Here is a 57,671-nt window from a genome sequence, read left to right as displayed (position 1 = left end):
CTGCTCGACCTCGACGCGGCCCGCGAGTGGGCCACGCGCACCGAGAAGGAATTCGGGCGCCTGGACGGCGTGGTCCACCTGGTCGGCGGCTGGCGCGGCAGTGCGTCCTTCGCCGAGACCGACCTGGCCGACTGGGAGCTGCTCGAAAAGCTTCTGATCCGCACCGTCCAGCACACCACGCTCGCCTTCCAGGACGCTCTGCAGCGCAGCGACCGCGGCCGCTACGTCCTGATCAGCGCCGCAGGCGCCAGCAAGCCCACCGCCGGTAACGCCGCGTACGCCGCGTCCAAGGCGGCCGCCGAGGCCTGGACGCTCGCCCTGGGCGACGCCTTCCGCAAGGCGGCCAAGGCGGAGGGGGCCGCGGCGCCCACTTCGGCGGCCGTCATCCTGGTGGTGAAGGCGCTGGTGCACGAGGCCATGCGGGCCGAGCGCCCCAACGCGAAGTTCGCGGGCTTCACCGACGTGACGGAGCTGGCCGAGGCCATCGCCGCCATCTGGGAGCGGCCCGCCGAGGAAGTGAACGGAACCCGCCAGTGGCTGACCGAGAAGCCGTGAACCCTCCGAAGACCGATGCCCGGCGTCATCACGACCCGGACGTACGAGGTTTCGCGAGCGACAACTACGCCGGGGCGCACCCCGAGATACTCGCCGCCCTCGCCGTGGCCAACGGCGGGCACCAAGTGGCGTACGGCGAGGACGAGTACACCGCGCATCTGCAGCAGGTGATCCGCGGCCACTTCGGCGCCACCGCCGAGGCGTTCCCGGTGTTCAACGGCACCGGGGCCAATGTCACCGCGCTGCAGGCGCTCACCGACCGCTGGGGCGCGGTCATCTGCGCCGACACCGCGCACATCCACGTCGACGAGTGCGGTGCGCCCGAGCGGGTCGGCGGCCTCAAGCTGCTGACCGTCCCCACACCCGACGGCAAGCTCACACCCGAACTGATCGACCGGGAGGCATACGGCTGGGACGACGAGCACCGTGCGATGCCGCAGGTCGTCTCGATCGCGCAGAACACCGAACTGGGCACCCTCTACACGCCCGACGAGATCCGCGCGATCTGCGAGCACGCCCACGAGCACGGTATGAAGGTGCACCTCGACGGCGCGCGGATCGCCAATGCCGCGGCCGCACTCGACGTGCCGATGCGCACCTTCACCAACCGCGTGGGCGTCGACGCGCTGTCCCTCGGCGGCACCAAGAACGGCATGCTGTTCGGCGAGGCGGTCGTCGTCCTCAACCCGGACGCGGTCAGCCATATGAAGCATCTGCGCAAGCTGTCCATGCAGCTGGCCTCCAAGATGCGTTTTGTCTCCGTGCAGTTGGAGGCGCTGCTCGGCAAGGACCTGTGGTTGCGCAACGCCCGGCACGCCAACGAGATGGCGCAGCGCCTGGCCGAGGGCGTGCGCGCCGTCCACGGCGTGGAGATCCTCTACCCGGTGCAGGCCAACGCCGTGTTCGCGCGCCTGCCGCACGACGTCGGTGAGCGGCTGCGGCAGCGCTACCGCTTCTACTTCTGGGACGAGGCGCAGGGCGACGTGCGGTGGATGTGTTCCTTCGACACGACCGAGGACGACGTCGACGGGTTCCTCGCGGCGCTCAAGGAGGAGATGGCCCAGTAGCCGGGCCGAGCCGAGCCGGGGCCGAGCCGAGCCGGGCAGCGCAGGGCCGGGGTCGCTCCTCAGGCGCCCCGCAGTCCAATGGGGTGGACCGGGCGGTACGGTACGCTGGACCTCACCGGGATCGGCGACCGACCGCCCGGACCGCTTCGACCCAAGGCCTGGCATGACACTGGAACTGACCGTCACCGACGAGGTGCGCACCCTCGTCCCCGGCTTCACGCATCTCGTCATCGAGGCGCACGGACTCGTCAACGGACCCAGCACCGAGGCCAGTTCGGCCCTGCTCGACGACGCCGCCCGGCGCCTCGCCGAGCGGCTCGACGGCCGCGCCCCGCACGAGGACCCGCACATGGCCGCCTGGCGTGCGGCGTACACCGCCTTCGGTGCCAAGCCCTCGCGTACCCGCAACTCCGCGGAAGCGCTGGCCAAGCGGGCCCTCGCGGACGGCGGTCTGCCCCGGATCAACCTCCTGGTGGACCTCTACAACGCGATCAGCGTGGCCCATCTGATCCCGGTCGGCGGCGAGGACCTGGACCGGATCGAGGGCGGTATGCGACTGATCCGCGCCACCGGTGACGAGGAGTTCGTGACGGTGGCCGGCGGCGAGCCGGCCGTGGAGCACCCGGAGCCCGGCGAGATCGTGTGGTGCGACGACCGGGGCGTCACCTGCCGCCGCTGGAACTGGCGCCAGGGCCCGCGCACCCGCCTCACCGAGGAGTCGACGAGCGCGGTGTTCCTGCTCGAATCCCTCGCCCCCATGCCGGTCGCCGACGTGCAGCGGGCGGGCGCCGAACTCACCGAGCTCCTGGAGAAGTTCAGCCCCGGGGCGCGGATCGAGGTGCGCGGCCCCGAGTAGGGCGGCCCGCGCCAGGCCTTGTGTGCCGGTACGGCCGAAGGGCCTGGACTCCGCGACGCTCTCGCGGAGTCCAGGCCCTTCGTATGTCGCTCAGCCCTGCTCGGACTCGCGTACCTGGGCCGGCTCGGGGGCCGTGCCGCCGAGGTGCGCCGGGACCCACCAGGTGTCGTCCGGGCCCTTGGGGCGCACCGGGTAGGCGCGCTGGGCGGCCTCGAGGAGCTCCTGGACCCGGCCGCGAAGACGCCGGGTGATCGCGCCGGCGTACTGGTCGCGCGGCGCTTCGAGGGCCTCGCCGACCCGGATCGTCACCGGGATGTGGCTGCGCTTGAGATTGCGGGGGCGGCCCTTGGTCCACAGTCGCTGCGTACCCCACAGCGCCACCGGGATCAGCGGAACGCCGGCCTCCTGGGCCATCCTCGCGGCACCGGACTTGAAGCTCTTGAGCGTGAAGGACGGTGAGATCGTCGCCTCGGGGAAGACCCCGATGATCTCGCCCGAACGCAGCGAGTCGAGGGCGTGCGCATAGGCCGTCTCGCCCTGCTTGCGGTCCACGGGGATGTGCTTCATGCCGCGCATCAGCGGCCCGGACACCTTGTTCCGGAACACCGACTCCTTGGCCATGAACCGCACGAGACGTTTCTGCGGCCTGGCCGCGAGCCCCGCGAAGATGAAGTCCATGTAGCCGATGTGGTTGCTCACCAGGACCGCACCGCCGGTGCGCGGAATGTGCTCCGAACCCTTGAGGTCGATCTTCAGGTCCAGCGCCTTGAACAAGGTGAGCGCGGCTCCGATGACCGGACGGTAGACGAGTTCTGCCATGAGCGGCGATCGACCCTTCTGTGCGCCTGGGAAGGGGTCTCCCGGGCGGGGAAGTTACGCGCCCGTAGGTTTCGGGCGATGGGCAGATCGTGCCCCATGAGCGGCGCAGTAGCCACCCCTGACGCCTGTGAGCAGGGAGATTCTCGTCACGTGGAGGGCGAATTCACGTCATGTTCGAGACGATATCGAGCACCTCGGGGGGAGCGGGAGTATCCCGTCGCGGGGAGGGCCGCGATGATTGCGGTCGTGTGAACCCGGCGCCGCGGCGTCGGCGGCCGGGAATTTCCGGCGGCCCCGGTGGCGCTGCACCGGGGGAATGACGGGACTCTTGGTGTGTGCGGCGGTGCTCGCGATGGCGGGCGCGTTCGGGCCGCTGCACCGCGGACACGGCGGGAGGCTGCAGGTGCGAGCGGGCGACAAGGCGCTCGGGGAGCAGGAGTTGGGTGCTCCGCTCGGTGAGCGGGCCACGCTGGTGCAGTTCTCCAGCGCCTTCTGCCAGCCCTGCAGGGCGACGCGCCGGACCCTCGCGGAGGTCGCCGGGCTCGTCCCGGGAGTGGCGCATATCGAGATCGACGCCGAGGAGCACCTCGACCTCGTGCGCGCCCTCGACATCCTGCGCACCCCCACGGTCCTCGTGCTCGACGCCGGCGGCAGGCTGGTGCGGCGCGCCGCAGGGCAGCCCCGCAAGGCCGATGTGATCGCCGCCCTCGGGGAGGCCGTGTGAGGCACCGGGCCAGGATGCCAGTGAGCCATCTCCCATATCCCGGTACGCACTTGACTGGGCCCCGCACCTATCGTCAGCCTGACACCATGCCGAAGGAACTCCTTCTCTACGAGCGCGTCCACGTGGATCTCGGCCGCCATGCGAGCGCGCGCTGTCCGAGCCGCTGAGCAGCCACGGACCTCGTACACCACGGCAGAAGGACAACTCCATGACGGCCACGCCCGATCTCCGCTCCCCGCAGCTCGCCTCTCCCGACCTCCTGCGCTCCGTCTTCCGGCAGCACGCGGCGGGCGTCGCCGTGATCACCGCGAGCGGCGGCGGCAGGCCGGTCGGCTTCACCGCCACCTCGCTCAGCTCGGCCGCCGCCGAGCCGCCCCTGGTCTCGTTCGGCATCGGCACCGGCTCGTCGAGCTGGCCGGTGATCTCCGAGACGGACCACATCGGCGTGCACATACTCGGCGAGCACCAGCAGGACCTGGCCGCCACCTTCGCCCGCAGCGGCGCCGACCGCTTCGCCGCGCCCACCCGCTGGCACGAGGGCCCGCACGGCGTACCCGTCCTCGACGGGGTTCTGGCCTGGCTGGTCTGCCGGATCGTGGCCCGGGTGCCCGCGGGCGACCACCGCCTGGTGCTCGCCCAGGTCGAAGTCGGCGATCCGGCGGGGTCGGGCCGCCCGCTCCTGTACCACCAGGGCCGCTTCAACGCCCTGCGCGACTGACGCTCCCCACGGCTGCCGGGACCGGCGCTCCCGACGATTACTCAGCGTTGGCAAGGTCACAGTTACGAGCGCTTGCTTACTGGGCATGTACTGGGTGTACTGGCAAGTAACATTTCGATCGGAGCGCGGGTCGCCCCGACCGGGATCCGCCTCTTCAGGCGCCTATGCTGCCTGTCAACAAGGCAGCAGCCCAGAAATGACGATGCAGTAGGAGAGCCGGCGTGAGCTTGAGGATCGTTGTCTGTGTGAAGTACGTGCCCGACGCCACCGGCGACCGGCACTTCACCGATGACCTGACCGTCGACCGCGACGATGTCGACGGCCTGCTGTCGGAGCTCGACGAGTACGCGGTCGAGCAGGCCCTGCAGATTGCGGACGAGGCCGACGACGCGGAAATCACGGTGCTGACCGTCGGGCCCGAGGACGCCAAGGACGCGCTGCGCAAGGCGCTTTCCATGGGCGCCGACAAGGCTGTGCACGTCGAGGACGACGACCTGCACGGCACCGACGTCATGGGTACGTCGCTGGTGCTGGCCAAGGCCATCGAGAAGACCGGCTACGACCTGGTCGTCTGCGGTATGGCCTCCACCGACGGCACCATGGGCGTGCTGCCGGCGATCCTCGCCGAGCGCCTGGGCGTCCCGCAGGTCACCCTGCTGTCCGAGGTGGCCGTCGAGGACGGCAAGGTCACCGGCCGCCGTGACGGCGACACCGCATCGGAGCAGCTGGAGGCCTCGCTGCCCGCCCTGGTGTCGGTCACCGACCAGTCGGGCGAGGCGCGTTACCCGTCCTTCAAGGGCATCATGGCCGCCAAGAAGAAGCCGGTGGAGTCCCTCGAGCTCGACGACCTGGACATCGAGGCCGAAGAGGTCGGCCTCGAAGGTGCCTGGACCAAGGTCGACTCCGCCGCCGAGCGTCCGGCCCGCAGCGCCGGCACGATCGTCAAGGACGAGGGCGAGGGCGGCAAGCAGCTGGCCGAGTTCCTCGCGGGCCAGAAGTTCATCTGAGCCCGCCGAACACGGCAATCGCATCCCTCATTGGCGTTCCCCCTCGTACTTGCAGGAGAGAAGAAGTCCCATGGCTGAAGTTCTGGTCTACGTCGACCACGTGGACGGTGCCGTCCGCAAGCCCACCCTCGAACTGCTCACCCTCGCCCGCCGGATCGGCGAGCCCGTCGCCGTCGCCCTGGGCGCCGGCGCCGGTGACACCGCCGCCGCGCTCGCCGAGCACGGCGCCGTGAAGGTCCTCACCAGCGACGCAGCCGAGTACGCCGACTACCTCGTGGTGCCGAAGGTGGACGCGCTGCAGGCCGCCTACGACGCCGTATCGCCGGCCGCGGTGCTCGTGCCGTCGTCCGCCGAGGGCAAGGAGATCGCGGCCCGGCTCGCGGTCCGTATCGGCTCCGGCATCATCACCGACGCCGTCGATCTGGAGGCGGGTGACGAGGGTCCGGTCGCGACGCAGTCCGCGTTCGCGGCGTCCTTCACCACCAAGTCCCGTATCACCAAGGGCACCCCGGTCATCACGGTCAAGCCCAACTCGGCCGCCGTGGAGCCCGCCCCGGCCGCGGGTGCGGTCGAGGCCCTGTCCGTGTCCTTCTCGGACGGCGCCACCGGCACCAAGGTCACCGCGCGCACCCCGCGCGAGTCGACCGGCCGTCCCGACCTGACCGAGGCCGCGATCGTGGTCTCCGGTGGCCGCGGCGTCAACGGCGCCGAGAACTTCTCGGTCATCGAGGCGCTCGCCGACTCGCTCGGTGCCGCCGTCGGCGCCTCGCGCGCCGCGGTCGACGCCGGCTGGTACCCGCACTCCAACCAGGTCGGCCAGACCGGCAAGTCGGTCTCGCCGCAGCTGTACATCGCCTCCGGTATCTCCGGCGCGATCCAGCACCGCGCCGGTATGCAGACCTCGAAGACCATCGTGGCCATCAACAAGGACGCCGAGGCCCCGATCTTCGACCTGGTCGACTACGGCGTGGTCGGCGACCTCTTCGAGGTCGTCCCGCAGCTGACCGAAGAGGTCAAGACCCGCAAGGGCTGACCCGTCGAACCCCGAAGGCCCCCGGCACGAACCGGGGGCCTTCGGCTGCTCACGGCCGGGCCCCGACGCTCACCTCAAGCTCAGCTCCGCCTGCACGGGCAGGTGGTCGCTGGGGAACTGGCCGTCCAGGGCGAAGGTGTTGATCACCGCGGAGTGCGTGGTCACCTTCGGCGAGGTCAGTATCCAGTCGATCCGGTCGCCGTCGGGGACCAGCGGCTTGTAGCCGTGGAAGGTCGCGTACAGCTTGCTGCGCGTGGCCGCCGTGTCCCAGGAGTCCACGAGCCCGGCGGCGAGCATCGCGTCGTACACCGGGTTCTTGTGCGCGGCCACATTGAAGTCGCCGGTGACGACGAGCGGTATGGCGCGGTCGAGTCCGCCGATTCTCGACGCGATCAGATCGGCCGCACGCGCGCGTGCCTTCTGACTGGCGTTGTCCAGATGGGTGTTGAGGACGTACAGCGTCCCGCCCGTCCGCAGATCCTTGAAGCGCACCCAGGTGACCATGCGGATGGAGCCGCCGCCCCAGGTGTTGGAGCCGATCACGTCCGGGGTGTCGGAGAGCCAGAAGTGGTCGTACTCGAGGGGCGCGAGGCGCCGGGTGTCGAAGAAGACCGCCATGAACTCGTCGCGGCTGCCGCCCGCGCGGCCGGTGCCGATCCAGTCGTAGTGCGGCCCCAGGTCCGCGTCGATGTCCCGCACCTGCTGGTAGAGCCCCTCCTGGGTGCCGATGACATGCGGCCGCTCGCGGCGCAGCAGCTCGCGCGTGACGGGACGGCGCTCGGGCCAGCTGTTGGGCGGGGTGTCACTGGCGAAGCGTAGATTGAACGACATGGTCCGCAGGCGTGTGCTGCCGCGGTCGGCGGCGTGCGCGCCCGTGCTGAAGGCCAGGGGAGCGGCGAGAGCCGCCAGAGCGGCGGTCTTGAGTCCGATACGGCGGCTGAGCCGGAGGTCGGTCGGCACGCGGTCTCCTTCCGTTGCGGTCAGGATGGGGGCGTGCGGCTCAGGGTGGAAGGTCCCCGCGAGCCGCAGGTGACCGCAGCGGTCCGCGGTGGTGAACGCCGGGGGTCCGGGGCGAAAGAGGGTGTTGACCAGCGGGAAGGTACACGGATAACTTCGCTATACGGATTGTTGATTCCGTGAAGCGGAAAAGACGCGGACGTGGAGGGTGCAAGGATGGGTCAGCAAGAGCAGGTGGCGAGGAGCCTCGCCGGCGCGGTCAGCGAGGGCATCAGCGCCTCACTCGCCCCGGTGGACGCGGAGCTCGAGCGCCGCTACCCCGGCGACCCGGGCACCCGCCAGCCGGTCCACACCGTGTACGTACCGGGTGAGGTCTTCGCCGCCGACACCATCCGCAGCTGGGGCGACAAGGCCATCGCCGCGCTCGACGAGCACGCCCCCGACGCCGCCACCTTCGCCAGGGCCGTCGGCCTCAGCGACGAGCTCGCCGAGCCCGTCTACGACCGCGTGCGCGCCAAGCTGGAGCGCGAGCCCATCGAGGACCTGCGCGTCGACTTCGAGGACGGCTACAAGGGCAAGGACGAGGACCAGGACGCCGCCCGCGCCGCCCGCCTGATAGCCGAGGCCTACGAGAACGGCACGGCCGCCCCGTACATGGGCATCCGCATGAAGTGCATGGAGTCCCCGGTCCGTGACCGCGGCATCCGCACCCTCGACGTCTTCCTCAGCGGCCTGATGGAGGCCGGCGGTCTGCCCGACGGACTCGTCCTGACCCTGCCGAAGGTGACGTACACCGAGCAGGTCACCGCGATGGTGCGCCTGGTCGAGGAGTTCGAGAAGGCCCGCGACCTGGACGCCGGGCGGATCGGCTTCGAGATCCAGGTCGAGACCAGCCAGTCCATCCTCGCCGCCGACGGCACCGCCGCCGTGGCCCGCATGATCGACGCCGCCGAGGGCCGCGCCACCGGCCTGCACTACGGCACCTTCGACTACAGCGCCTGCCTCGGAGTCTCCGCCGCCTACCAGGCCAGCGACCACCCGGCGGCCGACCACGCCAAGGCGGTCATGCAGGTCGCCGCCGCGGGCACCGGCGTACGCGTCTCCGACGGCTCGACGAACGTCCTGCCGGTCGGCACCACCGCCCATGTCCACGAGGCCTGGAAGCTGCACTACGACCTGACGCGGCGCGCCCTGGCCCGCGCCTACTACCAGGGCTGGGACATGCACCCGGCGCACATCCCCACCCGGTACGCCGCGGTGTTCGCCTTCTACCGCGAGGGCTTCGAGGCCGCCGCCAAGCGCCTGTCCGCCTACGCCAACCAGGTCGACGGCGACGTGATGGACGAGCCCGCCACCGCCAAGGCCCTCAGCGGTTACCTCCTGCGGGGCCTCGACTGCGGCGCCCTGGACATCGCCGAGGTCGCCCGGCTCACCGGTCTGACCCGCGCCGACCTGGAGGGCTTCTCCTCGCCCCGCCGCGCGGCCCTCACAGCATCCGCCCAGTAACACCCACACGCGGTGTCACCGCTGCCCCGTAGTCTGTACGCGACCGGAAAGCGTACGGACGGAGCGGGGCAGCGGTGTCTTCGGGGGAGAACCAACAGGGCGGCGGCGTAGGCCGTTTGCTCGCCGGGCGCTACCGCGTCCAGGGCCAGCTGGGCCGCGGCGGCATGGGCGTCGTCTGGCGCGCCGTCGACGAAGTGCTCGGCCGCGAGGTCGCGGTCAAGGAGCTGCGCACCTTCACCGACGCGGGCGCGCCCGAACTGGCCGCGCTCAGAACGCGTATGCAGCGCGAGGCCAGAGCCGCGGCCCGGGTGCGGCACCCCGGAGTCGTCGCCGTGCACGACGTCGCGGAGGTCGAAGGCCGCCCGCTGATCGTCATGGAGCTCGTCGACGGACCCTCGCTCGACGACGTCCTGCGCGAGCGCGGCACCCTGCCCCCGCGCGAGGCCGCCGCCATCGGCGCCAAGGTCATGGACGCCCTGGCCGCCGCGCACCGCGCCGGCGTCCTGCACCGCGACGTCAAGCCCGGCAACATCCTGCTCGAAGGGTGGGGATCACAGCCGGGCAGCCCCGCTTCCGCGGTGGGCCGCGTCGTCCTCACCGACTTCGGCATCGCCATGGTCGACGACCCGGGCGACGGCAACTCCACGAACCTCACCCGCAGCGGCGAACTCGTCGGCTCCCTGGACTACTTGGCCCCCGAACGCGCCCAGGGTCACGAGCCGGGCCCCGCCTCCGACGTCTGGGCGCTCGGCGCCACCCTGTACGGCACGGTCGAGGGCTCGGCCCCCTTCCGGCGTACGTCGACGTGGTCCACGCTCACCGCGATCGTCACCGACCCGCTGCCCGAGCCGGTGCGCGCCGGACCGCTCACCGCCGTACTGCAGCAGCTGATGGCGAAGGACCCGCAGGCCCGCCCGGACGCGGACCTCGCCCGACAACTCCTCGAAGCGGTCGCCGAGTCGGCCGGGGACGACGACACGACGGTCCTGCGGACCGGCCCGCGCCCGGCGCCGTCCCCGCTGCACGGCGCTCCTACGGTCGTCCCCTCCGGCCCCACGCCGCGCATCGGCGCCCGCACGCCGAACGGCCAGGACGAGCCCCTCGTCACCCCGGTTCCCGGGGAGCGGGGCCCGCGCCGGGGGCGCGGCGCGTGGATCGCCGCGGCGGCCGTGCTCGCCGTCCTGGCGGCGGGCGGCGGTGGGTATGTGCTGCTGAGCGGGGACGGCGGCAAGCAGGAGGAAGCCGGCGGCAAGGTATCCCCGGGCGCGTCCAAGTCGCCCTCGAAGGAAGCGAGTTCGTCGGCGTCGGGCAAGCCGGAGCCGACCGGGAAGGGCAAGGAGTCGGCCTCCCCGTCGGCCAAGCCCACCTCGGGCGACGACAAGCCGAGCGAGAGCCCGTCCAAGCCCGCGGGCGGGGACGGGGGCGCCACGGGCGGCGACGGGAGTGCGGGAGCCACCGGCGGTGATACGGCGGGCGGGGACTCGGGCGGCCTGATCGGCGGTTCGGACACCACGGGCGGCTCGGGCGGCTCGGGCGGCTCGGGTGGATCGGGCAATTCCGGTTCCACGGGCGGCGGCGACGACCCCGCGCCGGTCTGCCACTCGATCGGCGGCGGGAAGTACAACTGCGACGTGTGGCGTACGTCGGACTCCATCACCGCATCCGGCGCCAAGGCGGGCACGCTGAACGCGGGCACGAACTACTTCTACTGCCAGCAGAACCTCGGCCGCCGAGAGACGTATCAGGGCTGGACCAACGTCTGGTGGGCCAAGACCGACGACGACAGCGGCAACACGGGCGTTTTCGTCAGCGACGTCTACATCAAGGGCGGCGAGAACGACAAGCCGCTGCCCGGCCTCCCGGTCTGCTGAGACCCGGGCCGGTCCTGTGCCGTCACAACTCTCAGTCGGCGGGCGGCAGTTCGCCCGATCCCCGGGTGATCAGGCGGGTGCCGAGCTCGATCCGCTCGGGCGTTCCAGGGGCGCCGTCGAGCCGGTGGAACAGCCGCTCGGCCGCGGTGCGGCCGAGCTGTGCCGCGTCCTGGGCGATCACCGTCACGCCGGGGCGCAGCAGATCCGCGAGTTCGATGTCGTCGAAGCCGACGAGGGCGACGCTGCGGTCGAGGCCGGCGAGTACGCGTACCACCGTGACCGTGACCCGGTTGTTGCCCGCGAAGATCGCGGTCACCGGTTCCGGGCCGGACAGTATGGCGTCCGCCGCCGCGCGTACCCGCTCCGGCGCGGTGGAGCCCAGCGAGACCCAGGAGTCGTGCACCGGCAGCCCCGCGTCCGCCATCGCCGCGCGATAGCCGCGCAGTCGCTCGGCGGCGGTGTGGATACGCGGCTGGTCGCCGATGAAGCCGATCCGGCGATGGCCGTGCGCGATCAGATGGGCGACACCGGCACGCGCGCCGCCGAAGCTGTCGGAGAGCACCACATCGGCGTCGATCCGCCCGGCCGGCCGGTCCACGAAGACGGTGGCGACACCCGCCTTGATCTCGGGCTCCAGATAGCGGTGGTCGTCGCCGGCCGGGATGACCACGAGGCCGTCCACCCTGCGGGCGCACAGGGCGAGCACCAACTCCTGCTCGCGGTCCGGGTCCTCGGCGCTCGATCCGTTGATGAGCAGGGCGCCGTGAGCGCGGGCGACCTCTTCGACGGCGCGGCTGAGCGGACCGTAGAAGGGGTCGGCGAGATCTTCGAGGACGAGGCCGATGCTGGCGGTGCGGCCCTTGCGCAGCACGCGTGCGCTGTCGTTGCGGCGGAAGCCGAGCGCGTCGATGGCCTCCTGGACCCGGCGTTCGGTGTCGGGCGTGACACCCGGTTCGCCGTTGACGACGCGGGACACCGTCTTGAGGCCGACGCCTGCGCGCGCTGCCACGTCCTTCATGGTGGGACGGTTGCCGTAACGGTGGTCGGTGCGGTCGGGCACGTGTGCTGTCCTGTCCTGGTCCAACGGGCGCCCCGGTGAGGGCTCGGCCGCCCCAGCTAGGGGTGTGGCGTCGAGCATAGAGCCTAGACAACGTTGTCAGTTGCGGTAGAGACTGTTCACCGGCTCGTCGGCCGCCCGCCTCACCAGGAGATCTGACTCTGATGCAGAACGACATCGTCGCCGCGCTCGATATCGGCGGCACCAAGATCGCCGGCGCACTGGTGGACCGACAGGGCCGGATCCTCGTACGCGCCCAGCGGCCCACTCCCGCGCAGGAGGACGGCGAGACCGTGGTGCGCGCGGTCGAGGCCGTCGTCGCCGAACTGGCCGCGTCGCCACACTGGGGCCGCGCCCGTGCGCTCGGCATCGGCAGCGCGGGCCCTGTCGACGCCTCCAAGGGCACCGTCAGTCCCGTCAACGTCCCCGGCTGGCGTGACTTTCCGCTGGTCGAGCGGGTGGCGGCGGCGAGCGGCGGACTGCCCGTCGAGCTGATCGGCGACGGCGTCGCGATCACCGCGGCCGAGCACTGGCAGGGCGCGGCCCAGGGCTATGACAACGCCCTGTGCATGGTCGTGTCGACCGGCGTCGGCGGCGGCCTCGTGCTCGGCGGCCGGCTGCACCCGGGACCGACCGGAAACGCCGGACACATCGGGCACATAAGCGTCGCCCTGGACGGCGACCCCTGCCCGTGCGGCGCCCGTGGCTGTGTGGAGCGGATCGCGAGCGGCCCGAACATCGCGCGCCGCGCCCTGGACGGCGGCTGGAAGCCGGGGGCCGACGGCGACACCTCGGCGGCGGCGGTGGCCGCCGCTGCCCGTGCCGGCGACCCCGTGGCGCGTGCCTCCTTCGAGCGTGCCGCGCAGGCGCTCGCCGCGGGGATCGCCGCCACGGCGACGCTGGTCGAGATCGAGATCGCGGTCATCGGCGGGGGTGTGGCCAAGGCGGGCGACGTCCTCTTCGCGCCGCTGCGCCGCGCCCTGCGTGACTACGCCACGCTCTCCTTCGTCCAGAACCTGACGGTCACCCCGGCGATGACCGGCACGGACGCCGGCCTGGTGGGCGCGGCGTCCGCGGCCCTCGGAGCCCGGGATGCGGCTGTCGCGGGGGTCGGGGGCTGAGTGGTTGAGGGCTGAGGGCGGGGGTGGCTTCGGGGTCAACTCTTGGGGGTGCGGGGTGAGTTGTGTTTGTGGCTCCGTGCACTTGTGGGCCTGTGGCTTCGTGGCTTCGTGCACCCGTGGGCCTGTGGCTTCGTGGCTTCGTGCACCCGTGGGCCTGTGGCTCCGTGGCTCTGTGCACCCGTGTTCCGTGGGCCTGTGGCTCCGTGACCCAGTGGCCCTGAGCCCCCGTGCTCCGTGGGCGCGTGGCTCCGTGGGCCTGGCTCCGTGCTCCGTGGCACTGGGCTCCGTGGCCCCGGGCTCTCGGACCTCCTGACCTCCTGACCTCCTGACTCTCGGGCCTCAGGGCCCCCGGATCCCCAGGCCCTCGGACCTCCTGACTCTCGGGCCTCTGGATCCCCGGGGTCTCGGGTCTCCGGGCCCCCGGACCTCCGGATCCTCGGGCCTCCGGATCCCTCTGGACCTTCGGGTCCCGGGATCCCCCGGACCTCCGGATCCTCGTACCTCCGGGTTCTCGGGTCTCCGGATCCCTCCGGGCCTCCGGATCCTCGGGCCTCCGGATCCCTCCGGACCTCCGGATCCCTCCGGACCTCCGGATCCCTCCGGACCTTCGGGTCCCTCTGGACCTTCGGGTCCCGGGATCCCCCGGACCTCCGGATCCTCGGGCCTCCGGATCCTCGGGCCTCCGGATCCCGGACCCTCCGCCCCCCCAGACCCCCAGGCGTCAGCAGGTCAGTTGTGCCTCCGCCCAGTCCGCGTGGTCGGAGTCGATGCCGTCGCCGCCGTCGGTGACGGTCAGGCGGATGGTCTGGGCGCCGGTGACATCCGCGGTCAGGGTCTGAGCGGCGTCCGCGGTGGTGAGCACCCCGGTCGAGGCGGCCTTCTTGCCGTCGGCCCAGATCTCGAAGGTGACGCTGCCGTTGGTGGTCTTCTCGTCGTCCACGCCCACCTGCGCCGTGGCCTTGGAGCACTTGCCGCCGGTGTAGAACTCGACGGCGCTCTCCGCGTGGACGCCCAGGCCCTTGGCGTAGACCGTGCCGTTGATGGTGAGCGGACTACCGTCGCCCGCCTGGTCCTCGCCGTTGCTGGTGTCCTTCTCGACCGGGCCCCAGCCGTTGGTGGCCGACAGCCGGGGGAGGGCGCTCAGTTGGGACGTACCGGCCGGGGGAGCGACCACCACATGGGTCGTCACCGGGAGGCTCTGCGCGGCCTTTCCGCCGGAGGAGTCGTACGCCGCCTTGAGAGTCAGGTCGTACGCGCCGGGGGTGGCGCCCGCGGGCGGAGTGAGCTTCCAGGTCGTACGGAGCGACTTGCCGCCTGCCAGGGTCCCGGCGGTGGTCGGCGATGTGGCCTCGACGGTCCAGCCGGACGGGCCGGTCAGGGCGGTGGTGACCTCGCGGGCCGGGGTGCGGCCCAGGTTGGCGAGCTTGCTCGTCACCGTGGCGGTCTTGCCGGACTCCACCAACGTGCCGCCGTCCAGGCCGAGTTCGGCCGCCGGTGGATACGAGGCCCACTTGCCGTCGGCCGCGACGCGCAGCATGACGGTGCCGTGTGCGGGCACGGTCGCGGCGAGGGTGCCCGCGGTGTTGTAGCTCTTGTGCTGCCACAGATCGCGCACCGAATAGCCGTCGGCGGCCGGCAGTCCGGCGTCCTCGGCGGTGGTGGCGATGCGCTGGGCGCTGCCGGTCTCGTTGAAGAGCGCGACGGTGCGGCTGCCGTCCTTCATCTCCTTGGTCACGACCCAGCGGCCGCCTTCGGAGCTGAGCACCGTGCCCTGCTTGCCGAGCGGGTCCTGGTCGACGGCGATGACTTCCTTGTTGCCGAGGATGTCGAAGGTCTCAGGGGAGACCTTGCGCAGGTCGGAGCCGATGAGCAGGGGCGCGGCCATGATCGACCACATGGAGAAGTGGGTGCGGTACTCGGTGTCCGTCATCCCGCCGTTGCCGACTTCGAGCATGTCCGGGTCGTTCCAGTGCCCGGGTCCGGCGTAGGCGTCGAGCGGCAGGTTCTGCTTCATGATCGACAGCATGGAGCCCCAGCTGTCGTTGATGTCGCCGGTGGTGCGCCACAGATGGCCGACGTCCTTCGCCCACTCCCAGGGCTTGTTCTGGCCCCACTCGCAGATGCTGTAGACGATGGGGCGGCCGGTCTTCTTCAGGGCGTCGCGCATCTTGATGTAGCGCTCCTTGGCGTCCACGCCCTGGTTATTGCAGTTGTCGTACTTGAGGTAGTCGACGCCCCAGTCGGCGAACTGCTGGGCGTCCGAGTCCTCGTGGCCGAGGCCGCCTGGGAAGCCGATCTCGCTGCAGGTTTTGGTGCCGGCGCTGGTGTAGATGCCGAACTTCAGGCCCTTGGAGTGGACGTAGTCGGCAACTGCCTTGATTCCGTTGGGGAATCGCTTCGGGTCGGGGACGAGCTTGCCGTTCGCGTCGCGCTGCGGCAGTGCCCAGCAGTCATCGAGGTTGACGTACTGGTAGCCCGCTTCCTTGAGCCCCTTCTCCACGAAGATGTCGGCGATGCCCTTGACCATCTCCTCGTTGAACTCGGCCCTGCAGTGGGTGGAGTTCCAGTTGTTGAAGCCCATGGGCGGGGTCAGGGCCTGGCCGTCGTCCAGCGTGGGGGCCTGGGCGAGGGACGGGTCCTGAGAGGCGGCGGGGGCCCGGGAGACAGCGGGGGCTTGTGCGGTGATCGGAGCTTGTGCGGTGGCCGGTGCTTGTGCGGTGGCCGGGGTGTCGGGGACCGCTGCCGCGGGGACCGCGAGCCCCGCTCCTGCCAGCACTCCGACGGCCAGCGCTCCGACGACTCTTCGACGTACTGTACGCACGGGAAAATGACGCATCGTTACATTCCTCCGTACTTACGAAAGTTGAGGGCTTTCCAGTATCCGTCGGCTGTGCGTCAGCTGTGTGCCAGCGACGCGCGCTTACGGTAGAGCCTGTTGGAGTCTGTTGGAAGAGATGCGGTAACGGTTGCGCGGTATCGCGCCAAACCCCTTGACGTCCTTACTGGTTGCCGGTGAGATCTCAGCCTCGCGTTCGGTTGTGTTGGGTTGAGGCCGGGGAGTGGGACACATGGCGCAGTCGTCGTTCAACCGTTCCGTCACGTCGGGGATGCCTCCCGGATCGCCGCCGGGGCCGTCGCGGAATGGCGGGAGTGCGAGCGGACATCGGATGTCCCGGCGCAACCTCCTGCGGGGCGCGGCGGCCGGAGCGGGCGCGATCACGCTGCCCGCACTGCTCGCCGCCTGCGGCGGGGGACCGGGAGGCGACGGCAAGACCGTCACGATGGGCTCCAACGCCTCGGACCCGGTGCCGAAGAAGGCGTTCGCGGAGGCATTCAGGGCGTACGAGAAGCAGGCGAAGGGCGGCCGCAAGGTCGAGGTCAACACCGTCAACCACGAGGGCTTCCAGGAGAACATCAACCGGTATCTGCAGGGCAAGCCGGAATCCGTGTTCATGTGGTTCGCTGGCTACCGGATGCAGTTCTTCGCGAAGAAGAACCTCCTGCACGACATCAGTGATCTGTGGGAGGGGTACTCGGGTTTCTCCGACGCCTTGAAGGAACAGTCGACGGGCGCGGACGGAAAGCAGTATCTGACGCCGTACTACTACTATCCGTGGGCCGTGTTCCACCGTAAGAGCGTCTTCGAGAAGTACGGATACGAGGCGCCCGAGACACTCGACGACTATCTCGCGCTCGCCAAGCAGATGAAGAAGGACAAGCTCGTCCCGATCGCGTTCAGCGACAAGGACGGCTGGCCCGCCATGGGCACCTTCGACTACATCAACATGCGCACCAACGGCTATGAGTTCCACAAGAATCTGATGGCGGGCAAAGAGGCCTGGACGGACCGGCGCGTACGCGAGGTCTTCGACACCTGGCGCCGCGTCCTGCCGTACTGCCACGAGGGCGCCAACGGCCGCACCTGGCAGGAGGCCGCGGCCACCCTGCAGAAACGCCAGAGCGGTATGGCGGTCTTCGGACTGCCGCACCCCGGCCAGCAGTTCCCCGAGGCCGAACAGGACGACCTCGACTTCTTCCCCTTCCCCGTCATCAATCCCGAGCACGGCCAGGACGCCGTGGAGGCGCCCATCGACGGATTCCTGCTCGCCGCGAAATCCCGCGACCTCAAGAACGACAAGGCCATGGAGTCCGCGAAGGATCTGCTCAAGTGGCTGGCCACGGGCGAGGCGGAGGACATCTATCTCAAGCACGACCCGAACAACATCGCGGTGAGCGACAAGGCCGACACCTCGGCGTACAGCCCGATCCAGAAGAAGGCCGTCGACCTGGTCTCCAACGCCAAGCAGATCTCGCAGTTCCTGGACCGCGACACCCGCCCTGACTTCTCCTCGCGGGTGATGATCAGGGCCATCCAGGAGTTCATCAACAACCCGAAAGACGTGGACGGGTTGGTCAATGACATCGAGCGCCAGAAGAAGACCATCTTCGCGTCCGACTGAGACGACCGAGACGACTGAGACCACCAAGCCGCCCTGCGAACACCGAGACGCCCGAGACGACTGAGACGACTTCAGCCGACTGAGAAGAGCCCGATCCGTGTCGCTCACCACCACGCGCCGCGCTGAGCGGCGGCGGCGCCGAGGACCACGTCGCTTCACCCGGCGTGATCTGGCCGTACTCGGCGCGCTGCTCGGCATTCCGATCCTGCTCGACCTGTTCATCGTCTGGGGTCCGACCCTGGCCTCGGTCGGACTGTCCTTCACCGGCTGGGACGGCATCGGTGACATCGAATGGGTCGGCACCGACAACTACCGGAATCTGTTCACCAATTACCCGCAGTTCTGGCCCGCCGTCCGCCACAACCTGATGTGGCTGGCCTTCCTCGGCCTGATCGCCACGCCTTTCGGGCTGCTGCTCGCCGTACTCATCGACCGGGGGGTGCGCTTCAGCCGCTTCTACCAGTCGACGCTCTACATGCCGGTGGTGCTGTCCCTGGCGATCGTCGGCTTCATCGCCCAGCTGGTGCTCTCCCGCGACCAGGGCGCCCTGAACGCGATCCTCGCCGACACACAGAGCCCCACGGACTGGCTGGGCGACCCCGACCTCAACATCTGGATGGTCCTGCTCGCCGCGGCCTGGCGGCACACCGGCTACGTGATGATCCTCTATCTCGCCGGCCTGAAGGCGGTCGACCCGTCACTGAAGGAAGCGGCGGCGATAGACGGCGCGAACGCGTTCCAGACCTTCTTCCGTGTGGTCTTCCCGACGCTGCGGCCGGTCAACATCATCGTCGGGGTCATCACGGTCATCGAGGCACTGCGCGCCTTCGACATCGTCTACGCCATCAACAAAGGCAGAAACGGCCTCGAACTGCTCTCGGTGCTCGTCACCGACAACATCGTCGGGGAGTCCAGCCAGATCGGCTTCGGCTCGGCCATCGCGGTCGTCCTGCTCACCGTCTCGCTCGGCTTCGTCGTGACGTATCTGTACCAGGAACTGCGCGGGGAGAAGAACCGATGAGCGTGGATCTGGTGGGTCCATGGGGGGAGCAGAGCCGATGAGCGTGGGCACCGCCCCCGAACGCGCCCGCACGGCGCCGACCGCGCGCCCTCCGGGCCGCCGCCCCCGGCTGCGGCCGCGCCGGCTCGGTCTGCATGTCTTCCTGATGGGCGTCTCCCTGGCCTTCCTGGCCCCGCTCGCCCTCGCCGTATACGCGAGTCTGCGCCCCTATGAGGAGACCTCGGAACTCGGCTACTTCTCACTGCCGAAGAAGCTCTCCTTCGACTACTACCAGCAGGCGTTCAGCGACTCGGGCATGACGAAGTACTTCGTCAACACCCTCGTCATCGCCGTGCCCGGCGTCCTGCTCGTCCTCTTCCTCGCGTCCTTCGTGGCGTTCGCGGTGGCGCGGCTGCGGATGCGCGGCGGGGTGGTCCTCCTGATGCTCTTCACGGCGGGCAACCTGCTGCCCCAGCAGGTCATCGTCACGCCGCTCTACGTCGTCTTCAACCGCATCCCGCTGCCGTACTGGATGTCCGACTCGATGACGATGTTCGACTCCTACTGGGCCGTGCTCGCCGTTCAGGTCGGATTCCAGCTCGGCTTCTGCGTCTTCGTCCTGGCGAACTTCATGCGGGCGCTGCCGTACGAGATCGTGGAGGCCGCGATCGTCGACGGCGCGGGCGTCTGGACCCAGTACTGGCGCATCACACTCCCGCTGTGCCGCCCCGCCCTGGCCGCCCTCGGCACGCTCCAGTTCACCTGGATGTACAACGACTTCCTCTGGGCGCTGGTCTTCATGTCCGACGGCGACAAACTCCCCATCACCTCAGCCCTGAACAACCTGCGCGGCCAGTTCTTCACCGACTACAACCTTCTGGCGGCGGGTTCGGTGATCGTCGCCCTGCCGACGCTGCTCGTCTTCCTGCTCCTGCAGCGGCACTTCATCGCGGGGCTGACGCTGGGGTCGAGCAAGGGGTGAGGCGGGGCCTCGGGCACCTCGGCCCAACGCTTCAGCAGGTCCGGGATCTCCCCGAGTACGGCCCCGGGATGCTCGCGGGGCTGGTGGCTGGTGAAGGGCTGTCGGGATCGGCGATGACGCGTCGGCAGGCATGGTTCATTCGCCCGCGGAGTCCTCGGCCTCCCAGCGGAGCAGGTCGCCCGGCTGGCACTTGAGTACCTCGCAGAGCGCGGCGAGCGTCGCAAAGCGCACCGCCTTGGCGCGGCCGTTCTTGAGTACCGCCAGGTTGGCGGGCGTGATCCCCACGCGGTCCGCGAGCTCGCCCACGGACATCTTCCGCCTGGCGAGCATCACGTCGATGTCGACGGCGATCGGCATCAGATCACCTCGTCCAACTCGGCCTGCATCTGCGCCGCTTCGACGTCCCGGGCGACAGCCTGGGCGAGCAGCATCCGCAGCACGAGCACGATGAGCGCGACTCCCAGGATGGCCACGCCGATTCCGCCCATGATGAGGGTGACACCCGGGTCGTCCCGCTGGCCGGGCGCATTCAGGGCCGTGGCCGCGAACCACACCAGGGCAGCCGCGACGATCGCGCCGATGATGACGTCCACGTACCGGAAGGCGGCGTGGGAGAACACGGTTCCGCGTCGCACCATCGTGACCAGTCGCCATACACAGACCAGGGCGACCTGGGCCGTCCCGATACCCAGGATCGTGATCACACGCAGCGGGGTCAGCGGGAGCGAGCCGTCTTCCGGGTCATTCCCGCTCACCAACGCCCACACCATCAATGCCTGTACAGACACGGTGCCGGTGAGCACCACCACGAGCACGGCGCGCAGCGCGTGCACTGTCAGCTTTCCCATGACCCACCATCCCATCGAGCTACGATGGGAATCTATCGAATCTCGATAGATGAAGCAAGGCTGGGTCGAAGGACGGGCGACGGTTTCGCGCGACGGTGGGATGCCGGCGCACCCTCCTGCGGTACGGCGCGACTCGCGGATGTCGCCGCCCTCGCGCTGATCCATTGGCAGCCCGACCGGCCCCGGCCCTCGGACGTACTGACCCGTGTCCAGTCCGCCGTCGCCGCCCGGGCCGCCATCGAAACGGGCAGGGGAATCCTCGCCGAGCACGGCGGACTCACCCCCGCGCAGGCCCTTGACGTCCTGCGCGCCTGTGGCGCCCATTCGCCTTGGTGAAGTCCCGTCGTGAGGGCTCCCGTTGGGCAGCGAGTCGTGCTGCGCTGAGTGAGGCGGGGTGGTTCGAGCGGTCGGAGGTGTGACCGCGATGGCGACGGGTTCGGATTCCGGGCGGATGGCAGTCGAGCCTGCCCAACTTCACAACCGCACCAGGGGTGCCACCCACAACTACATCCTCAACACTCCATGACGGCACAGCACTTCGGGCCCCGTGGGTGCATCAGCCTGCCCAACAGCAGACGTCTCCGCCTGTTGTCACCGAGGGAACCGTTCCGGGCGGAAGTCCGCAAGCATCTCGTCCCCCTTCCCACTGACGATCTCCGAAGCAAGCAGTCGGCCGATCACAGGCCCGAGTGTGATGCCACTGTGGGAGACCGCTTCGTAGTAGCCCGGCAGAGAAGGCACCGCACCCACTGAGGGGAATCCGTCGGCTGGGATGGGCCGGTGGGCTACCTGTGTCTGCGCGATGAGGGAGTCTCCGAGTTCCGGAACGACGAGCTTCGCCGATTCGTGGAGCAGCCGTGCAAGTTCCGCCGGCTCTTCGCCGGTGTCGATGAGAGCGTCGATCTCCCGGCTGTGAAGGACCATCGACGCCTCTCCGTCAGGACGGATCTCGACATGGGGCGCGTGCAGGGCTCGCCGAACCGGGATCCGGGCGCAGTCGATCCGGGAGACGGCGCCGGGTTCCCGGCGCATCGGCAAGTGCCGAGAGACGAGCCCGGCGACCTGGGAAGCGCTGGGCCCTGCCGCGTTCACGACGGCATCGACGTCGAGACGGCTCCCATCCGACAGAGTCACGCTCCGGACGCTCCCGTCGGAGCTGAAGCCGATGTCGCAGACCGCGGTGCCGGATCTGCATTCGGCGCCGGACTCAACGGCTCGGTCGACCAGACGGCCGACGAGGCGCCGTCCGTGCACCCATGCCTCGTCGGGATAGAACAGGACCGGAGCCTTGCCGGGCACCGCGAGAGCAGGTTCGAGGCGGCGGCGCACCTCGGCCCCCGTGTACACCTCGACTCTGTAGTCCCAGCTGGCCAGCAGCTCGGCTGTTTCCAGGAACTGCGCCTCCGCTGCGGGGTCCTCAGCCCAACGCAGGTGGCCGCTGGGATGCCACCATGAATCCGGCCCGATGGTCTCTGCAAGCTCCCGGTACGCCGCCATGCCCGCGACGTTCAGGTCGAAATAGGACCTGCGCGCGGTCTTGTTGCTGGCGTTGACCCACGAGAAGGACCAGTTGGTGACCCCTTCGCCTGGCTGGCCGGCGTCGATGAAGACCACCTCGACCCCGTGCCGCGACAGGTTCCAGCCCACGCTGGCTCCGAGAATGCCCACTCCGATGACAGCAACCCGTCCAGATCGCTGCACGCTCCCGACGCTCACGAAGGCCCCCTCCCGGGTCGCCGCCGCCCAACTCCCAGTTCCTAGCATGCCCTCGCCCCGCTTGGCGATGAGCGTGTGCTGAGCGGCGACGTCCGGCCAGATCCACAGCTGCAACCTCAGCCGGGTGGTACTTCCATTACGCGGTGCCGGCACTCCAGATCTGTACGAGGCAGAACTGGTCATGGCCGTTCAGCTCCCGCCCGTGGCCGGCCGGCGCCTCCAAGACAGACCAGGAGCCGTCGAGGGGGGAGTGGTAGGGGCCGTTGTCAGGGTTGAACACCCATTGCCACCGCGTCCTATGCACCCCGGGTGACGGCAACGACAATGCGACCTCGTGCCTTCCTCCGTCGATGGTGTAGAGCGCGAGATCGCCGGAAGGGAATTCCAGGTCCACTTCCTCCCCGGCTGCCCACGGCCCGGCAGGCACGGGAGGAGCAGCCGACCAACTCTCCAAGCGCACGAAGGCACTGATCACCTCGGACGGAACCTGCAGTTCCACAAATCCAGGGCCGGGGAGCAGCCACTTCGAGTTATCACCCTCCGGATTGTCAGGGGGCACGCTGTCGTCCATCAGGCCGAGCAATCGGTAACTTGACGATGTCGTCGTCTCGTAAGCATCCAGCAACGTACTCATGCGGCGCGCCTCGCTAGCGAGTAATAGCTACCAACCCCATCGTGCCGCAGGCAGGTGAAGTCCTGCTTGGCAGCGCTCGGGAGTCTTGTCGTAGCGGGCAGCGACGCCGCGCCAGGATTTCAGCTTGCTGATCAGACGCCCGACCGTACGGATTCCCTCACTTGATTCAACGGAGGCCACAATGAGCCTTTTCCAGCCTCACGTTGAGGGTGCCTGGCTCGCCTGCCTACGACGTGAGGGCGGTACAGGACTGGTGATCAGCTGCGGTCTTCGAGGCTGCTGTCGGTGATCTCGCGGAACAGCTCACGAGCCTGAGCGCAGAATTGTTCGACATCCGCGATGTCCGGCTCGTCACCGTCCGCCAGCATCCGGGCCTGGAGCTGCTCGGAGCGCAGCCCGCCGTAGCGGGCCCGCACCTCCGCGGTCACCGGCTGGACCGCGATGTGCAGATGCTTGCGCGCGTCGCGGCCGTGCGACCACATGCAGACGTAGGTCTGCTCAGGCCGGCACAACGTCTCCACGACACGGGCGGTGACGCGCAGCAAGGGACCGAGTTCCGCCGCAGCCGTGTCGTCGAGCTCCGCGACGGCCACGACGTGCTCCCGCGGACCGACGATCAAGGTGCCGAGATTCATTGGACCGACGACGTGGTTCACCACCCAGGAAGCGGTTTCGTGCAGGACGCCTCCGGGCAATTCCCGGCGCCCGGTCAGTAGGTCGCACCCGAGACACCCGATCACATCCACGCGGACCAGCCTATGCGGGGCACGCAGCGATGAAGTCAACTGCCCACCTGGTTGCGCAGTTTGAGGGTTGGTCTGAGACCTCACGAGTTGTGCCTTCCGGACGCTCTGGTCCAACCTTCAGAGGTTCGCCGACAGCCCTCTCTGGGACTCCCGTACTTACGCGGCCGGAGACGTCACAGTCCTTTCGGCGTTCAGCCATCTCGCCGGCTTATGAGCCGCTGCCGCGGTGCCCCACGCTCCGCTGCGGGCGGGCGGGCGGGCGGGCGAGTGGCCAGGGCGAGGGCTTCATCCATGTCCCGGCAGGGCGCTTTCGAGCGCCGTGTGCGGCTCGGGTAGGTCCCGCATGCGACGCAGCGGCGAGCACAGCAGCAGGCCGTTGGTCGCGAGCAGAGCGACCATTACCGTCCACATGGCGGTGCGTGGGCCGAGGGCGGTGTTCACCGCGCCGCCGATCACCGCGCCGAGCGGGATGGTGCTGTAGTTGAGGACGAGCGTGGTGGCGGTGACCCGGCCGAGCAGGCCGGGCGGGCAGTAGGTCTGCCGGAAACTGACGATGATGACGTTGCAGGCCACGATGCCCGCGAGCATCACGGTCGACCCCATGACGAACAGTGACAGCAGTGGCCCGCTGCCGGTCAGGGGAATGAGCAACCCGAAGGGTGTGGCCGTGAGTTGGACGGCCACCAAGGTGCGGGCGCTGCCGAAGCGGCGGGCAAGGCGTCCGGCGACGAGGCCGCCGAGCACACCGCCCAGACCCCCGCAGGCGATCAGGGCGCCGACTTGGCCCGGGGCGGCCTCCACCGTGCGGACGAGGAAGACGACTTGGACCGCCTGATAGGCGGCAAGGACAAGGTTCAGTGTCGCGCCGAACAGGGTGACGAGGCGGATATGGCGATCGTGGGCGACGAACCGCAGGCCGTCGGATATCTCCTGCCGCAGGTGCCGGCGGCTCGGGGTGTCCCGCCGCTCGGTCGCCTTGATGCGCAGCAGGCACACGGAGGAGACGAGGAAGGAGAGCGAGTCGAGGAGCAGGCCGGGAGCGCTGCCGAGCGTCTGGGCCAGCAGGCCGCCGACGCCGGGGCCGGCGACCCGCGCGGCCTGGTCGCCCACCTGCAGCTTCGCATTGCCTTCCATGAGCTCGGACTTGGCCACGAGGGCGGGCAGATACGCGGAGTACGCCGTGGAGTAGAAGACGGACGCCGCGCCCGCAAGGAGCGCCACCGCGAGCACGTGCCAGATGCTCAGAAAGCCCAGCCACCAGGCGGCAGGGACGGTCGCGAACAGGGCAGCGGAGAGCAGGTTGCAGCAGAGCATGACCGGACGGCGGGGCCATCGGTCGACCCAGGCGCCCGCGGGAAGGCCGATCACAAGCCAGGGCAGCCAGGGGGCCGCGGTCAGGACTCCGACCATCAGCGGGGAAGCGTCGAGCGTGCTGACCGCCACCAGCGGGAGCAGTACGGAGGTGACGCTGGTGCCGAATTTGCTCGTTGTCTCGCCGGTCAGCAGCAGGCGGAAGTTGCGGTGCGCGAGCAGTCCCCAGGGCCTCGGTCGTGGCCGGGATGCGCTGCGTACTGCGGAAGGCGCGGTCTGCGGGCCGTCGTCGGGCTCGGGGCTGTTCATCGCGGGACGCCCTCTCCAGGCAGTCGTGTCGGCAGGCCCGCCCTCGCGATCGGTGTCCACCGGCGCGCGAGCGACCTCAGCTATACAAGGTCTGGCCGGGGCGCTTCACGTTATCAAGATCACATTCTCAATAGCAAGTATGGGCAACGTCCTTGCTCGCTGCCTAGGATCATGGACGTCCTTTGCCGCCGAGCGGTGCGACTGATGGAAGCGGGGCTACTTGCATGCCGAATCCGTTTGAAGACGAAGCCGGGGACTTCCTCGTGCTGATCAATGACGAGCTCCAGCACTCGCTGTGGCCACGGCAGTTACCCGTTCCCGACGGGTGGCGCGTGGGATATGGCCCTGAGGGGCGGGCGGAGTGCCTGCGGTATGTGGAGCGCTCCTGGACGGATATGCGGCCGGCCAGTCTGCAGCGTGTGCAGCAGTAGCAGTGGCCGTACGTGGCCGAAATCGATCGCTTGCTAAAGCAAAGATTTCGGCTTCTTTAGCCAAGTTCAAGGAGTCCTTCGTGGACATTGGCGAGATCGGTCTCCGCCAGCGCTTCTCGGACACGGCCGCTCACCACCCGGACCGTGTCGCGATTGCCACGCCCTCGGGTTCCCTCGACTTCCGCGAGCTGCATGACCGTGCGGAACAGATCGCGCAGGCACTGCTCGCCGCGTCCGTGGGACCGGGCGCAGTCGTAGCGCTGAACCTGCCCCGTAGCGCGGATCTGATCGCCGCGATGCTGGCCGCCTGGCGGGTGGGCGCGGCGTATCTGCCGCTCGATCCCTCCTGGCCCGCGCAGCGGCTGCGGTTCCTGGTCCAGGACGCCGGGGCAGGCCTTGTGCTCACCTCCGGCGGGAACGGCGCGGTGTTCCCGCCGGCCATGGCGTCCATCGATCTCGCCCGGGGGCTCCCTCGACGCCCCGGCGGCGCAGCGCCGACACCGACTTCGGTAGCCGTCGCGGACCAGAGTCCCGCGTATGTCATCCACACGTCCGGCAGCACCGGGCGGCCCAAGGGTGTCGTCGTGACCCGGCGCAATGTCGCCCATCTCGTCCACGCGTTGGAGCGGGGCAACGTCTACCCGACGACTCCTTCTCGGGTGCTGTGGAATGCCGGGCTCGGCTTCGACGCCTCGGTGCAGCAGTGGGTCAGGGTCTGCCGTGGCGACACTCTCGTCCTGCCCACCGACGAACTGCGCGCCGATCCCGCCCTGTTCGCCGAGTTCCTTCGCAAGCAGCGGGTCACCGATCTCGACGCGACCCCGTCGCACTGGGACCTCCTGCGTCCCTACCTCGCGGCCGGGGTTGCGGGCGCCGGGCCGCTGCGGCTGTTCCTCGGCGGTGAGCCCGTGCCCGCCGCGATGTGGGCGGACCTGGTGGACATGACCGGCAGAGGCCTGGTGGACGCGGTCAACCTGTACGGTCCGACCGAATGCACCGTGGACTCGACTGCGGCCCGGATCACCGGCCCGAGCCCGCACATCGGTGCACCGCTGCCCGGCGTACGGGCGCTTGTGCTCGACGCGGCACTCCGTCCGGTCGAGCACGGAGAGGCGGGGGAGCTGTACCTGTCGGGGGCGGGCGTCGCCCAAGGCTACGCGGGGCGTCCCGGACTGACCGCCGAGCGGTTCGTCGCGGACCCCTCGGGACCGGCGGGCGCCCGGATGTACCGGACCGGAGATCTGGCGCGCTCCCTCCCGGGCGGAGGCCTTGAGTACCTGGGACGGGTGGACGACCAGGTGAAGGTGCGGGGACACCGGATCGAACCGGGCGAGATCGAGTGGGTGCTTGCCCAACACCCGTCGGTCTCCCGGGCCGTGGTGATGGTCCGGGAGGACAGGCCGGGGGACCGGCGGCTGACGGCATACGTCTCCATCGCCGCCGCGACACCCGCCTGCGACTCTGCCGCCGCGGCACCGGCCTGTGACTCCGCCGCCGCGGCACCGGCCTGTGACTCCGCCGCCGCGGCACCCGCCTGTGACTCCGCCGCCGCGGCACCGGCCTGTGACTCCGCCGCTCTGCGTGACCACTGCGGTGCTCTGCTTCCCGCCCACATGGTGCCGTCGGCCATCGTCACCGTCGACACCTTCCCCCTGACCCCGAACGGCAAGACGGACAAGTCGGCGCTGCCGGCGCCCGTCCACGACCGCGCCGACGGCGGCCGCGGCCCTGGCTCGGAGTCCGAGGAATCCCTGTGCGCCCTGTTCGCCCAGGTCCTCGACCTCGACGGCTTATGCGCCGACAGCGACTTCTTCGACCTGGGGGGCCACTCACTCCTCGCCATGCGACTCGTGAGCCGGATCCGCGCCGAACTGGGCGCCGAGCTGACGGTCCGTGATGTGTTCGAGGCGCCGACGCCCGCGAGGCTTTCGCGGCGGCTCGGCATGGAAGAGAGCACTCGGCCCGCGCTCCGGCGCCGGCCCCGCCCGGAAGGGCTGCCGCTCTCGGCGGCACAACGACGCCTGTGGTTCCTGGACCGCTTGGAAGGCGCGCACCCCACGTACAACGAACATGTGGCCTTCCGCTTCACCGGGGTCCTGGACGTGGCGGCGCTGCGGTCGGCCGTCAGGGACGTCGTCGCGCGCCACGAGCCGCTGCGCACGGTCTTTCCCGAACACGGCGGCGAGCCTCATCAGCACATCCACCCACCGAGCGCCGCCGGTCCCGGCGTTCCCCTGCGGGCGGCGACCGAGGAGGATCTCGCCGAGCAGCTGCGCGCCGCCGTCCGGGCCCCGTTCGACCTGGCCGCCGAACCTCCCTTCCGTGCCGCTCTGTTCACCCTTGGCCCGCGGGCCCATGTGCTGCTCCTGGTGATGCACCACATCGCGAGTGACGGCTGGTCCATGCGACCGCTGGCCCGTGACCTGGCCGCGGCCTACCGGGCACGCCGGGAGGGCGGCCGTCCGCACTGGCCGGAACTCCCCGTCCAGTACGCCGACTACGCCCTGTGGCAGGACGAGCTACTGGGGCGGCCGGACGACCCGAAGAGCCTGGCCGCACGGCAACTCGCCTTCTGGAGCAAGGAACTCGAAGGCGCGCCCGAGTCGCTCGCCCTGCCCTTCGACGGCCCCCGGCCGGCATCGTCCGGTGGTCAAGGGGGCTCTGTGCCCTTCGAGTGGGACGCCGGACTGCACGCACTCCTGCGGGACCTCGCACGCGAGCACGAGTGCACCGTGTTCATGGTGGTACAGACGGCGCTGGCGGTCGTGCTGACGCGTCTGGGCGCAGGCCACGACTTACCCATCGGGGCTGTGACAGCCGGGCGCGGTGACCCCGCCCTGGAGGACCTGGTCGGCTTCTTCGTCAACACCCTCGTCCTGAGAACGGACACGTCGGGAAACCCCAGCTTCCGCGAGCTGCTGCTCCGGGTCAGGGAAACCGACCTCGCCGCCTCCGACCATCAGGACCTTCCCTTCGAGCGTCTCGTCGAAGTGCTCAATCCGGAGCGCGTCACCGGCCGGCAGCCGCTCTTCCAGGTGCTGCTCGCCTTCCAGAACACCCCCGATGCCGTATGGGACTTCGACGACGTGGCCGTGCGGCCCGAGCCGGTGGCCGTGGGCACCGCCAAGTTCGACCTCGCTCTGTCGCTCACCGAGTCGCGGGCGGCGGACGGCGGCCCGGGTGGGCTGAGCGGCACACTCGAGTACGCCACCGACCTCTTCCGGGCCTCCACGGCCCAGGATTTCGTGGCACGCCTGCTGCGCGTGCTGCAGTCCGCGGCGGTCAACCCGGATGGCCGCCTCGACAGTTACGACGTGATGGCAACGGGAGAGGAGCGCCGGCTTCTGTCCGACTGGAACAGCACGCAGGAGGGCGCACCGTCCCCCACACTCCTGGAGCTGTTCGAAGAGCATGCCGAACTCGCCCCCGACACCTGCGCGGTGCTGTTCGAGGCGAGCCAAGTGTCGTATGCGGACCTCAACGTCCGGGCCAATCGGCTGGCGCGCTGCCTTCTCGCCCGTGGCATCGGTGCCGGCGCGGTGGTGGCGTCGGCGGTCCCCAGGTCGGTCGAGCTCGTCGTGGCCGTCCTCGCGACGATGAAGGCCGGTGCCGCCTACCTGCCGGTGGACCCGGAATACCCGGCAGAGCGGATCGCCTACCTACTCGAAGACGCCTCTCCGGCACTGCTTCTGACGACCCGACAGACGGTGCTGCCCGACCACGTCACCACCGGCCTGACCCAGATCCGGGTGGACAGCCCGGAGACCGGCGAAGCGATGTCCGCCCACTCGTCGGAGAACGTCCCGGACCGGGAGGCGGGTGCGCCGCGGGCCCCCGGGCAGCCCGCCTACGTGATCTACACATCCGGGTCCACCGGCCGCCCCAAGGGGGTCGTCGTTCCGCAGTGCGGGCTCGCCAACCTCGCCGCCCACCAGCTGGGGGCGCTGCGGGTGCCCGTCACCGGACGTGTCCTGCAGTTCGCCTCACCCAGCTTCGACGCGTTCTTCTGGGAGCTGTCCATGGCGCTGTCGGCGGGAGCCGCCCTCGTCATGGCACCGGCCCATCGGCTTCGGCCGGGACCCGAACTCCACCGCCTCGTCCAGGAGCACGGCGTCACCCATCTCACCCTGACGCCCGCCGTGTTGGGCGTTCTTTCCCCCGAGGCGCTGTCCGGCGTCGGCACGCTGGTCGTCGCCGGTGAGGCGCTCGGTGCGGAACAGTCACGGCGCTGGTCCGAGGGCCGGACCCTGATCAACGCGTACGGGCCGACAGAGACCACGGTCTGTGCCAGCATGAGCCGGCCCCTGCACGGCGGCCGGATCCCGCCCATCGGGCGGCCCATCCGCAATACCCGTCTCTACGTCCTCGACGCACAGCTGCGGCCCGTCCCCACCGGAGTGGTGGGCGAGCTGTACGCGGCCGGTGTGAGCCTCGCCCACGGCTACCTCAACAGACCGGGCACGACAGCGGAACGCTTCACAGCGGACCCGTACGGAGCTCCCGGCTCGCGCATGTACCGGACCGGTGACCTGGCGCGCTGGAACGCCGACGGTGACCTGGAATTCATGGGACGTGCCGACGACCAGGTCAAGGTGCGGGGACACCGGGTCGAACTCGGCGAGATCGAAGCGCTGATAGCGGGTCACCCACGGGTCTCCGACGTCGCGGTGACGGCGCGCGAAGACCGGCACGGCGACCGCGCGGTCGTTGCCTACGTCGTACCGCATGCCGACGCGGAGGAGGCAGGGCCGGGCCGTCCGGACGACCAGGCCGTCGTGGCCGCCTGGAAGCGGGTGCACGACGCCGTACCGGCACAGCACGGTCCGGTCCCGTTCGGTGAGGACTTCACCGGGTGGCGCAGCAGTTACGACGGCAGCGACATACCGGTCGACGAAATGCGGCAGTGGCGGGAGGAGACGCTCCGCAGCATCCGGGCGTTGCGGCCCCGACGGGTTCTCGAACTGGGAGTCGGCAGCGGACTGCTGCTCTCGGGAACAGCGCAGGACACGGAAGAGTACTGGGGCCTCGACGTCTCATCCGCGGTGATCCGGAATCTGCGTCAGCACGTGGACGAACAGCCGGACCTCGCCGGTCGTGTCTTCCTGAGGAATCAGCCGGCCGACGACATGACCGGCCTTCCCGAGGGCCACTTCGACGTGGTGGTGCTCAACTCGGTGGCCCAGTACTTCCCGAGCGGCGAGTACCTGGCCCGCGTGCTTGCGAACGCGGCGAAGGCCCTCGCACCCGGCGGTCGCGTCTTCGTGGGCGACGTACGGAACCTGCGGCTCCTGAAGCCCTTCCATGCCGCCGTCGCCGCGCGTCGAACCGGTGCCGAGCCCGGCAGCCCCGGCCATCTGCGGGCCGTGGAACGAGGTCTGGCGAGAGAGCAGGAGCTCCTGGTGGATCCGGACTACTTCCCCGCCTTTGTCGCCTCCTCCGACCGGTTCACCTCCTGTGACGTCCGGTTGAAGAGGGGCGGCTACCACAACGAGCTGAGCCGATACCGCTACGACGTGGTCCTGGACACCGGGCGCGTGCGGGTGACGGCAGGTACGACGGCCGAATTCCGGTGGGGCGAGGACGTTCACACGCTCATGGACGTACGGAGCCAGATGCATCAGGGCCCGCCGGGCCGGACGATCCGCGTCGCGGGCATTCCCAACGCCCGCCTGGCCCAAGACCTCGGCATGCTCGAAGACGCACCGGACGACGGTGTGGACCCGGAAGATCTCGCCGTCATGGCGGAGGAAGCGGGCCGCCAGGTCGTGCTGCGCTGGTCGGCGGTCGCGGGCCCCGGGCATTTCGACGCGGTCCTCACGAGCCCCGCGGCGCAGACCGGGCCACAGGACGGCCACTTCCAGGAAAGCCACCGTGCGCCTGTCCCGGATCCGGCTCCCCGCACCCAGACTCCCCGTACCAACGCCCCTTACGCCAACGTCCCTTACGCCAACGTCCCTTACACCGGGCCCGACCACGAGCGGTTCAAGGAATCGGTGCTGCGGCGCGCTGCCTCCTTCCTGCCCGGCTTCATGGTGCCCTCGGCCGTCGTCGTCCTCGACGCGCTTCCCCTGACACCGAACGGCAAGGTCGACCGCTCCGCGCTGCCCGCACCCGACACGGGCAGGGCCGCGGGGGGCCGTCGTCCGCGTACCCCTCAAGAAGCGACGTTGTGCGGGCTGTTCGCCGGGATCCTCGGTCTCGACGAAGTGGGCATCGATGACAACTTCTTCGACCTCGGTGGACATTCGCTGCTCGTGACGCGCCTTGTGAGCCGTATCCGAGCGGAGTTCGGGGTGGAGATACCGGTCGGGGCGGTGTTCGACGCTCCCCGCGTGGCCGAGCTCGCGGGACACCTGGCCGGAGCCCGCAAGGCCCGGCCGGCGCTGCGCAGGATGCGCCGCCAGACCTGACGGCCCGGCGCGACAGACCACCAACAGCAAGGTTGCTCCATGGAATTCAGCCTCTTCTACTTCGCCGACGACAGCACGCCGCACGGGGACGGCGGGCGGTACCAACTCCTTCTCGAAGGCGCGCGGTTCGCGGACCGGCACGGATTCCGGGCGGTGTGGACCCCGGAACGCCACTTCCATGCCTTCGGTGGGCTCTACCCGAACCCGGCCGTCGTGGGCGCGGCCCTCGCCACGGCCACGCAGAACATCGACATCCGGGCCGGCAGCGTGGTGGCGCCGCTGCACCACCCGGCACGGATAGCCGAGGAGTGGTCGGTGGTCGACAACCTCTCCGGAGGCCGGGTCGGGATTTCCTTCGCCTCCGGCTGGCATCCCGTCGACTTCACTCTGAGCCGGGCCCCCTACGAGGACCGCAAGCGCGTGATGCTGCGCAGCATCGAGCAGGTGCGGGGCCTGTGGCGTGGTGAGTCCCTCGACGTCGTGGACGGCACCGGGCAGACGACGCCGGTACGGGTCTTTCCCCCACCGGTCCGAACGGAGCTGCCGGTGTGGGTGACCAGCGCGGGCGAAGTGGACACGTTCCGTGCCGCCGCCACGGCCCGCGCCGGTGTGCTGACCCATCTGCTGCACCAGGACGCCGCGGAACTCGCCACGAAGATCACCGAGTACCGCCGGGTGGCCCGCGAAACGCACGAAGGCTGGGACGGGCACGTCGCGCTGATGCTGCACACCTTCCTGGCCGACAGCCGGGACGAGGCCCGCGACGCCGTGCGCGAGCCGCTCCAGGACTACCTCAGAAGTTCGCTCCACCTCATCACGCGCTCGTTCCGCGAAGCGGACCCCGACTTCGATCTCGACCTGCTCGACGAAGAGGACATCGACTTCATCGTGTCCCGGTCCTTCGACACCTACTTCGACGAGCGAGGCCTGTTCGGCACGGTGCCCGAGGCGGCCAGGACCGTGGAGCACCTGCGCTCCATCGGCGTGGACGAGATCGCCTGCCTGATCGATTTCGGCGTGGACACCAAGACCGTGCTCGGCGGGCTGCACCACGTCAACGCGCTGCGCGAAGCATCGGAATAGGGCTTGGAGGCCGAGAAACACATGATCCCCCTGTCGTTTTCGCAGCTGCGGTTCTGGTTCCAGGGCGAGGTGGGCAGCCGGAGTGAGTCGCCCATCACCTCGTTGGTGCTGCGCGTCCGCGGCCCCCTGGAGGCGGTCGTGCTGCGCCACGCGCTGCAGGACGTGGTCACGCGGCACGAAAGTCTGCGCACCGTCTTTCCGGCGACGGACGGCGTGCCGCAGCAAGTGATCCTGGACGCCGAGGCGCCGGAGGCACGGACAGAGCTGCCGGTGCGGCAGGTCGCGGCAGCGGATCTCGAGCAGGCAGTGGCCGAGGCCATGGAGCACGACTTCGACCTGGCGCGGGAGACACCCCTGCGCGCGGTCCTGGTCTCGACGGCGCCCGACGACCACGCGCTGGTGCTCACGGTCCACCACATCGTGTTCGACGGCTGGTCGATCGCACCGTTCGTGCAGGACCTGTCCACGGCCTACGCGGCCCGGGTCTCCGGAGGCGCACCGAGGTGGGCCGATCTTCCGGTGCAGTACGCCGACTTCACGCTCTGGCAGCGCGAGCTGCTCGGCACATCGGATGACCCGGACAGTCTCTTCGCGCAGCAACTCGGCTTCTGGCAGCGGAAGCTGGCCGGGGTGCCCGAGGAGCTGGCGCTGCCCTGCGACCGGGCCCGTCCGGCCGCGGCGTCCCATCGTGCCGGTGCCGTGCCCGTCCGTCTGGACCCGGAGGTGTATCGCGGGCTCATGGAACTCGCCCGGGACCACGGGGCGAGCCTGTTCATGATGCTGCACGCCGGGCTCGCGGGCCTGCTGCACGCCTGGGGCGCGGGTACGGACATTCCCGTGGGCAGCCCGGTGGCGGGCCGTACCGACACGGATCTCGAAGGCCTCGTCGGCTGCTTCGTCAACACGGTGGTCGTGCGCACGGACACCTCGGCGGACCCGGCCTTCGGTGAACTGGTGGGCCGCGTCCGGGCGGAAGTGCTGTCCGCCCTCGACCACCAGGAGGTGCCCTTCGAGCAGATCGTGGAGGCCGTCAACCCGCCGCGTTCCGCAGGGCGGCACCCGCTGTTCCAGACCATGCTCGTGCTGCAGAACAACGCCGACGCGGAGGCCCGGCTGCCCGGCCTCGACGTACGGATCCAGGGCGACCCCAGAGACCGGGCCATCTCCTTCGACCTTCTCCTCGACCTCACGGAGGCTGACGACGGAGTCACAGGACGGCTCGTCTACGCGGAGGATCTGTTCGACCGCGCCACGGCCGAACGCCTCGCCCGCTCCTACGAGAAGTTCCTGGCGGAGGCCGTCGCGCAGCCCGCCCGCCCCGTCGGGGAGCTGGCGGTGCTGACCGCGGCCGAGCAGCGGTCCCTGCTCGACGAGGGGAACGGCGACGCCGCCGCCATACCGTCAGGCTCGGTCGTGGACCGCTTCCGTCATCAGGCCGCCGAGACGCCGCAAGCCACCGCCGTGGTCTGGGGCGACAGCCATCTGACGTACGAGCGGCTCGACGCCCGAGCGGAACGCCTGGCACACCACTTGGTACGCAACGGCGCGGGCCCCGGCGGCACGGTCGCCGTGGCCATGGAGCGTTCGGCCGACCTTGTCGTCGCCCTCCTCGCCGTCCTGAAGAGCGGAGCCGCCTACCTGCCGCTGGATCCGCGCAGTCCGGACCGCCGACTGCGCACGGTCCTCGAAGAAGCGCGGCCTTGCCTGATGCTGGCCGACGCGCCGTCCCGGCGCCGCGCCGCCGCGCTGGCGGACGGCGACGCGTGCTGCCCCGTGGTGGCCGAGTCCGGCATGGACGCGCCGGACGGCGGACTCGCGACGGTCGACGGATTCGCGTCGGTCGACGGGCTCGCGTCGGACGGCGGACTCGCGACGGTCGACGGACTCGCGTCGGACGGCGGACTCGCGTCGGACGGCGGGCTCCCCGCTCTGCCGGGCGTTCCCGGCGCACAAACGGCCTACGTGATGTACACATCGGGGTCCACCGGACGCCCCAAGGGCGTCATCGTGACGCACCACAACATCCTGGGCCTGGCCGCAGACCCCTGCTGGGCCGACGGCACCCACACCCGGGTGCTCGCGCACGCGCCCCACTCCTTCGACGCCTCCACCTACGAGCTGTGGGTGCCGCTGCTCAACGGGGGGACGGTCGTGGTGGCCCCTCAACTCGCCTCTGCGGCAGACGCCTTGGAACAAGCGGTGGCCCAACACGCCCCGACCAGCGCCTTCCTCACGGCCTCGCTCTTCAACTCCCTTGTCGCGGACCGGAGTCCCGTCCTCTCCGGACTGCGGCACGTCCTGGTCGGTGGCGAAGCTCCCTCCGCGACGGCCGTACGGGAGATGCGGGCGGAGTTCCCCGGCACAGCCCTGACCAACGCCTACGGCCCGACCGAGAACACCACCTTCACCACGTGCCACCGCTTCGAGCCGGGAACGGACGGCGCCCCGCTGATCGGCCGGCCCATGGCCAACACACGGGCCTACGTACTCGACGAGCGGCTGCGGCCGGTGCCCCCGGGTGTCGTCGGTGAGCTGTACATCGCGGGCCCCGGCCTGGCGCTCGGATATCTGAACCGGCCCGAGCTCACGGCCGAGCGGTTCGTCGCCGACCCCCATGGTGGGCCAGGACAGCGGATGTACCGCACCGGGGACCTGGCGCGATGGACGGCCGGCGGCACGCTCGACTTCCGGGGACGGGCCGACGACCAGGTCAAGATCCGTGGCTTCCGTATCGAACTCGGCGAGATCGAGGCCGCGTTCGCCGCCGAGCCGGGCGTGGCGCAGGCCGTCGTCGTCGTCCGTGAGGACGAGGCGGGAGAGCGCCGCCTGGTCGCGTACGTGGTGCCCAGGCACGCCGGGGCCGACAGCGCCGACAGGTCCCACAGGGCCGACAGGGCCGACAGGGCCGACAGGGCCGACAGGTCCGACAGGTCCAACAGGGCCGACAGGGCCGACAGGGCCGACAGGGCCACGGAGCTGATGGCGCGGGCGCGGGAGGTACTGCCCGACTACATGGTGCCGACGGTCGTGATGCTGCCGGAAGGACTGCCCCTCACGGCGAACGGCAAGCTGGACCGCGCGGCGCTCCCGGCTCCCGAGCTCGGGGCCGGCGCCACGGCGCGGGAGCCCGGCACACCGGCCGAGAAGCAGCTGTGCGCACTCTTCGCCGAAATCCTCGGACTGCCCCAAGTCGGCGTGGACGACAGCTTCTTCGAACTCGGCGGCCATTCCCTGCTGGCCATCCGGCTGGTGAGCCGCCTGCGCTCCACGCTCGACACGGAGATCGACATGCGGGCGATCTTCGAGGCGCCCACTCCGGCCCAGCTGGCTGCCAGGTTCACCGAGGCGGCACCACCCGGGCGCGAGCCCCTCACGGCGCGGCCCCAGCCCCGGCCCGCGACGCTGCCGTTGTCCTTCTCCCAGCTCAGATTCTGGTTCCAGGGCGAGCTGGACGCGCACGAGCGGGCGCAAACGATCACGACGGCGCTCCGCCTGTCCGGAGAGCTGGACGTGACGGCGCTGCAGGCCGCGCTGCAGGACGTGGTGGCACGGCACGAGAGCCTGCGGACGGTGTTCCCGGTGACCGACGGGGAGCCGCGGCAGCGGATCCTGCACGCCGCGGACGCGCACGTCGACCTTGCGGTGCGCCATGTCGCACCCGAGGACCTCGCCCGCGGGGTGGCAGCCGCTTCCGAGGGCGCCTTCGACCTCGCGCGTGAACTGCCGGTCCGGGCAGCCCTGTTGGTGGCCGGGCCCACTGATCACACCCTTGTGCTGACGAACCATCACATCGCCTACGACGGCTGGTCTGCGGCGCCCTTCGTACGCGACCTGTCCACGGCCTACGAGGCCCGCCTGTCCGGCGGCGCACCGAGGTGGACCGGCCTCCCGGTGCAGTACGCCGACTTCACGCTGTGGCAGCGTGACCTGCTGGGCGACCCGGCGGACCCCGACAGTCTCGTCGCCCGTCAACTCGCCTACTGGAAGCGGGAGTTGGACGGGCTGCCGGAGGAGCTGGCGCTGCCCGCAGACCGGACGCGCCCGGCGGCCGCGTCGCAGAGAGCGGGATCGGTGGAGGTGCGGCTCGACGCGTCGAGCCACCGGCGGCTGACAGAGCTGGCCAGAAGGCAGGGCGCAAGCCTGTTCATGGTCCTGCACGCCGCACTCGCGGGACTGCTGACCCGGTGGGGAGCCGGCACGGACATCCCGGTGGGCAGTCCCGTCGCCGGACGCACCGACGCGGCCATGGACGACCTCATCGGCTGTTTCCTCAACACCGTGGTCATCCGCACCGACACCACCGGCGCTCCGTGCCTCACCGAACTGATCGACCGGGTCAAGGCGGACGTCCTGTCCGCCCTCGAGCACCAGGACGTGCCCTTCGAGCGAGTGGTCGACGCGGTCGGCCCGCAGCGGTCCGCCGCGCGTCACCCGCTCTTCCAGACCATGCTCAGCCTCCAGAACAACGCGTCGGCGCCGGTGGGCCTGCCCGGCCTGCAAGCGGAGGCCCTGCACGGCGCCGGTTATCCATCGACGCCGTTCGACCTGCTCTTCGACGTCGGCGAAACCGCGGGCGGGATCGAGGGACGGCTCGTCTACGCGGAGGACCTCTTCGACCGTGCCACCGCCGAGCGTCTCGCCCGTCACTTCGAGTCGTTCCTGACCCGGTCCGCCGAGGACCCGTTACTGCCGCTCACGCAGCTGGAGTTCCTGCCGTCGGCCGAGCGCCGAGCGGTCCTTGAGGACTGGAACGGCCGCCCGGGTGGCGAAGTCCCCCGCCTGCTGCCCGACCAGTTCCAGCGCCAGGCGGCCCAGTCGCCGGACGCCACCGCGGTGGTGTGCGGCCGCAGCTCGCTCACCTATGCCGAGCTGAACTCCAGGGCCGACCGCCTGGCCTGCCATCTGACCGCGCGCGGAGCAGGGCCGGAACAGCTGGTCGCCGTGGTGATGGAGCGCTCCATCGACCTGCCCGTCGCCCTGCTCGCCGTACACAAGGCAGGGGCGGCGTATCTGCCTGTGGATCCAGGGCACCCGAAGGAACGCATCGACATGGTCCTGGCGGATGCCTCGCCCGTCCTGGTCCTGTCCGACCTCGGCACGCGCCAACAGGTGGGCGACGCCGACTGGATCGCCCTCGATGACGCGCGCACCGCCGCCGCCCTGGCCGAACAGCCGGCGGACGAGATGGCCGCAGCCGGAACCAGGGGCGCCGTGCACCCCGGCAGCCTCGCGTACACGATCTACACATCGGGGTCGACCGGCAGGCCGAAGGGTGTCGCCGTCACCCACCGGAACCTGGCCGGCCTGCTGGACGCCATGGGCGACCGGCTGCCGCTGACGGCCATGGACCGGCTCCTCGCCGTGACCACCGTCGCCTTCGACATCGCGCATCTGGAGCTTCTGCTGCCGCTGTGTCACGGCGCTTGTGTGGTGATGGCGCAGGCCGAGGCGGTCAGGGACCCCTTCATGCTGGCAACCCTGATCGAGGAACACGCGGTCACCGCGATGCAGGCGACCCCCTCGCTGTGGGCCGCTGTCGTGGAGAGCGCCCCGAAGGCCGTCGAAGGACTGCGCATCCTCGTCGGAGGCGAGGCGCTGCCCGCCAAACTCGCCGGCGACCTGCGCTCCTTGGCCGGGAACGTCACCAACGTGTACGGCCCCACCGAAACGACCATCTGGTCCCTGGCGGCCGGCATCACCGCGGACAACGAGCAACGCCCGCCGATCGGCGGCCCGTTGGCCAACACCCGGGTCTATGTCCTCGACGACGGTCTGCAGCCCGCGCCGCTCGGTGTCACCGGTGAGCTGTACCTGTCCGGATCGGGGGTGGCCCGTGGGTATCTGAACCGGCCGGGACAGACCGCCGAGCGGTTCGTCGCCGACCCCTTCGGAGGGCCGGGGGAGCGGATGTACCGCACGGGCGACCTCGCCCGCTGGACGCCCGACGGCGTACTCGAATTCATCGGCCGCGTCGACCACCAGGTGAAGCTGCGCGGCTTCCGTATCGAGCCGGGCGAGATCGAGGCGGTACTCGACGGTCACCCGGCCGTCGCGCGGACAGCCGTTGTCGTGCGGGAGGACCGGCCCGGAGAGCGGCGTCTGGTCGCCTACGCGGTGCCCTCGGGCGACCTGCCCGTGACCGGTCTGGCCGACGAACTGGCGGCACGGGCGGAGCAGGTGCTGCCCGACTACATGGTGCCCCTGGTCGTACCCATGCCGGAGGGGCTGCCGCTGACGGCGAACGGCAAGCTGGACCGCGCGGCGCTTCCGGCCCCGCAGCTCCCTTCCGTCACCACGGTCCGCGAGCCGGGCACACCGGCGGAGAAGCTGCTGTGCGAACTCATCGCCGACATCCTGCGCCTGCCCCGAGTCGGCGTGGACGACAGCTTCTTCGACCTCGGCGGCGACAGCATCGTCTCCATCCGCCTGGTCGCCCGCGCACGGGCGCGAGGCCTGGTCATCTCCGCCCGTGATGTCTTCCGCCACAAGACCGTCGCCGAACTGGCCAAGCACGCCAGGGAAAGGGCACCGAAGGGCGGCACGTCCGGACAGCGGAAAGCGGCGTCGGGGACGGCGGCGGACACCGTCGCCGCCCGCACCGGCCCCGGGGAGCCGATCACTCTCACGCCGATCATCGAGTGGCAGCGTGCACGGGGAGGGCCGGTCGACGGGTTCCACCAGTCCGTGCTGGTACGAACCCCGGCAGACCTGCGGACGCGGCGGCTGCGGGACCTGCTGCAGAGCCTGCTCGACCGGCACGACGCCCTGCGCAGCCGGCTCGACCGCACGGCGGACTGGCGCCTCGACGTGCTGCCGCGCGACGCGATCAGCGCCGGCGAGCTGTTGGTGCGCGTCGACGTCACCGGCCAGAACGGAGCGGAGCTGGCCCGGACGGTCGGCACCCAGGCGGACGCGGCGCGGCGGCGACTCGCGCCGGGCAAGGGGCACATGGTGCAGGCGGTGTGGTTCGACGCCGGTCCCGAGCGCCCGGGACGCCTGCTGCTGATGATCAACCACCTGGTGGTGGACGGGGTGTCCTGGCGCATCCTGCTCCACGACCTGCGCGCGGAATGGGAAGGCAAGCAGAGCGGCGAGACGCCGGACGGCAGTGCCACGAGCGTGAGCGCGCCGGGGATGTCCTTCGCGGAGTGGGGCAGCCGACTGGCGAAGAGCGCGGAGGAGCGCTCCGGTGAACTCTCCTTCTGGACCGGTCTCGTCGACGGCGCGGACGATCTGGTCGCGGGCGTCGCGCTGTCGCCGGAGCGTGATGTCCTGCGGTCGCAGGCCACGGTCACGCGCGTGCTGCCCGCGGACCGCACGGAGCGCCTGCTGACGCGGGTGCCGGCCGCGTTCGGCACCGGAGTCAACGCCGTCCTGCTCGCCGCCCTCGGCCAGGCGGCCCGGCACTGGTGCGCGGATCACCGGCCCGGGAAGAACGAACCGTTCCTCGTCGACGTGGAGGGCCACGGCCGCGAAGAGATCGCCGAAGGCCTCGACTTGTCCGCGACCGTCGGCTGGTTCACGAGCATGTTCCCCGTGCGGCTCGACCGAGTCGAGGACGATCAGGGCAGGGCGCTGCGGACCGTGGAGAAGCAGCTGACGGCCATGCCCGACAAGGGGCTCGGGTATGGCCTGCTGCGTTATCTCAACCCGGAGACCGCCCCCGCCCTCGGTCAACTCCCCCGTGCCCAGGTGATGTTCAACTACCTCGGCAGGTTCGACCGTCCCGCCGACGCCGAATGGGGCCTGGTCACGGAGGCCGGGGCCGTCGGCGGCGGCGGTGACCCCGAGATGCCCCAGACCCACCTGCTCGAGATCTCCGCCGTCGCCCTCAACCAGGACAACGGCCCGGAGCTGCACGTCACATGGGGCTACCCCGAACGCCTCCTCACAAAGGAACAGGTCGAGGAGCTGGCCGACCACTGGTTCACGGCTCTGGACGCCATGGCCGTACGAGCAGAACACGAGGGAGAGACGGCATGACCGCCGGACAGCGAGACGGCCTGACCAAGGGAGCGGAAGAGCCGGTGACCCGCCCCGCACCGCTCCAGCAGGGGCTGTTCTTCCACACCGCGTTCGACACGGACGGGCAGGACGTCTACACGACCCAGCTGACTCTCGACTTCGAGGGTCCCCTTGATCCCGCCGCGCTGCGCGTCGCCTGCCAACTGCTGCAGCGCCGACACGACAGCCTGCGCTCCGGGTTCCGCACCGACGCATCGGGGGAACCCGTACGTTTCGTCGTCCGCGATGCGCCTCTCGGATGGCGGACGGCAGAGGTGCAGGACCTGGAGGAGGAAGCACGGCAAGCCGAGGCGGCGCGGATCGCCTACGAGGAACGCCGGCGGCGCTTCGACATCGGGAATCCGCCGTTGATCCGCTTCCTGCTGATCCGAGTCGCCCCGGAGCGATGGCGGTTCGTCCTGACGAACCACCACATCATCCTCGACGGCTGGTCCACCTCGCTTCTCCTCGACGAGCTCTTCCAGCTGTACGGATCCCAGGGGCCGGACCACGGCCTGGCCCCCGCACCGGCCTACAGCGACTACCTGGAGTGGCTGGCCGAGACGGACCACGACGAGGCCCTGGCGGCCTGGGCCGACGCGCTGGCCGGTGTGGACGCGCCCACCCTGGTCGCGCCGCAGGCTCCCGAACGGCAGCCGGTGGTACCGGAACGCGCGTTGCGGACCCTGTCCGCCGAGAGCACCGCGGCACTCGGCCAGCGGGCCAGGAACCTCGGCGTCACGCTCAACACCGTCGTACAAGTGGCCTGGGGGCTTGTGCTGCGGCGGCTCACCGGACGGGACGACGTGCTGTTCGGCATGACCGTCTCCGGGCGCACCGCGGACGTCGAGGATGTCGAATCGCTGGTGGGACTGCTCATCAACACCCTTCCCGCACGCGTACGTATCGAGGGCCCGGACTCCTTGGCCGACGTCCTGGAACGGGTGCAGGACCAGCAGCTCGACCTGTTCGAGCACCATCACGTGGGGCTCACACAGATCCAGCGCCAGACCGGACTCGGCACGCTCTTCGACACCACGACCGCGTTCGAGAACTACCCCACCGGCGGCGAAGTCGCCCTGGGCGAGGCGCGCTTGACCGGTGCCGGAGGTTTCGACGCCACGCACTACCCGCTGTCCTTGATCTGTACGCCCGGCGACCGACTCGGCATCCGGCTCGACTACCGGCCCGACCTGTTCGACCGGGACGAAGCGGAGCGGTACTGCGACTGGCTGGTACGCATCCTTGAGGCCGTCGCCGACGACCCCGGGCGTGCGGTGGACGAGGTGTCCGCCCTGACCGGTCAAGAGCGTCGGCAGATCCTCGTGGAGTGGAACGACACCCGGCGCGCGGTGCCGACCGCGACGCTCCCGGACCTGTTCGCCCAGCAGGCCGCCCGTACCCCCGACGCGCCCGCCGTGACGCATGACGCCGCCACCTTCACCTACGCCGAACTCGACCGGAGGGCCAACCAGTTCGCCCGGTTGCTCATCGAGCACGGCGCCGGCCCCGAGACCCTGGTCGCCCTGGCCCTGCCCCGCGGCGCCGACATGGTCATCGCCCTGCTCGCCGTGCTCAAGACCGGCGCCGCCTACGTGCCCGTCGACGTGCGCTACCCCGCGGACCGCATCGCGCACATGCTGACCGACGCCCGCCCCCGGGTCGCGGTGGTGTCCTCCTGCGCCGATGTCTCCCTGCCGCCGGGCACCGGGCAGATCGTCATGGACGACGCCGCGGTGCGGCTGCGGACCGCAGGCCTGCCCGACGAAACCCTCGCGGACGCCGAGCGCGCACAGCCGCTCCTGCCTCGCCACCCCGCGTATGTGATCTACACATCCGGATCCACCGGAGTCCCCAAGGGGGTGGTCGTCGAGCACGCCAACGCCGTCAACTTCGTGGCCACGGTGCGCGACCACTTCGGTGCCGACGGCATGGCACGGATCCTCGCGTCGACCTCCCTGAGCTTCGACGTCTCCATCTTCGAGATCGTCACGACCCTGGCCATCGGCGGTCACCTGGAACTGGTCGACGACCTCTTCGCGGTACTCGAACGTGACCGCTGGGAAGGGAGCCTGCTCAGCGGCGTTCCGTCGGCGGTGGCGAGCGTCCTGGCCGGCGGCGGCACCGAACTGTCCGCGCGGCACGTGGTGCTCGGCGGCGAAGCGGTCCCACGGGGACTGGTCCATGACCTCAAGGCCCGCATGCCGGGCTGCGTCGTCACCAATATCTACGGCCCCACCGAAGCGACGACGTATGCCACTTCATGGCGTGACGCGGACAGGCCCGTCGAAGGCGATCCGCCCATCGGCCGCCCCGTCCCCAACGCCCAGGTGTACGTGCTCGACCAGAGGCTCCGTCCGGTGCCGGTGGGGCTCCCCGGCGAGCTCTACATCGCCGGCGCGGGCGTCTCGCGCGGCTATCTGAACCGCCCGGGACTGACCTCGGAACGCTTTGTGGCCTGCCCCTTCGGCCCGCCCGGCGCGCGCATGTACCGCACCGGGGACCAGGTGCGGTGGCGGGCGGACGGTGAGCTCGAGTATCTCGGCCGGCTCGACGACCAGGTGAAGATACGAGGTTTCCGGGTCGAGCTCGGCGAAGTGGAAACGGCCCTGCTGCGCCACCCCCGGATCGCGCAGGCCACCGCGATGGTGCGCGAGGACCGCGCGGGCGACCGCAGGCTGGTCGCCTACGCGGTGCCCGCCGGCCCGTCCGCGGAACTGGACGTGGCGGCCCTCCGCCGCTTCGTGGGTACCGCGCTGCCCGACTACATGGTCCCGGCGACGATCGTCGCGGTGCCCCGCTTCCCGCTGATGCCCAACGGAAAGCTGGACAGGGCCGCGCTGCCCGCTCCCGTGTACGCGCAAGAGGGCCGCGCTCCGGGCAACGCCCGCGAGGAGATGCTGTGCACGCTCTTCGCCGAAGTGCTCGGTGTGAACCGGGTCGGAGTCGACGACGGCTTCTTCGACCTGGGCGGCCACTCGCTGCTCGCCACCCGCCTGGTGAGCCGCATCCGCACCGCCCTGGGCGTGGAACTCTCCATCCGCACCCTGTTCGAGGCGCCCACGGTGGCCGCCCTTGCCGACCGGCTCGGCCAGGACAGCCAGGGCACCGGACTCGGCGTGCTGCTGCCCCTGCGGAGTGACGGCGGTGACCGCCCGCTGTTCTGCGTCCACGCCGCGAGCGGCCTGGCATGGCCCTATGCACGGCTGCTGCCCCACCTCGATGCCGGGATACCCCTCTACGGACTGCAGTCGCCCGGCGTCGGCGTACCGGAAACCGGTGCGTGGGACCTCGACGACGTCGTACGCGACTATGCCGAGCAGATGCGTTCGGTCCAGAAGGAGGGCCCGTACCGGCTGCTCGGCTGGTCGGTCGGCGGCAATATCGCCTTCGCACTGGCGGCCCACCTGGTCGAGGCGGGCGAACGCGTCGAGTTCGTCGTCCTGCTGGACTCCTATCCACCCCTCGACCCGAGCGTGCTGCCGGCCAGGGACGCCATGCTGCGCGACGTGCTCGGCGGCATCGGATTCGCCGCCGACGGGACCTCGTCGCAGCAGCTGGCGACGCTGGGGGAGCAAGCCGTCGAGGGAGTACGCCGGACGGCCGAGGCAGCGGTCGAGGTGCTGCGGACCGTGCCGCCGCGCAGTTCCGACATCGACATCGTGTACTTCCGGGCAGCCGCGGACCCGGCTCGCGCCCAGGCCGCCCCCACGGACTGGAAGACGTTCGGCGGCGGCCGGATCTCACTGCACGATGTCGACTGCGGCCATTACCAGTTGATGGAGCCCGCCCCGCTCGCCGAGATCTGCGGCGTGCTGTCCGAGCTGATCGCCGGACGCTGAAAGGAGATCTGGCATGGACGGCATGGAACGCCTCTCGGACATGGACCTGGCGGATCCGGCCCTGCACGCGCAGGAGGACCTGTCCCGGGTATGGCGGCAGCTGCGCACCCAGGACCCGGTGCACTGGCAGCCGGCCCGTGGCACCAGACCGGGCTTTTGGGTGCTGACGCGGTACGACGACGTGGCGGCCGCCTACCGGGACGCGGACCGTTTCCGTTCGGACCGGGGCAACGTCCTCGACACGCTCCTCGGCGGCGGGGATCCGGCAGCGCGGCAGATGCTGCCGCTCACGGACGGAGCGCGGCACGCCGCCCTGAGGGGCGCCCTGATGAGGGCCTTCTCCCCGCGCGCCCTGGCAGGAGTGGTCGACAGCATTCGTGCCGCCTCGCGCGAGCTCCTCACGGAGTTCCTGGCCAAGGAGGAATGCGATTTCGCCCAGGACGTGGCAGGACAGCTGCCGTTGCGCGCCATCTGCGACCTCTTGGATGTGCCGCGGGCGGACCGGCAGCGACTTCTCGCCATGACGTCGTCGGCCCTCGGCTCGCACAGTGAGCAGGGTCTGCGGCAGGACTCCTGGGTCTCCAAGGGCGAAATCCTGCTCTACTTCTCCGACTTGGCGGCGCGGCGCCGCCGCAGCCCGCAGGACGACATCGTCAGTCTGCTCACCCAGATCCAGGTGGAGGGCGGGCCCTTGAGCGACGAGGAAGTCATCCTGAACTGCTACAGCTTGATCATCGGCGGTGACGAAACCACCCGTCTCGCGCTCGTCGGCGGGGTCGCCGCGCTCCTGGAGCATCCTGGGCAGTGGGCCGCCTACACAGCGGGGAACGTCGCCACGGAGCATGCGGTCGAGGAAGTGCTGCGCTGGACCACCCCCACCCTCCACGCCGGCCGCACGGCGGGGGAGGACCTGATGCTTCACGGCCGGGCGATCAAGGCGGGGGATGTCGTGACCTTGTGGAACGCCTCCGCCAACCGGGACGAGGAAGTCTTCCACGAGCCCGATGCGCTCCGCCTCGACAGGACGCCGAACCGGCACCTGACGTTCGCGTACGGGTCGCACTTCTGCCTGGGCGCGTTCCTGGCGCGCGCCGAGATCGGCGCGGTGCTCAGCGACATGCGGGAGTTGGTGGGGGAGATGGAAGCGGCAGGTCCGGCGCGGCGCCTGTACTCCAACTTCCTGGGCGGCCTCGGCTCCCTCCCGGTCAGGTGGAGGCCGGCCGCGGCGCTCTGAGGCACGGCGTGCTGCTGTGGGCGAGTGGCGCCCCCGGGACGTGGGAAGCGGTTGTCCCACCGGCGCGAACGCGCGGGCGGGACAACCGCTTTGCCGTGGGTGGGACAACCGCGCCGTGGGTGGGACAACCGCTGGCCGGGGATGCCGAGGGGCCGCTACCTCACGGGGTCGACCGCCGGGATCTCTTCGGCCGTCTTTCGGGGCGCCTCTTTCCTGTCGCGCAGGAAAAGGGCGAAGCCGAGGCCGGTGGCCGCGGCGGTCACCAGGCCGGAGATCAGGAAGGCCTGAGCGACCCCGAGATCGGCGATGAGCACGCCGGCCACGGCCGCCCCGATGCCGGCCCCGCCGTTGCACGCCACGCTCGCCAGGATGGCGCCGTGGGTCTTCGCGGCGGCCCCCTCGGTCAGGGTGTCGGCCAGGAGGTAGGCCGTCATGACGGCGGGGCCCATGGCGATACCGACCAGGACCAGCAGGGGCACAGCCAGCGACAGACCGGTGGCGGTGGCCATGAGGGCCGCACCGATGGCCAGGAGGAGACTGAGGACCAGCAACCGGGTGGTGGCGCTCGTCTTCCAGTCGCGGCGGCCGTAGATGAGCGCCGCGAAGGCACTGCCCAGGGCCAGGGTGGCGAACAGGCCGCCGGAGAGCGACGCGTGGCCCGTCTCCGTGGCGAATCCCGGAATCACCACTTCCACGGCCCCCAGCGTGAAGCCCACGCCTACGAAGACCACCAGGAGCCAGCGTGTCTCGCGCGCGACCTGCCAGATCTGTCCGCGGCCCGCGCTCTTGTCCTTCTCGGAGGCAAGGTGTCCCTTCTCGGCCGCGGAGGACATCAGCAGTCCGCCCAGGACACAGACGGCACCGCTGAACAGGACGGCGAGTCCCGCTCCTGACAGGGCCACCGCGCCCGCCGCGAGCAGAGGGCCGACGATCAACGTCGACTCCTCCACGACGGAGTCGAGTCCGAAGGCCCGCGACACCCAGTGCTCAGGGAGTTTCCGCGACCAGCCCACCCGCATCAGCGCGCCGAAGGGCGGCACGGTGCAGCCCGCGACGGCCAGGAGCGCCGTCAACAGCCAGGGCGGGCCGTCGCTTTGTCCCAGGGGCACCACAAGCAGCAGGGCGCTGCCGCTCAGGAGCGACAACAGCAGCAGCGCGCCGCTGTGCCCCATGCGCACCGAAATCCAGGAACGGGCCGGTCCGGCGAGGACGTTGCCGATCGAGTACGCCGCCATCGACATCCCGGCGACGTAGAACGACTGCGTGGACTGCTGCACGTACAGGACGACTCCGACGGGCATCATGCCGAAGGAGACGCGGCCGATCAGCGAACCGAGGAAGAGGCGGGCGATGCCCTGTGGCCGGAGCAGGTCCAGGTAGCTGGGCGCGCTCGTGTCAGCCGCAGTCCGGCTCACGCTTCTGCCACCTCCAGTACGAAGTGGTCGAGGATCGTCTGCATGCGCCGTTCCACCTCGTCGGCGGTGGCGCCCTCCACATGGACGTATCCGGTGGAGGCGTGCGAGGCGCGCGGCGGGTCGAGGAGATCTCCGGGCGCGGCCGTCAGATGGACGCCGATGACACCGGGCAGCCGGCTGATCTCCTCCTCGGAGCTGATCCGCACGAGCCGCCCGGGCCGGGTGGGAAGCAGCAGATCGCCGACCGCGCGGTCCTTCGTGTACGCCGGGACCGGCACCCGGTCGATATAGGTGTCGAGGATGGTGTGCAGGAAGTCGAAGCCGTAGGCGAGGCCGTGGTTCATGGGCACCTCGCAGCCCGAGAGGCGGGCGGCGACCTCGCTCATGTAGAAGTCGCCCTCGTCGGTGAGGAAGAACTCTCCGTGCAGGTAGCCGTACGGGATGGCAAGGCCGTCGGTGAGCCGCTGAGCGAGGGCCTTGGCGTCGACGGGCAGCGGCTCGCTGGGTGCGTAGGTGATGTTGGCGTTGATCGCGCCGTCCAGGACCTCGAGAATCGGGGCCGGGTTCTTGGAGAGATAGGCGTCCACGACCTTGCCGTGGGCGATCACGGCGCACAGCTGGAACTCGCGGCCGCGGATGAACTGCTCGACCATCCACTGCAGTTCCGGGTCGAGGGGCGGGATGCCGGCCAGGTCGGCGGGTGACTCGATGCGGTAGGTGTTGATGCACGAGTCGGAGTCGATGGGCTTGAGAACGACGGGCCAGCCGTGCTCCCCGGCGAAGGACTCGACGTCGGCCAGGGCGGCCACCGGACGGTAGGCCGGGTGCGCGATGCCCAGTTCGGCGTAGCGGTCCTTCATCGTCATCTTGTTGCGCACCCAGGCCACCTGCTCCTGCGACAGGTGCGGCAGGCCGGCCAGGGCGGCGAAACGCTGTGCGACCGCCTGGAGCGCCTCGTTGGGGTTGCAGAAGTGCGTGGGTACGGTGCCGGTCTCCTCGACCCAGCGGCTGTAACGCTCGGCCTCCTGCTCCAAGGGGGCGGAGGTGTCCAGGGTGAAGGTGGGGACTTTGGCCGTGCGGTCCTTGTATTCCTGTGTGAGCGCGACGGAGTCGAAGCGCAGCAGCACCACCTGTACGTCGTCACGCCCCAGGACGCTTTCGGTGAAGGTCGCGCGGCGGCTCTCCACCAACAGGACGACCGGACGGTCAGCGGGTGCGGGGTGCGGTTGGGAGGCGGTGGTCACAGCGGTCATGTCTGGGTTTCCTAGTTTTCCGTGGACGGGTGCGCCGTAGCGCGTCAGCCGATGACGCGGGTGGTGGCGTCGCTGCGGCCCGGTCGGGTGCGGCGCAGATCGCGGACCACGTTGACGCGCTTCAGCCAGCGGTCGTTGCCGTCGTAGCCCGCGCGGAAGGGGCGCCGCCCGTGTACGACGTTGCGGTTGTCGACGAAGCAGACGTCGCCGGTGCGGATATGGACGTCGGCGAGATTGGCGTCGAGGTGCTCGACGATCCAGGCGAACGCCTCCGCGGCCTCGTCGTCGCCGTCCTGAGCCCGGAAGAAGTCCCGGTCGATACGCAGGACAGGGCTGTCCGGATGGCCGTCGAGGATGGCCACCGGGGCCTGGTGCGGAGCGTCATCGGCGAACTCGTGCGCGGAGTCGGGAAGGGCGATGAACCGTGGCTGTGACAGCACTTCGGCGACGGAAGCGGGGAGGCGGTTCAGGTCGACGTGCGAAAGGGTGGTGGGCACCTCGGCCGTGTTGCGCAGCGAGAACAGGCCCACCCAGTCGGCGCGGTGCGGCGAGAAGGCGTCCTCGGTGTGCCAGGCCAGCTCCAGCTCGCTGGAGGCGGAGATCAGGCTGTGTTCGTAGCCCTTGCTCGGCAGCACGTCGGTGACCAGGCGTCCCGACTGCTGGGTGGCCCAGCCGATGATGTCGCCCAGGAGGGAGGCGTACAGCGCCAGGAGACAGCCGTAGACCTGGCTCTGCTCCGTGTCCGCCGCGCTCCATTGACCGGGGGTGGCGCCCAGCGCGGTCTGGTCTATGACGTTGCCGCGGATCATGGCGGCCTGTGTGCGTTCGTCGCGCCGGGCCGCGTTGAGGTGGTGGCGTACGGCGAGGGGTAAGTCGTGGGCGAGGACGGGCGCTTGGTCGAGGAAGCGCGGGTCGTCGGAGCACTTGAACTCCCTGGCGCAGAACACCGCGAGTTCATGGGCCGCTCGGGCATCGGCCTCCGACAGCTCCAAGACGTGGAGAGCAGAGGGGTGTTCGTTGTTTTCCCGGGTCTGCGCAGGCCGGGTTGCAGTGTTGCTCATGATGTACCTCAAAAAAGTGACGGTGAGCCGCTGTTCGCTTAGGCGCCGGCGTGCACGGTGATGAATTCAAAATCCAGCACGGATGCGAAATCAGCGGAAACGCGGGAGTAGTCGTCGCCGCCGACGATCAGCAGTGCGGCGGGCTCCTCGAAGCTGGCGCTGCGCTGTGTGCGTTCGCCCGGCGTCACGAACCAGGTGACGTCGATGGTGCTGGACAGGTCCGGGAGCTTCAGATCGGCGATGACCCCGTCCGGCTTCGGTACATACGCCCAGAACGAATACCGGTTCCGCTCGGTCACGGCGAGCTCGTAGGGCACACCGGACTTGATGCGCTGATCGATTTCGAGAATATCCACACCGAACGATTCGACATATCTGCCGACGACGTCCCCGCCCGGTGCGCGCGAGGCGGTTTCGATGAAGACGACGGTGCCGTCCGGCCGAACCATGACCTCGGTATGGGTCACGCCGTTGCGCGCGCCCAGGGCGAGCGAGGCCAGGTGCGAGCACTCGCTGACTTTGCGGCCGACCGGATCGGAGAGCGGCACCGGAAGTGATCCCACCGTACGACCGCTCATCATGTCGAGCATGCTGGAGTTGAAGCGCGACACGAAAGACGCGAGCAACCGGCCGTCGTGGTACAGCGTTTCGCAGTGGTACTGCTCACCGACGACGTATTCCTCGGCTTCGAATTCTCCCTGATGCTGCTGCAGTACCGCGTGGACGTCGGCCGCGTTGGCACTGCTGTGCACCTTGCGGACACCGGAACTGCTGGCCATGTTGGTGGGCTTGATGATGAACGGGCTGCCCAGTTCGGTGAGGAGGTGATCCAGGTAGGCCTCGCGCTCACGAAGGAAACGGGCCCGCTGGAACGGAAGGTTCTTGGGCGTCGTGACGGAGGCTCCCACCACCTCCTTCATGCGCAGCTTGTCGCGGAACCCGGTCGCCTCGTTGACCGAGGGTCCGGGAATTCCGAGCTTCTCCCGTACCTGCGCGGCCACGAGAGCGGTGTATTCGCCGCAGGAGACGACCGAAACGGCTTCCGGACGGAAATCGGGGCCGCACACCTGCGTCACGCACTCCATCGCTGCGCCGGCGTCGAGGCAACAAGGGTCGTACGGGCTCGGGTGCGCCGGGAGAACGAAGATGTGGTCGAAGGCGTCGCTGTGATGAGACGCCGGGATGACGTCGTCCGATGTGACGCACACGGTGGTCAGCTTCAGGCCGTCACGTTCGTGCGGGAAACGCAGCCGGTCGAAGGCGCGGATCGAGGAGGCCGAATCGAAGAAGTAGAAGACGGTCCGGTTGCCCTGACTGCTCACGTCAGTCCTCGCCGTCGATGTAGGTGACGTCAAGGGTGCCCTCGGCGTTGGGCGTCGCGCTGGCCGGCAGCTGGTAGCCGGGGTTCCAGCGGAGCCGGTCCTCGAGCCGGTAGGACGTGCGCAGGGTCAGCAGGTGACCGTTCTTCTCCAGGATGGTGCCGTCATAGAGCGTCACCTTGCCGATGTCGGTCATGACGGTGAACTTGGGCTTGGCAAGGCCGCTCAGATAGCCGCTCGTCGACAGTTCGCGGGCCAGCTTCAGGCCCTTGTGCACACTGGTGCGGAACTCGTCGGTGCCGACCATGGGCACGGCGTGGAAGAGGTAGTGCGGGATGAACCGCAGCGCCCGCTGCTCGTCGTAGAGCTCGATCAGCGTCTCGATGTCGTCATTGACGCCCTTCAGGAGGACGTTCTGACTGTAGAGCCGCGCGCCGCGGCGCTGCAGGTTCTGGAACACGTCGACGGCTTCGGGCTGCAGCTCGAAAGGATGGTTGATCTGCAGCGAAATCTCGAAGAGGAAACGGTCGGCGAACTTCTCGAAGATGCCGTAGGTCTCCGCACCGAACGCCGACGGGTTCTGCACGGGCAGCCGGCTTCCCATACGTACCGAGGTGATGTTCGGGGCATGTTCGGCGACGGCGGTGAGGAGTTCGTCCAGCTTGCGAGGTGAAATCAGCGGGTCGCCGCCGGTGATGAGGATCTCGCGCAGGTACCGGTCCTTCTTCAGATACTCCGCGATGGCGGATATCTGGTCCTTGCCGAGGGTGTGCCGGTCGTACAGGCCGCGGACACAGAAGACGCATTCACTGGCGCAGGCCGAGAGCATGTCGATCACGACGACGCGACGGTAGAGCCGCTCAAGGCCCTGCGGAGTCGTCGTGCATCAGTGCGTCGAAGTGGCGGGTGCTCTGTCCGACGCTGGGAAGGGTGGACGGCATGCGGAAGTACTGGTTGTAAATCCCCCGGTAGGCCCCTGAGTCCTCGCCGTGTTCACGTTCCGCGCGGTCCAGAAGTTCCTGAGTGTACTTATGCACTCGGGGCTTCTGCGTCTTGGTGATGGTGTCGAGGAAACCGGCCATTTATGTTTCTCCTTGTTTTTGACGCTCACGCTTAGTTTGCACTGGGCAACCCATGTGGCGGGCTTATTCGTGAATGCCATTGAGAACATCCCCCGACCTGCAGGTCGATGCAGGCGGCACGTTCCTTCAAGATGGAAGAGCTTGTGCGGCGGTGTTGCGCTTATTGGGCAAGATCGAAAAGCACTCTAGGGTGACCATTCTGCGAGAGTCAAGGAGACGTGGATCACGCGTGCGTAAGGATTCTGACGGTGCGTCAGTAAGGCTGTTCGGGGGTGGCTGGAAAGCTCCTGAGTACGAAGAGAAGGAGCCTTGGCTGAAATCTTTCGAGGCCCGCTCCGGCCTTTTGGGTCGGCTGCGGGGAGCGGTTGCTTCAGGGCTCGCGGAGAAGCGACGTATGGCTTGCCGCTATCTGGCTTATAAGTGATGCATCTCGATTGGGCCCGTGGCCGACTCGCCGGGGAGTGGGCGGTATTGATGGCGCACATGGGTGTGCGGAACTCGGAGGTGGACCAACCGCAAGAGGTCCTCGCCGCCGGGAGGTCCGGGGATCCGGGTTGAAGTTGCGCCGCGATGCCGCATACCAACAGGCGACAGACGGCGATGCACGCGTATTTGAGGGGTTTCAGGTCACAGGGCGTGGCCTTGCGTGCGGTGCTGACGCGGCGGCGCTCATGCGGGGCCGGGGCGCGGCGCATGAGGAAGACGGACATGGCCAGGCAGGCCGTCGTCGTCGCGCACGATGCCGTCGTGCGAGCGGAACGTGCCCTCGTGCCGGGTGCCCCTGGTGCCCTCCTTGGAGTCGGTGCTCGTGCTGCTCGTGTGCTCCACGGTGCACGTCCCGGGCTTGCCGAATACGCCTGTGGACAGGGTGAGGTAGTACCCCGTGACGTAGTACCCCGACACCCCGCAGACGATCACCCCGAGCAGCAGGAAGACCGATGCGGCGAAGGTGAGCCGGGTCCGGTCCTCGGGCGATGACCGTTCGGGCGGCGGCGACGTCGGAGCCCGGGCCCCGCCCCGTCTGCTGCGCGGTGCGCGCTGTAGCTTGGCGCCATGGACGCGAGCGATCACGGGCAGGGGCCGGTTCCCTTCCGCTCCGGTCGAGGACCGGACGCCCCGCGACCGATCGCCCCGCCGTGGGGGCCGGGGCCAGGGGCCCCGGCCGTGGCTCGGATGCCGGGCACATTGTGCTGGGTGTGTTGTTCCTCGTCGTCGGTGTGCTGGTGTTCTTGCCGTTGTCGGCCTGGGGTCTGTATGCGGTGGTGGCTTCTGTCGATGAAGTACGGCAGTACCGGTCCGCGGCGGTGTGCGGGGCGGGCGACAGCGGTGCCTGCCTTGAACGTGTGACGGCGACCGTGAGTGCGACCGAGATCGTCGAGAAGAGCAGGAGAGAGTCGTACGAGGTGCTCCTGTGCAGGGGGCGCCACGTCACAACTCACCAGCGGTATGCCCGCCATCGAGCGGTGAGCCCTTGGTTCACTGTCCAGTGTGCGTCCAACTCCGCTGCAGGAGCGGGGCGTTGGCCTCACCGCATCAGCGCGCCCCGTAGGAACAGCCGCCCCTGCCAAAGCCCCCTGACCCGAGCTCGTTCCTGCGCTTGTCCACCCGCCGAGACGGCCTCGGAGGAATAGGAGCGTCCGCGATCCGGCCTGTGCTAGACAGTGCCTAGCACATCGTAAGTGGTGATATTCAGTCAGATTCCGGCTCGCGCATGCCATTTCCTGGCAAAGCGTCGATCACACCGAGGTGATGCATGGCCGATCTTTCGCTCAGCACGGAAGAGATCGCGCAGTTCCATCGCGACGGGTACCTGGGCCCGTTCGACCTGTACGAACCCGGGGAGATGGAGAAGAACCTCCGGGCGCTGCGGCCCAAGCTCCTCAACACCCGCAAGGCCATCTACGCGCAGGACAGGGCCGTCTCCGGGGTCACCAATCTCGCCAACTACGACCGTCACCTCGATGTCGACTTTCTCGGTGACCACATCACCCGGCCGGAGATCGTCCACCGGGTCAGCAGCCTCCTCGGCCCCGATGTGCTGTGCTGGCGCACCGAGTTCTTCCCCAAGTACCCGGGCGACGAGGGCACCGACTGGCACCAGGCCGACAACTTCTCCAATGTCGCCGGGTCCAAGCATCCGCAGATCGTCTGGCCCGAGGACTCCGAGTTCGGCGGCACCATCACCGTGTGGACGGCGTTCACCGAGGCCAGTGTGGACATGGGCTGTCTGCAGTTCATCCCGGGATCGCACAAGACCATGAACTACGACGAGTCGAAGGTGATGCAGTACGACGCGGACTCCGTCAACAAGGTCGAGAAGGACGGCGTCCGACGCGGCTTCTTCGGCTACGACTACCGCCAGTTGCAGAAGGACCCCGACTGGAGCCCCGACGAGTCGCAGGCCCGCTCGATGGTGATGCGCCAAGGGCAGTTCATCATCTTCTGGTCCACCCTGATGCACGCCTCGCATCCGCACGCCGGCACCACCGACCAGATGCGCCTGGGATACGCGGCCCGCTACCTGCCCACACAGGTGCAGGTGTACCCGTACTCGGAGTCGCTCGCCGAATTCGGCGGCGAGGCCAGCCTGGACAAGTTCGGCTGCGTCCTGGTCAGCGGCGCGGACAAGTACGGGCACAACCGCTTCGTCGATACGACGGTCAACGGAACCCCGTTCCGTATCGCGAGTTGATCGCGGACACCTCGATGCAGCCTCTCACCGGCTCCACCGCGGCCCTGTCCCTGCACCGTTCCGTCAACCGCACCGCCGTCGACTACCCGCGCGAGCGCAGCGTGCCCGAGCTGTTCGGCGCCCGGGCCCGGCAGACACCCGAACAGCACGCAGTGGTGCAGGGCGAGCGGCAGCTGACGTACCGGCAGCTGGACCGCCTGTCCAACGGCCTCGCCCTGCGCCTCACCGCGCAGGGCGTGGGCCCCGGCACCGTCGTCGGCGTCAGTATGGTCCGCTCGCCCGAGCTGGTCGTGGCGCTGCTCGCCGTGCTCAAGTGCGGTGGCAGCTATCTGCCGTTCGACGCACACTGGCCCGACGCACGGCTGCGCACGCTGTTCGCCGACGCCGGCTGCCGGTGGATCCTGACCGACCGGGCGCCTGCGCTTTCCGGCCGGCCGTGGCCCTGCCAGGTGCTGTCCGCCGGGGCGCAGGACGCGGTCGACGCCGAGACAGGCCCGGCCGTCGCCGTTTCCGCGGACGCCCTCGCGTACATCAACTTCACCTCCGGATCCACCGGCCGTCCCAAGGGCGTCCCGGTGCGCCACCGCAGCATCGCGAACCTGGTCCACGGGGCGCGCTACGCCCCGCTCGGCCCCGGTGCCAGGCTGCTTCAGCTCGCCCCGGTCACCTTCGACGCCGCCACCTTCGAGATCTGGGGCGCGCTGCTGCGCGGCGGCGTGTGCGTGCTCTATCCGGACAGCTTCATCCGCCTGTCCCGCCTCGCCCAGGTCCTGCGGGAGCAGCGGATCGGCGTCCTGTTCCTCACGACCGCCCTGTTCAACGCCGTCATCGACGAGCGGCCCGACGCGCTCGCCGGGGTGGACACCGTCCTCACCGGCGGTGAACTCCACTCGATCCGCCATGTCGCCACGGCTCTCGGCGAGCACGGACCCGGGCGCCTCGTGCATGTCTACGGCCCCACCGAGGCCACCACTTTCGCCACCTACCACCCCGTCGACGATCTCACCGACGGCTCACCCGTCCTGCCGATCGGCCGCCCCCTGCAGAACACCCGCCTCTACGTCGTGCACAGTGGCCCGGCGGGCGAGCGGCTCTGCGAGGCGGGCGCGACCGGGGAGATCTGGCTCGCGGGGGACGGGCTCAGCCCCGGCTATCTCGGTCAGGAGGAGCTGACCGCCGAACGCTTCGTGCACCGCCTCGTCGACGGCCGCGCCGAGCGGCTCTACCGCACCGGAGACCACGGCCGGCTGCAGCCCGACGGTTCCCTCGTCTTCACCGGCCGCGTCGACGACCAGGTGAAGGTCAACGGCTTCCGCATCGAACTCGGCGAGATCAGCCACCACTTGGACCGCCATCCGGCCGTACGGCGCAGCTACGTCACCGTCGACACCCGCGGCGACAAGTCCCTCGTGGCCTTCGTGCTGAGCGCCGACGACCGTGGGGACCCGGTCACCGAGGCCGCCCTTCGCGAGCACCTGCGGCGCGCGCTGCCGCCGTACATGGTGCCCGCGCGCATCCATCTGTGCGCCGAACTGCCGCTCACCGACACGGGCAAGACCGACCGCCACGCCCTGCTCGCGGCCCACCGCCCCGGCGCGGCTGCCCGCCCCTGACCCACGCCACCAGCCCACCGACCCACCCAGGAGGGGACGATGACCACGCAGGAATCCGCCGCGCCGCAGCCCGGCGGCGGCACACTCACCGCCACCGAGGAGGCCGTCGCCGCGATCTGGCACGACCTGTTCGGCGGCGCGGACATCAGCGCCGAGGACGACTTCTTCGAACTCGGAGGGAATTCGCTCACCGCGATCCGCTTCCTCGCCCGCGTCGACGAGCGCTTCGCCCCCGACGTGCTGCTGCCCGAGACGCTCTACGAGGACGCCCGCCTCGGCAGCCTCGCCAAGGCCATCGACGAGGCGATGGCGTAGGGCCGTGCGGCTGTTCGCCCACTACGCCGACCCCGGCCGCCCGGCCGCCGCCCCGGTGGCCGGCACCCGGCTGTTCTGTTTCCCCTACGCAGGCGGGGGCACCCAGGTCTTCCGCACCTGGCAACGCCACCTGGACGCCGGGACGCAGGCGGTGGGCGTACGCCTGCCCGGCCGCGAACAGCGCTTCGGGGAACCGGCGTTGAGCTCCTGGCCCGAAGCGCTCGCGGAGCTCACCGAGGCGTTCGCGACGCAGAGCGAGCAGGGACCGTACGCCTTCTTCGGGCACAGTCTCGGCGCCCGCCTCGCCTATGAACTCAGCCATGTCCTGGCCGAACTCGGCCACCGCCCGCCCGGCCTGCTCGTCGTCTCCGCCTGCCGGGGCCCGGGGCGGCCGCCGCGGTGGCCCGATATGCATTCCATGGACCGGCCGACCCTGGCCGCCCGGCTGCGCGAGATGAACGGAGTGCCCCAAGAGGTCCTGGACAACCCGAAGTTCATGGACCTCCTGGAGCCCACCCTGCGCGCCGACCTGCGCATCGCCGAGACCTGGCAGCCCTCGCCGGGCCGCCTGCCGCTGCCGATCGTGGCCCTGTGCGGAGACGGCGACGACATCGACCCGT

Annotated in this window: 40 protein-coding genes (2 of these 40 cut by a window edge); 23 read left to right on the top strand and 17 right to left on the bottom strand. The window is 69.8% G+C overall.

Features of this window, described 5'->3' with window-relative positions:
* The 3 genes from ACFQVC_RS27415 to ACFQVC_RS27405 all read left to right on the top strand — a co-directional run.
* A protein-coding gene (locus tag ACFQVC_RS27415) for an SDR family NAD(P)-dependent oxidoreductase (protein WP_381835464.1) crosses the window boundary here: on the top strand, window positions 1–555 show its 3' portion. The gene continues 225 nt to the left of window position 1, outside the view; 555 of the gene's 780 nt are visible here — the last part of the coding sequence; the start codon falls outside the window, past its left edge; the stop codon is at window positions 553–555.
* Window positions 552–1,622, top strand: coding sequence for a threonine aldolase family protein (locus ACFQVC_RS27410; protein ID WP_381835462.1), 1,071 nt, complete (start codon window positions 552–554; stop codon window positions 1,620–1,622). Before ACFQVC_RS27415 ends, ACFQVC_RS27410 begins: the two co-directional genes overlap by 4 nt.
* Window positions 1,623–1,785: 163 nt before the next feature.
* Window positions 1,786–2,478 (top strand): B3/B4 domain-containing protein, encoded by a 693-nt coding sequence (locus tag ACFQVC_RS27405; protein WP_381835460.1) that lies wholly within the window; start codon window positions 1,786–1,788, stop codon window positions 2,476–2,478.
* Between the two features lie 90 nt (window positions 2,479–2,568).
* Here ACFQVC_RS27405 and ACFQVC_RS27400 read toward each other — a convergent pair whose 3' ends face one another.
* The gene (locus ACFQVC_RS27400; RefSeq protein WP_381835458.1) at window positions 2,569–3,297 is read right to left on the bottom strand and encodes a lysophospholipid acyltransferase family protein; all 729 of its coding nucleotides are present in this window, start codon (window positions 3,295–3,297) and stop codon (window positions 2,569–2,571) included.
* Window positions 3,298–3,613: 316 nt separating this feature from the next.
* On the opposite strand from ACFQVC_RS27400, the gene ACFQVC_RS27395 reads away from it, so the two are divergent.
* From ACFQVC_RS27395 to ACFQVC_RS27380, 4 genes are all read left to right on the top strand, one after another.
* Window positions 3,614–4,021: a thioredoxin family protein gene (locus tag ACFQVC_RS27395; protein WP_381835456.1), complete on the top strand. Its 408-nt coding sequence runs from the start codon at window positions 3,614–3,616 to the stop codon at window positions 4,019–4,021.
* Between the two features lie 208 nt (window positions 4,022–4,229).
* Window positions 4,230–4,739, top strand: a complete 510-nt coding sequence (locus ACFQVC_RS27390; protein ID WP_381835454.1) for a flavin reductase family protein — start codon at window positions 4,230–4,232, stop codon at window positions 4,737–4,739.
* 221 nt (window positions 4,740–4,960) lie between these two features.
* The gene (locus ACFQVC_RS27385; protein WP_381835452.1) at window positions 4,961–5,746 is read left to right on the top strand and encodes an electron transfer flavoprotein subunit beta/FixA family protein; all 786 of its coding nucleotides are present in this window, start codon (window positions 4,961–4,963) and stop codon (window positions 5,744–5,746) included.
* Between the two features lie 70 nt (window positions 5,747–5,816).
* The gene (locus tag ACFQVC_RS27380) at window positions 5,817–6,779 is read left to right on the top strand and encodes an electron transfer flavoprotein subunit alpha/FixB family protein (protein ID WP_381835450.1); all 963 of its coding nucleotides are present in this window, start codon (window positions 5,817–5,819) and stop codon (window positions 6,777–6,779) included.
* 69 nt (window positions 6,780–6,848) lie between these two features.
* On the opposite strand, the gene ACFQVC_RS27375 is transcribed toward ACFQVC_RS27380, so the two are convergent.
* A complete protein-coding gene (locus ACFQVC_RS27375) occupies window positions 6,849–7,739 on the bottom strand; it encodes an endonuclease/exonuclease/phosphatase family protein (protein ID WP_381835448.1) in 891 nt (296 codons plus the stop codon).
* A gap of 213 nt (window positions 7,740–7,952) precedes the next feature.
* Between ACFQVC_RS27375 and ACFQVC_RS27370 the strand changes: the two genes are divergently transcribed.
* A complete protein-coding gene (locus ACFQVC_RS27370) occupies window positions 7,953–9,242 on the top strand; it encodes a DUF6986 family protein (protein WP_381835446.1) in 1,290 nt (429 codons plus the stop codon).
* A gap of 74 nt (window positions 9,243–9,316) precedes the next feature.
* Window positions 9,317–11,113, top strand: a complete 1,797-nt coding sequence (locus ACFQVC_RS27365) for a serine/threonine-protein kinase (protein WP_381835444.1) — start codon at window positions 9,317–9,319, stop codon at window positions 11,111–11,113.
* Window positions 11,114–11,144: 31 nt separating this feature from the next.
* Here the strand turns inward: ACFQVC_RS27365 and ACFQVC_RS27360 are convergent, their stop codons facing one another.
* A complete protein-coding gene (locus tag ACFQVC_RS27360; protein WP_381835682.1) occupies window positions 11,145–12,131 on the bottom strand; it encodes a LacI family DNA-binding transcriptional regulator in 987 nt (328 codons plus the stop codon).
* Between the two features lie 203 nt (window positions 12,132–12,334).
* Here ACFQVC_RS27360 and ACFQVC_RS27355 point away from each other — a divergent pair, with 203 nt between their 5' ends.
* Window positions 12,335–13,291 carry an ROK family protein gene (locus ACFQVC_RS27355; RefSeq protein WP_381835442.1) on the top strand — a complete coding sequence of 319 codons (957 nt, stop codon included), beginning with the start codon at window positions 12,335–12,337 and terminating at the stop codon, window positions 13,289–13,291.
* 721 nt (window positions 13,292–14,012) lie between these two features.
* On the opposite strand, the gene ACFQVC_RS27350 is transcribed toward ACFQVC_RS27355, so the two are convergent.
* Complete coding sequence (locus ACFQVC_RS27350) at window positions 14,013–16,127, bottom strand: NPCBM/NEW2 domain-containing protein (RefSeq protein WP_381835440.1); 2,115 nt, start codon at window positions 16,125–16,127, stop codon at window positions 14,013–14,015.
* A 331-nt stretch (window positions 16,128–16,458) separates the two neighbouring features.
* Between ACFQVC_RS27350 and ACFQVC_RS27345 the strand changes: the two genes are divergently transcribed.
* From ACFQVC_RS27345 to ACFQVC_RS27335, 3 genes are all read left to right on the top strand, one after another.
* On the top strand, window positions 16,459–17,751 hold the full coding sequence (locus ACFQVC_RS27345; protein WP_381835438.1) for an ABC transporter substrate-binding protein: 1,293 nt from the start codon (window positions 16,459–16,461) through the stop codon (window positions 17,749–17,751).
* Between the two features lie 97 nt (window positions 17,752–17,848).
* On the top strand, window positions 17,849–18,772 hold the full coding sequence (locus tag ACFQVC_RS27340) for a carbohydrate ABC transporter permease (protein WP_381835436.1): 924 nt from the start codon (window positions 17,849–17,851) through the stop codon (window positions 18,770–18,772).
* 37 nt (window positions 18,773–18,809) lie between these two features.
* On the top strand, window positions 18,810–19,733 hold the full coding sequence (locus tag ACFQVC_RS27335; protein ID WP_381835434.1) for a carbohydrate ABC transporter permease: 924 nt from the start codon (window positions 18,810–18,812) through the stop codon (window positions 19,731–19,733).
* Between the two features lie 135 nt (window positions 19,734–19,868).
* On the opposite strand, the gene ACFQVC_RS27330 is transcribed toward ACFQVC_RS27335, so the two are convergent.
* The 6 genes from ACFQVC_RS27330 to ACFQVC_RS27305 form a co-directional block, all read right to left on the bottom strand.
* Window positions 19,869–20,090 carry a helix-turn-helix domain-containing protein gene (locus tag ACFQVC_RS27330; RefSeq protein ID WP_181648025.1) on the bottom strand — a complete coding sequence of 74 codons (222 nt, stop codon included), beginning with the start codon at window positions 20,088–20,090 and terminating at the stop codon, window positions 19,869–19,871.
* Window positions 20,090–20,581 (bottom strand): DUF2975 domain-containing protein, encoded by a 492-nt coding sequence (locus ACFQVC_RS27325; protein WP_381835680.1) that lies wholly within the window; start codon window positions 20,579–20,581, stop codon window positions 20,090–20,092. Before ACFQVC_RS27325 ends, ACFQVC_RS27330 begins: the two co-directional genes overlap by 1 nt.
* A gap of 591 nt (window positions 20,582–21,172) precedes the next feature.
* Window positions 21,173–22,297 (bottom strand): NAD(P)/FAD-dependent oxidoreductase, encoded by a 1,125-nt coding sequence (locus ACFQVC_RS27320; protein WP_381835431.1) that lies wholly within the window; start codon window positions 22,295–22,297, stop codon window positions 21,173–21,175.
* 136 nt (window positions 22,298–22,433) lie between these two features.
* Window positions 22,434–22,931, bottom strand: a complete 498-nt coding sequence (locus tag ACFQVC_RS27315; RefSeq protein ID WP_381835429.1) for a hypothetical protein — start codon at window positions 22,929–22,931, stop codon at window positions 22,434–22,436.
* A gap of 257 nt (window positions 22,932–23,188) precedes the next feature.
* Window positions 23,189–23,677, bottom strand: a complete 489-nt coding sequence (locus tag ACFQVC_RS27310; RefSeq protein WP_381835427.1) for an HIT family protein — start codon at window positions 23,675–23,677, stop codon at window positions 23,189–23,191.
* Between the two features lie 285 nt (window positions 23,678–23,962).
* The gene (locus ACFQVC_RS27305; RefSeq protein ID WP_381835425.1) at window positions 23,963–25,297 is read right to left on the bottom strand and encodes an MFS transporter; all 1,335 of its coding nucleotides are present in this window, start codon (window positions 25,295–25,297) and stop codon (window positions 23,963–23,965) included.
* A gap of 224 nt (window positions 25,298–25,521) precedes the next feature.
* On the opposite strand from ACFQVC_RS27305, the gene ACFQVC_RS27300 reads away from it, so the two are divergent.
* From ACFQVC_RS27300 to ACFQVC_RS27275, 6 genes are all read left to right on the top strand, one after another.
* The gene (locus ACFQVC_RS27300) at window positions 25,522–25,728 is read left to right on the top strand and encodes an MbtH family protein (RefSeq protein WP_381835423.1); all 207 of its coding nucleotides are present in this window, start codon (window positions 25,522–25,524) and stop codon (window positions 25,726–25,728) included.
* 80 nt (window positions 25,729–25,808) lie between these two features.
* Entirely contained in the window at window positions 25,809–32,138 is a 6,330-nt protein-coding gene (locus ACFQVC_RS27295) for an amino acid adenylation domain-containing protein (protein ID WP_381835421.1), read from the top strand.
* Between the two features lie 39 nt (window positions 32,139–32,177).
* Entirely contained in the window at window positions 32,178–33,221 is a 1,044-nt protein-coding gene (locus tag ACFQVC_RS27290; RefSeq protein ID WP_381835419.1) for a MupA/Atu3671 family FMN-dependent luciferase-like monooxygenase, read from the top strand.
* Between the two features lie 21 nt (window positions 33,222–33,242).
* Window positions 33,243–41,204, top strand: coding sequence for an amino acid adenylation domain-containing protein (locus ACFQVC_RS27285; RefSeq protein WP_381835417.1), 7,962 nt, complete (start codon window positions 33,243–33,245; stop codon window positions 41,202–41,204).
* Window positions 41,201–45,067 (top strand): non-ribosomal peptide synthetase, encoded by a 3,867-nt coding sequence (locus ACFQVC_RS27280; protein WP_381835415.1) that lies wholly within the window; start codon window positions 41,201–41,203, stop codon window positions 45,065–45,067. The genes ACFQVC_RS27285 and ACFQVC_RS27280 overlap by 4 nt, the downstream gene beginning before the upstream one ends.
* Before the next feature lie 13 nt (window positions 45,068–45,080).
* Entirely contained in the window at window positions 45,081–46,301 is a 1,221-nt protein-coding gene (locus ACFQVC_RS27275) for a cytochrome P450 (RefSeq protein ID WP_381835413.1), read from the top strand.
* A gap of 155 nt (window positions 46,302–46,456) precedes the next feature.
* Here the strand turns inward: ACFQVC_RS27275 and ACFQVC_RS27270 are convergent, their stop codons facing one another.
* From ACFQVC_RS27270 to ACFQVC_RS27240, 7 genes are all read right to left on the bottom strand, one after another.
* Window positions 46,457–47,716 carry an MFS transporter gene (locus ACFQVC_RS27270; RefSeq protein ID WP_381835411.1) on the bottom strand — a complete coding sequence of 420 codons (1,260 nt, stop codon included), beginning with the start codon at window positions 47,714–47,716 and terminating at the stop codon, window positions 46,457–46,459.
* Window positions 47,713–48,969, bottom strand: a complete 1,257-nt coding sequence (locus ACFQVC_RS27265; protein ID WP_381835409.1) for an ATP-grasp domain-containing protein — start codon at window positions 48,967–48,969, stop codon at window positions 47,713–47,715. The genes ACFQVC_RS27270 and ACFQVC_RS27265 overlap by 4 nt, the downstream gene beginning before the upstream one ends.
* A gap of 44 nt (window positions 48,970–49,013) precedes the next feature.
* Window positions 49,014–49,961 (bottom strand): TauD/TfdA family dioxygenase, encoded by a 948-nt coding sequence (locus ACFQVC_RS27260; RefSeq protein WP_381835407.1) that lies wholly within the window; start codon window positions 49,959–49,961, stop codon window positions 49,014–49,016.
* A 107-nt stretch (window positions 49,962–50,068) separates the two neighbouring features.
* Entirely contained in the window at window positions 50,069–51,352 is a 1,284-nt protein-coding gene (locus ACFQVC_RS27255; protein WP_381835405.1) for an ATP-grasp domain-containing protein, read from the bottom strand.
* Window position 51,353: 1 nt separating this feature from the next.
* Window positions 51,354–52,178, bottom strand: coding sequence for a radical SAM protein (locus ACFQVC_RS27250; RefSeq protein ID WP_381835678.1), 825 nt, complete (start codon window positions 52,176–52,178; stop codon window positions 51,354–51,356).
* Window positions 52,179–52,209: 31 nt separating this feature from the next.
* The gene (locus tag ACFQVC_RS27245) at window positions 52,210–52,431 is read right to left on the bottom strand and encodes a hypothetical protein (protein WP_381835403.1); all 222 of its coding nucleotides are present in this window, start codon (window positions 52,429–52,431) and stop codon (window positions 52,210–52,212) included.
* A 669-nt stretch (window positions 52,432–53,100) separates the two neighbouring features.
* Window positions 53,101–53,502, bottom strand: a complete 402-nt coding sequence (locus ACFQVC_RS27240; protein ID WP_381835401.1) for a hypothetical protein — start codon at window positions 53,500–53,502, stop codon at window positions 53,101–53,103.
* A gap of 682 nt (window positions 53,503–54,184) precedes the next feature.
* Here ACFQVC_RS27240 and ACFQVC_RS27235 point away from each other — a divergent pair.
* The 4 genes in view from ACFQVC_RS27235 to ACFQVC_RS27220 are tightly spaced (at most 39 nt apart) and all read left to right on the top strand, a layout consistent with a single transcriptional unit that may run on beyond the window.
* Complete coding sequence (locus tag ACFQVC_RS27235) at window positions 54,185–55,123, top strand: chlorinating enzyme (RefSeq protein WP_381835399.1); 939 nt, start codon at window positions 54,185–54,187, stop codon at window positions 55,121–55,123.
* A gap of 14 nt (window positions 55,124–55,137) precedes the next feature.
* On the top strand, window positions 55,138–56,736 hold the full coding sequence (locus ACFQVC_RS27230; RefSeq protein WP_381835397.1) for an amino acid adenylation domain-containing protein: 1,599 nt from the start codon (window positions 55,138–55,140) through the stop codon (window positions 56,734–56,736).
* A gap of 39 nt (window positions 56,737–56,775) precedes the next feature.
* Window positions 56,776–57,051, top strand: coding sequence for a phosphopantetheine-binding protein (locus ACFQVC_RS27225; RefSeq protein WP_381835395.1), 276 nt, complete (start codon window positions 56,776–56,778; stop codon window positions 57,049–57,051).
* 4 nt (window positions 57,052–57,055) lie between these two features.
* A protein-coding gene (locus ACFQVC_RS27220; RefSeq protein WP_381835393.1) for a thioesterase II family protein crosses the window boundary here: on the top strand, window positions 57,056–57,671 show its 5' portion. The gene runs 161 nt beyond the window's last position; the window shows 616 of its 777 coding nt (coding positions 1–616); the start codon lies at window positions 57,056–57,058; its stop codon lies beyond the right edge, outside the window.

The organism is Streptomyces monticola (genome assembly GCF_042665355.1).
Classification (GTDB): Bacteria; Actinomycetota; Actinomycetes; order Streptomycetales; family Streptomycetaceae; genus Streptomyces; species Streptomyces monticola.
The sequence above is the reverse complement of the archived record's forward strand: the minus strand, read 5'-3'. Positions and strand labels throughout refer to the sequence as shown.

Coding starts and splice junctions, on each gene's coding strand:
- ACFQVC_RS27405 (WP_381835460.1), top strand. CDS start 1,786: ATGACACTGGAACTGACCGTCACCGACGAGGTGCGCACCCTCGTCCCC.
- ACFQVC_RS27400 (WP_381835458.1), bottom strand. CDS start 3,297: ATGGCAGAACTCGTCTACCGTCCGGTCATCGGAGCCGCGCTCACCTTG.
- ACFQVC_RS27395 (WP_381835456.1), top strand. CDS start 3,614: ATGACGGGACTCTTGGTGTGTGCGGCGGTGCTCGCGATGGCGGGCGCG.
- ACFQVC_RS27390 (WP_381835454.1), top strand. CDS start 4,230: ATGACGGCCACGCCCGATCTCCGCTCCCCGCAGCTCGCCTCTCCCGAC.
- ACFQVC_RS27380 (WP_381835450.1), top strand. CDS start 5,817: ATGGCTGAAGTTCTGGTCTACGTCGACCACGTGGACGGTGCCGTCCGC.
- ACFQVC_RS27370 (WP_381835446.1), top strand. CDS start 7,953: ATGGGTCAGCAAGAGCAGGTGGCGAGGAGCCTCGCCGGCGCGGTCAGC.
- ACFQVC_RS27360 (WP_381835682.1), bottom strand. CDS start 12,131: ATGAAGGACGTGGCAGCGCGCGCAGGCGTCGGCCTCAAGACGGTGTCC.
- ACFQVC_RS27355 (WP_381835442.1), top strand. CDS start 12,335: ATGCAGAACGACATCGTCGCCGCGCTCGATATCGGCGGCACCAAGATC.
- ACFQVC_RS27350 (WP_381835440.1), bottom strand. CDS start 16,127: ATGCGTCATTTTCCCGTGCGTACAGTACGTCGAAGAGTCGTCGGAGCG.
- ACFQVC_RS27345 (WP_381835438.1), top strand. CDS start 16,459: ATGTCCCGGCGCAACCTCCTGCGGGGCGCGGCGGCCGGAGCGGGCGCG.
- ACFQVC_RS27335 (WP_381835434.1), top strand. CDS start 18,810: ATGAGCGTGGGCACCGCCCCCGAACGCGCCCGCACGGCGCCGACCGCG.
- ACFQVC_RS27330 (WP_181648025.1), bottom strand. CDS start 20,090: ATGCCGATCGCCGTCGACATCGACGTGATGCTCGCCAGGCGGAAGATG.
- ACFQVC_RS27325 (WP_381835680.1), bottom strand. CDS start 20,581: ATGGGAAAGCTGACAGTGCACGCGCTGCGCGCCGTGCTCGTGGTGGTG.
- ACFQVC_RS27315 (WP_381835429.1), bottom strand. CDS start 22,931: ATGAGTACGTTGCTGGATGCTTACGAGACGACGACATCGTCAAGTTAC.
- ACFQVC_RS27305 (WP_381835425.1), bottom strand. CDS start 25,297: ATGAACAGCCCCGAGCCCGACGACGGCCCGCAGACCGCGCCTTCCGCA.
- ACFQVC_RS27300 (WP_381835423.1), top strand. CDS start 25,522: ATGCCGAATCCGTTTGAAGACGAAGCCGGGGACTTCCTCGTGCTGATC.
- ACFQVC_RS27290 (WP_381835419.1), top strand. CDS start 32,178: ATGGAATTCAGCCTCTTCTACTTCGCCGACGACAGCACGCCGCACGGG.
- ACFQVC_RS27285 (WP_381835417.1), top strand. CDS start 33,243: ATGATCCCCCTGTCGTTTTCGCAGCTGCGGTTCTGGTTCCAGGGCGAG.
- ACFQVC_RS27280 (WP_381835415.1), top strand. CDS start 41,201: ATGACCGCCGGACAGCGAGACGGCCTGACCAAGGGAGCGGAAGAGCCG.
- ACFQVC_RS27275 (WP_381835413.1), top strand. CDS start 45,081: ATGGACGGCATGGAACGCCTCTCGGACATGGACCTGGCGGATCCGGCC.
- ACFQVC_RS27265 (WP_381835409.1), bottom strand. CDS start 48,969: ATGACCGCTGTGACCACCGCCTCCCAACCGCACCCCGCACCCGCTGAC.
- ACFQVC_RS27250 (WP_381835678.1), bottom strand. CDS start 52,178: ATGCTCTCGGCCTGCGCCAGTGAATGCGTCTTCTGTGTCCGCGGCCTG.
- ACFQVC_RS27245 (WP_381835403.1), bottom strand. CDS start 52,431: ATGGCCGGTTTCCTCGACACCATCACCAAGACGCAGAAGCCCCGAGTG.
- ACFQVC_RS27235 (WP_381835399.1), top strand. CDS start 54,185: ATGGCCGATCTTTCGCTCAGCACGGAAGAGATCGCGCAGTTCCATCGC.
- ACFQVC_RS27230 (WP_381835397.1), top strand. CDS start 55,138: ATGCAGCCTCTCACCGGCTCCACCGCGGCCCTGTCCCTGCACCGTTCC.
- ACFQVC_RS27225 (WP_381835395.1), top strand. CDS start 56,776: ATGACCACGCAGGAATCCGCCGCGCCGCAGCCCGGCGGCGGCACACTC.